Genomic DNA, 57,671 nt, shown 5'->3' with positions numbered 1-57,671 from the left:
TTAAGCATATCATAAGCAAAACATTATTTTGCTTATAGTTAAAACTCTCCCAAAAATTTGCAATATTAGGGAATATAAATCCCAAAAACAAACCCAAAGCCATAGCTATAAAAATCCATAAAGTTAAAAATCTATCTATAAAACCAAGCATTGAAAGTTCTTTGTATAATTTTTAATTTGAGATCTACAACTATTGTGAATATAAATAAAAGCTATTTTCATATCATTCCTTAGAACACTCACAAGAAAATCTTTTAAGCTCAGGAAGTTCTAAAGAAAGATTATTGATATTTTTTAATACATCTTTGCAAAAATTATTTAAATTCTCTTTTATACCATAATATCCCCAAACCCCTTGTCTATCTACTTCTAAAAAATTAGCTTCTTTTAAAATTTTTAAATGTCTTGAAAGCCTTGATTGACTCATATTTAATGAGCTTTGCAAATCACACACACAAAGCTTTCCATGCTTTTGCAAAAAAGCCAAAATTAAAACTCTACTCTCATCATTAATCGCACCGCTAATTTTTAAAAACTCTTGCATAAAAATCCTTATATAAAAAACATTAAAAGTCCAAAACTAATTGCAATAAAAACTATCATACTAGCAAATAAAAATAAAAAGTTAAATTTAAATATTCTTTTTAATAAAACAAGCTCAGGCAAAGAACATCCTGCTCCTGCTATTAAAAAACTCATCATCACCCCTAAAGGAATTCCACTAGTGGTTAAAGCCAAGGCAACAGGTATCATAGCAGTGCAATTCATATAAAGCAAAACCCCTATAAAAGCTGCTATAAATACACCTAAAATTCCATAATCTTTCATATAAATTTGAAAAAAATCTTGCGGAAAAAATCCGTGTATAAAAGCTCCTATAGCCATACCTATAATAATATAAGGCAATATTTTTTTATATTCTTTAAAACTTTGTAAAAACAAAGTTTTGATTTTATTTTCTTTGTTTTTGCTTTTAAAATTTAAAATTTTATTTATCTTGGAATTTTTAGCAAAAACCAAACTAGACTTTTGAGAATATGAGCTTTGAAAAGCATTACTAGAACAACAATTTGATTTTTGTTCTAAATCATTTTTTAAAAAATCTTCATTAAAAAAATTTTGAGTATTGATTTTAGAAATGCAAAAAGCAAGCAATAAAATCACACAAAATAAAAATCCCACATAAAATAATGAAATTTTTAAACCAAAACTCACCACAAACATCACCACTATAATAGGATTAATTAAAGGTGAGGTGATTAAATATGCTATGCATACTCCAAGTGGCACTTTTGCTTTTAAAAATGCATTTAAAAGTGGTATGCTTGAGCACGAACAAAAAGGCGTTAAGCTGCCTAAAAGTATAGCTTTTACATAGCTTGCAAAAGAATCTTTTTTCAAATGCTCATTGAAAAATTTAGCATAGCGCTCATTAACATAAGCAATTAGCATATTTACCAAAACAAATAAAACAGAAATTTCAATAAATAAAATCAGAAAATCTTTTAAAATAAAAACTAATTTTTCCATATATTTCCTTTCTTTTTATGATTATAATAAAATTATATAAATATATCAAGATATATTGATATATTTATATATTAAAAGTAATAATATTTTTAAGTATTTTTATGTAAAATGTAAACTATACATTTATCAATGAAAGAAGAAAAAATGAGTTTTGGTGAAATTTTAGTTATTTTGGTTGTAGCTATTTTGGTTCTTGGACCTGAAAAACTACCTTCGACTATAGTTGAAATTGCAAAAATTTTAAAAGCCATTAAAAGCAATATTGATGAAGCAAAAGCAAGTATCAATAAAGAATTAAAAATAGCAGAATTAAAAGATGAAGCACAAAAATATAAAGATGAATTTTCACAAACCAATGAAAATATTAGAAAAAAATTAAGTTTTGAAGAATTTGATCAACTTAAAGAAGATATTTTAAATAACACTAAAGAATTAAAAAGCGAAATTAATGATTTAGAAAAAGATATACAAGAACTTTCGCATATAGAAGAAAAAATTCAAAAAGATGAAAAAAATACTCAGAAAATGGAAAGTTAAAAATGTTTGAAGAATTAAAACCCCATTTAGTAGAACTTAGAAAAAGATTATTTATAAGTGTTGCTTGTGTTATTGTAATGTTTTTTGTATGTTTTAGCTTTAACAATTATATTATAGATGTACTAAAAGCTCCAGTGGAAGCAGCCTTACCTGAAATTTCAAAACAAATGACCTTCGTTGAGCTACAAGAGCCTTTATTTACTGCGATGAAGGTTTCATTTTTTACAGCTTTTTTGATTTCTTTGCCAGTTATTTTTTGGCAATTTTGGAAATTTGTAGCACCTGGACTTTATGATAATGAAAAAAAACTAGTAGTGCCTTTTGTAAGTTTTGCTAGTATTATGTTTGCTCTTGGAGCTTTGTTTTGTTATTATATAGTCATACCTTTAGCTTTTAAATTTTTGATTGATTTTGGGGTGCAAACTCAAGATTTTAAACCTTTAATTAGCATAGGTTTATATGTAGGATTTTTTACCAAACTTGTAATTGCTTTTGGCTTAGCGTTTGAAATGCCTGTTATAACCTTTTTCTTTGCTAAGCTTGGGCTTATTGATGATAGCTTTTTAAAAAAACATTTTAGAGTTTCAGTTTTAGTGATTTTTGTCTTTTCTGCAATGATGACTCCACCTGATATCATTTCTCAATTTTTAATGGCCGTGCCTTTGTGCGGACTTTATGGAATTTCTATTTATATAGCAAAAAAAGTCAATCCTAGCCAAAAAGAAAATGATGAAAATGACTAATAAAGATCTTTTGCTTTCTAGTTATGATTATAACTTACCAAATAATCTTATAGCAAATTTTCCTATCTTACCTAAAGAAAATGCCAAACTTTTAGTTTATGAAAGATATAAAGATCAAATTTCGCATTTACACTTTAAGGACTTAGTTAAAATTTTACCACCTTGTGTTATCGTTTTTAACGATACTAAAGTAATTAAAGCAAGAATTTATGGAAAAAAAGAAAATGGTAATAAAATAGAGCTTTTCATTAACCACCCTTTAAAAAATAATGATTTTTTAGTTCAAATTCGTGGTAAAGTTAAAGAAGACCAAGAATTGTATTTTGATAATTCTTTAAAAGCTAAAATTAAAAAATTACGCAATGATGGCACAAGAGAGGTAGAATTTTTCATTAATGAAAAAAAATTAAACCATCATGAAGTTTTTGAAATTTTAGAAAAAATAGGCCATGTTCCTTTGCCACCATACATCAAAAGAGCCGATGAAGAACAAGATAATATAAACTATCAAAGTATTTTTGCCAAAAATCAAGGAGCAGTAGCCGCACCTACTGCAAGTTTACATTTTGATGAAACAATGATAAAAAAACTTAAAGAAAATCATGATATTTATACTATAACACTACATGTAGGTGCGGGAACTTTTAAAGGTGTAGAGTGTGAAGACATACGCGAACATAAAATGCATTCAGAATTTTTTTATATTGATGATAAAACTTGCACTTTGATTGATTCTTCTAAAAAAATACTAGCCATAGGAACAACCGTGACTAGATGTATAGAGTATTATTTTAGACAAAAAAGAAACGAAGGTTTTTGTGATTTATTTTTACATCCACAAAATACTCCACAAAGAATTGATTATTTACTTACGAATTTTCACTTACCAAAATCAACTTTAATTATGCTCGTAGCCTCCTTTATAGGTAGAGAAAAAACTTTAGAGCTTTACCATGAAGCCATAAAAAATAACTATCGTTTTTACTCATATGGTGATGGAATGTTAATTATCTAATTTTTTTTCTTAATATATTTTTTATCAATATAACCTAAATCTATTAGCTTTTCATAAATTTTAGCTAATATAGGCCCACCAGTGCTACTACCACTTTTTCCATGTTCGATTAAAACTACTACTACATATTGAGGTTTTTCATAAGGAGCATATGAAGTAATCCAAGCATGTGATCTTAAAAAATATTCTAAATCTTCCTCTTTTATACGCTTTTTTTCACTTTGAGAAATTCCAACCACTTGTGCTGTTCCTGTCTTAGCAGCTATAGTTATAGGAGAATTTTTTAAATATCTAGCAGTTGTTCCTCCTTGCTCATTAGCTACTTCATACATAGAACGCCTTAATAATGGCAGTTTTGCTAATTCAAAAGTAGTAAAAATACTTTCATTATTTTCAAAATTTAGCTTAGTTATATTATCATCAATACTTTCTATAAAATGCGGGGTAATATTTTTAGCCGTTGCTATCATAGCCGTAAATTTAGCTACTTGCATTGGAGTAACCAAAAAATCACCTTGTCCTATGCTAGTATTTAAAGTTTCACCTTGATACCATGGTTGATTATATTTTTGTTTTTTCCATGCTTTATTAGGAACTGTTCCTATAAATTCATTAGGCAAATCAACTCCGGTTTTAAAACCAAAACCCATTCTTTCAAAAACAGAACTAATAATATCAATACCAACCTCTAAAGCACCTTTATAAAAATACACATCACAACTTTCTCTAATCGCATCATTCATATCCATATAGCCATGACCTGTAACCTTCCAACATCTAAATTTCCTACCCCCAAGTTCAAAATTAGAATCGCATAAAAATTTACGATGTTCATCAAATTTTCCACTATCTAAAAAAGCTAAAGCAGTTCCCATTTTAATCACTGAACCAGGTGGATAAAGACCATTGATTAATTTATTAGTAAATGGATGATTTAAGTCATTAGAAAGTTTATCCCATTCCTCTTGAGAAATTCCAGTAACAAAAGGATTTAAATTATATTCAGGAAAGCTTCCAGCAGCCAATATAGCACCATTGTTGACATCCATAATAATAGCAGCACCAGCTAAATCTTTAAAAATTTGAGTAATAAACTCTTGCAATTGTAGATCAATAGTTAAGGTAATATTATGCGTTTGTGGTTTTTTGTAAGATAACTCTTCTATTTCTTTATTTAAAGCATTGACTTTGCTTATTTTTTCACCTTTGTTTCCTTGTAAAATACTATTATAGTATCGCTCAATACCACTGCGACCAACATAACTAGTAAGTCTTGCTATTTCATTTTCATTCATATCATTTAAATTTGCCTTGCCAACATAGCCTATAACATGACTTGCTAAAGAATCATAAGGATAGTATCGTTGAGTTGTTGACTTAACTTGCATATTTTCTCTTAAATTAAGAATGGTAAAATACTTAATCATAGCATCATATTCAATAAAAGGAACAACTTCTATATAATCTTGATTATAATAAGAATCAGATTTTATATATGTTTTTTTAAGTTTTGTTATGTTTAAATCAGGAAAATAATGTACTATGGTTTGTAATTCTTGTTCTAAAATATTTCTATTTTTCTTTTTAATATACAAATAAGGCTTAATAGAAATGGAAAAACCTAATTTATTAACAGCTAAAGGTTTTCCTTTTATATCTAAAATTTGCCCGCGAACTGGGGCTATTAGTTGGGTTTTTATTGCATTTTGTTTTGCAATTTCTTCATAATATACATTTGATTTAATACTAATATAATAAACCCTAGCTAATAAAAGTATAAAAAAACAAGCTATAAATCCCATTACCAAACGCATTCTCATAGCTTGACTCTTCCTTTAAAAATAACAAAACCAAACACAGCCTCAAAAGCAATAAACCATAAATATTCTATGCCAAATTTTATAATTGCAGAATTATCCAAATAAGCCAAAAAAACATCAAATATATATATAAAAACATAAGCACACAAAGTATAAATCATCAGCAAATAATCACCGAATTTTAGTTTATTACTAAACCAATCTGCAAATACATGGTAAAAAACAAAAAAAGCTATCCAAGAGCTAAAGAGATAAAATCCATGGATAATATCTATAAAAAGTATATAAAATAAAGAAAAATACCATCTAAAATCAAGCTTATTTAAGGTTTTTTCTTTTTCTTTTAAAAGAATAATCATATAGCAAAAAAAAATGCCAAACAAAGGTGGAAGCCAGTAATAAACAGAAGATAAAACTTGATAAAAAATCAAAGATAAGTAAAAAAACAAATAAGAAAAATCAAATCTATTTTTTGTAAGATTTTTAGTTTTCATTTATGCCTAAACTTTCTAAAATAATTTTATTTTCTAATTTATCAATTCCTTGTTTTTTTAAATTTGAAACTAAAATCGCATCTTTATAAGTGTTTAAAAGTTTTGCTTTTTGACTTTGATTTAATTTATCGCTTTTAGTAAATACGATAATCTTTTTTTGATCAGCTCTCAAAAAAGAATTTAAATACTCATCCAAATTTAAGTCAATATCTAATTGATAATGCCTAGCATCAATTAAATGAACAAAGAGTTTTATACTACTTCTTTCTCTTAAAAATTCATCTAAATTTTTATTCCAAATTTCTTTTGTTTTTTTGCTTACTTTTGCATAACCAAATCCAGGTAAATCAACAAAAATAACCTTAAATTTATCCTCATTATACTTACAATCTACCTCAAAAAAATTAATTAATTGTGTTTTTCCTGGAGTTGAAGAACTTTTTGCTAAATTTTTATTTTTACAAAGTGTATTAATCAAAGAACTCTTTCCAACATTAGATCTACCTAAAAAAGCGATCTCTGTAAGAGCTAAATCAGGAGCATTATCAATTTGAGAAGCCGATGTTAAAAATTTAGCATTCGTTATCATTCTTTCACTTCAAATACAAATTTTGCGGGTTTTTTATCTTTACTTACAACCCTATAAGTCATGTTTTTTCTATCAACAATTATTTTATCTCCAAAAAGTTGCTTATTAGTTTGAAGTTCTATAATTTTTGCATTACCATTAATCTCATAGATATCTTTTTTAACTTCATATACAAATTCATCACCACTACCATGATAAATTTTATCATTCATAATTATCTTAAATTTAGCATCTTTAGTAGCCACATATTTTATTGGTTGTTTATTTTTCATATAAATAACTAATTTTTGAGAATTTAACACATCTTTAGCTTTTTTTACTTCAACATCACCACTTAAAACGCTTATTTGGTTTTTTTCATCCAAATAAAAATCTTTAGCATGCACTTCAATTTTTTGCGCTGCCATAGTAAATACTTTCAATAAACATAAAATTATTATTGTTCTAAAAACCATGCTTTAATTCCTTGAATTTTTAATTGTTTTTGATTTATATCATATAAAAAATTATCCCCAAATATCTCATTTAAACCAATATAAGCTCTAAATTGATTTTTAGAAAATAAAAATTTTTTTTGCATATCATAAATAGCCTTTTGAGTTAAAATAGTAGTTTGATTTTGATCTATATAAGTAACATTTCCTTCCAAAATAGACATTTTTTCATTTCTAATTAATAAATTAGAACTTAAATTATAATCAACCCCTTCTACTTTAAAATCATTAAATATATCCTTATCTTGATACTTCACCCAACGACTAGCTTGATAACTTGCTTTAGTGCTACTTGCATTTAATTCATAATCTAAAACATCAAAAGCTTGCATATTTGCAACATCAACTTTTTGAGGTTTAATGGTAAAAAGATAAGGATCTTGAGTGCTTAAAATTACCATAACAAAGGCAAATAAACTCATCAAAATAGCAAAAATTCTTATTGCCAAAGTTTATCCCATTGTGCTTGCATATTATTGTGCTCGATTAAAATTTCTATCATTTCACTCACTGCACCATTGCCACCTTTTCGGTTTAAAACTTTATCAGTTTTTAAAGCCTTATGTGCATCTTTTGGTTTAAAACTATATCCAACTGCTTCAAGTAATTTCATATCATTATAATAATCCCCAATAGCAGCACATTGTGAAAAATCTAAATTTAATTTTTCCAAAATTTCTTTTGCACAAGTTAGTTTATCGCTAATTCCTTGATAAACTAAATCAATTTTTAAATCTCTAGCTCTAAAATAAACACACTCGCTTGTTCTTCCTGTGATTATAGCAACCTTTTTTCCAAGTTTTTGCCAAGCTTCAATAGCTGCACCATCTTTTACATTAAATTCTTTTATTTCACCATAATTTTGAGTGTAGATGATTTTACCATCTGTTAAACAACCATCTACATCTAAAAAAATAAGTTCTATCATATTTACTCTCTTACTATAAATGCTCCTGGAAATGCACCACTATCAGCAAAATCTCTTGCTTCTTGCTCACTTCTAAAGCCTTTTAAAAATACTCTATGCAAACCATCTTTAGCGCTTGTTTGTATAGTTGAAGTGTAAGAATTATATTTTTTATATCTATTCGCGATTAAATCTGCACCGCTTTTATTTCTAAATGCACCAATTTGCACCATAAAATTACCACCTTCAAAGATGTGTCCACTATCAACTATAGCTCCACTACTACCTAAATTTGAATTAGTATGAACTGAGCCTGAATTTGCACTAGTTCCAAAACCAATAACTTCAAGTCTAACAGGTGCTATTCCAGAATGAATCATATCTATATCTCTTGCTGCAACATTAGATAAATCAATAATCCTGCCCGCAACAAAAGGTCCTCTATCATTGATTCTAACCGTTGTTTGACGATAATTTTTTAAATTAGTAACCTTAACTATAGTATTCATAGGTAAAGTTTTATGAGCTGCTGTATAGGCATTTTGATTATATGTTTCTCCATTTGATGTTTTTTTACCATGAAAACCAGGGCCATACCAACTAGCTATTCCATCGGCTGTTTCACCTACTTCTACCACGGTTGGATAGTATGTTTTACCATTAATAGTATATGGCTTCATTGTGCCTTTTAAGCCCGTATTGTTATGTTTTACACTTTTAAAATCTCTTTCTGGATAATACACGGTTGGTGAGCTCATAGGAACAACACTACAAGCACTAAATAAAACACCTATACAACTAACGACTAACGACTTTTGTATGAGTGGTTTTTGACATTTTTTGAGTGGTTGTAATTTTTTCATTCTTATTCTCCTTAATTTTTAAAACTAATTTTTGGTTGATATTAATTAAGTTTCCTTTAATTTTATTATATTCTTTTATACTTTCTACGCTAATTTTGTGTTTTCTTGCAATAGTATATAAACTATCTCCTTGTTTAACTATGTATATTTTTGTATAAGGTATGGTAGTATCAACTTTAGCTAATTTTGCATTAGCTAAAGCTGCTTCAAAAGCTACACTCTTGCTTAATGGAATATACATATAATAATCTTTCTTATCAGGTGGAGTAAAATCATAATTAAAATGCGGATTATAGCGTTTAAACTCACTATAAGACATCTTAGCTATTTTAGCAATATCTTTTAAAGAAACACTTGCAGGAATTGGTATTTTTTTAACTTCACTTGATAGAGCATAATTAAGTAAAGCACTATCTTGTGAAATCAAAAAATCGTTATTATTTGCTAAAAAAGCCATAGTTAAAATTTTTCTAATAAACACTCTAGTTTCTAATGGTAAATATTTTTCATTTGGATCAAGCAATATTTTTAAATCATCACTTTTTGCTTTTTTAATAGCTTGTCTTAATTTACCATCTCCACAATTATAAGCTAATATAGCTAAATACCATTTTCCAAATTGCTCTTTTAGCTGTTTTAAATAAGCAATGGCTGCATAGGTTGATTTAACTAAATCCTTTCTTTCATCTACATATGGATCAACCCTTAAACCTAAAGTTTGAGCAGTTGGTTTCATAAATTGCCATACACCTACTGCTTTAGTTTTAGATATACTATGTGTTTTTAAGCCAGATTCAACAATAGCCAAATATAAAAACTCTTGTGGGATATTTTCTTTCTCTAAAATTTTACGAATAATTGGAGTAATTTTATAAAATTCTCTCATGGTATCAACTAAGGTTCTAGAGTGTATATTTATAGAAGATTCTTTAAATTCTAAAAAAACCATATCGCTTAAATAGCTTGGGTTAATATCTAAATTTCTTAAAATTTGAGCTTGCTGAGTATAATGTTCTGGGGTAAATTGTAAGGCCTTGGCATTTAAACATAATATTATTAATATAAAAAATAAAAAAACTTTTTTCATTATATACCTTGAAAAAATAAACGATTAGCATTAAAATTAGTAAGTTTGATTACTTCATTCTTAGACAAATTTAAAAGTGTAGCTATTTTTTGAACTACAAAATGCGTTAATATAGGATCATTTACCTTGCCACGATGTGGTTCTGGAGTTAAGTAAGGTCCATCTGTTTCTAAAACAAGTTTGTCTTTTGGAATTTTAGGTAAAATTTCTACTAATTTTTTCGCATTTTTAAAAGTTAGCACCCCACCTATGCCAAAATAAAAACCACTATTTGCTAACTCAAGTAAAAGCTCACTTGCATTAAAACAATGCAAAACACCACCTTGTAAATCTTTGGCATATTTTTTTAAAATCCAAAAACTATCCTCATTAGCATCACGAACATGAACAATTAAAGGTTTTTTATATTCTATAGCAAGTTCAATTTGGGCTATAAAAATTTCTTTTTGTTTATTTTTTATATGTAAATCATCACTTTTCAAACGATAATAATCAAGCCCACATTCTCCTACAGCTACACATTTTTTATCATTAATAAATTCTTTTAAAACATCCAAATTAAAATCATCTATATCATAAGGATGTACCCCACAAGCAAAATACACATTCTCATACGCATGTGCAATCTCTCTTGCTCGTGGCAAATCATTAATATCAGCCCCAGGAATGATGATTTTATCCACCCCACTAGCAAAAGCATGTTTTAACATTTCATCTAAATAACCAAAATATGCTTGATGATCTAAATGACAATGTGTATCTATGATTTTTTCATCAAAATCACAATCTAAAAACATACCTCTACCCTATTTCTTCCATTTGCTTTAGCTAAATCCAAAGCATTTTGAGTCTTATTGTATAGTTCTTCAACCTTACTACCTTTTTCACCAAATGCAACACCTATAGAAACACTATAATCTACTTCATCTAAAGCAATCAATGCACTTTCTTTAGCAATACTTACTCTTATATTAGAAAATACTTTTAAAGCTTCCTTATTACTAGTATTTTTTAACATTACATAAAATTTTCCATCTTCGATTTTAGTAGCTAAATCCATACCACGAATTTGATCTTTAATTTTTTTAGCTGTATGTTTAATAATCCCATCACCACAATCATAACTTATTTCATAATTAATTGTGGCTAAATTATCTATATCGATCAAAGCTAAAGCCATTTCTTCATTTTCTTGCATATCCTCTAAATAGTCCAAAAATCTTCTCTCAAAAGTAGAATAATCATCAAGTCCAGTTAATAAATCTTTATCTAAACTATATTCATTTAGCAATACGCATTTTTGCATATAATCTAAGCAATTATTTACTCTACAATTTAATGATTCTTTTTGAAAAGGCCTAATTACATAATCATTAACCCCTTTTCTAAATGCTCTAGCTTCCAATGCATCATCTTTATCACCAACCATAATTACGCCAAGTTCTATTTTAGAATATTTCGAGCGAATTTCTACAAGCAAATCCTCTCCATTGATAACTGGCATAGTTGCATCGCAAATTACCAACTTAGTATCTGGGTGATCACTTAAATAATTTAATGCTTCTTCTCCATGTGCTGCAGCTAAAACATTAAAAAGCTGGTTGTTTAAATTTTTCTTCATTTCTGCACGCAAAGTTACATTTGCTATGGCTAAAATAATTTTTGTTTTATAATTTTTTTGCAGCATTCTAATAGAATTTAACATCTCATCAATACAATCTTCACTATCTTTTTGGATATAGTGTATGATGTCTTTTTCCATAAATTTTTTACGTGTTTGCCCATCACTACTTCCTGTTAATACAATAGCAGGAATATTTTTTTCCAATACCACATCCACAACCTCACCATCTGGTGCATCTGGCAAGCAAAGATCAACAAAAGCCATAAAATAATTATTTTTAACTAATTCTTTGGCACTATTCATATCAAAAGCTACATCTACTTTTAAACCTAAAGTATTTTCTACTTTTTTTGCTAAAAGTTTAGTTAGCATTTTATTATCATCGATAATTAAAATTTTTTCTTCCATATTCAACTCACTTTTACTTTTTTTGAAATTTTAAAACGATAATTATATCATATAGTTGTTTATTTTTTGTTTTAAAGTAAAGTTCTAGTAAATTCTAATGCTTCTTGCGTGATATTTTCCCCGCTTACCATCCTAGCTAATTCTTTTACTCTTTCTTCTTTTTCTATTTTTCTCACTCTACTTTCATTAGCAATTTTTTCTACCAAAAAATGATTATTAGCTTTTGATGAAAGCTGTGGTAAATGCGAGATTGCAAAAATTTGATAAAACTTAGCAAGTTCTTTTAAAACTTCAGCTATACTCATAGCTTCTTTACCACTTAAATTAGCATCAATTTCATCTAAAAATATAATTCCGCTAGCTTTATTAATCACATTGCATTCAGTAGCAATAAAAGAAAGTCTTAAACGATTTATCTCTCCTGAGCTTAAATTTTTTAAATTTGCTTCATTAATATTTAAGCTAATTTCATCTTTGCCTAAAATATTTAATTCACACTCTTTAAGCTCTAATTTTATTTCTTTCATATAGAGTTTTTGAAGATAAACATTTAGCAATTTTTCCAACTCTTTTAGTTTATTTTTACGCAAACTACTTAATTTTTCACTTTTTTCATCTAATTTTTTTTTAGCACTTTGAACTTTTTCTTGTAATTCTTTTTTTTCAAAACTTAAATTTTCATAATGGGCTAGTTCTGTTTTTTTCTTTTCTAAAATTTCTAAGGTATCTTCAATACTTCCATATTTTGTGATTAAAGAAGAAAGCTTTTCAATTCTATCAAGAACCTCTTCTATATCAAAATCAATATCATCAAAATTTTGATTTTCCCAAATCACTCTTAACTCGTTTAAACATTCTGAAAAAAAAGAACTATCAGCTTCGCTAATTTGCAATGCATCAATCACAGCTGATTCTAACTCAAAAATTTTACTTGCCCTATTCCATGCTGCTTCAATTTTATCTTTTTTAGAAAGTCTTTTTTTAAGACTCATTAATTCCTCAAATTCACCAATTTTTGGATTTATATTTTGAATTTTTTGTATTTCAAAATTTGTAAATTCTTTTAATTCTTCAACTTTTTTTTCTTCCTCTTGAATTTTTTCTAATTTCTTTTTATTTTCTACAAATTCTTTATATATATTTTTAAATTCGTTTTTAAAAGATTGAAAATTTTTATCCTCTTTTGTTTGCATAAAATCAAGTAAATTTAAAAATCTTTCATTTGAAAATTCATTATTTTCTTTTGCTGAAAGGTATTTTACAAACTTCTTAGAAAGCAAAGCTAAATTTTTCTTTGAGATAAATTGGTTATTTATAAAATAACGCGTGCTTTTATCTTTTAAAAGTTTAAATGCATTTATTTCTTCATTTTCTATACCAAATTCATCTAAATCAAGTTTATCATTAAGTAAAATTTCAACCATCTTAGCCTCACTCTCACTCAATGCAAAGGCAGATAAAATAGCCTTAAAAAGCACGGATTTTCCAGCTCCACTAAGCCCACTAAAAACGGTAAGTCCAGCTTCTAGATCTAATTTTGCTTGCTTAAATCCTAGATTATCTTTAATTAAAATACTTTCTATCATTATTTACCCCAGTTTAATTTTTCTTTTAAAACTTGAAAATAATCTCTATCTTTTTTATGGATGAAACTTAATTCTTTTTTACTAAGTCCTATGAGAATTTTATCATATTCTTTTGGATCAATCACTTCCTGCCCATCCAAATATAGCAAGCAATTTTCTACTTTCAATTCAAGATTAAAGCCATATGGTAAGACTATAGGTCTTTGAGTTAAAGAATGCGAACAAACAGGAGTTAAAACAAAAATTTCACTTAAAGGATGTATTATAGGACCACCTGCACTAATATTATAAGCAGTAGAACCACTTGAACTAGCTATGATTAAACCATCTCCATAATAAGCATTAAAAAGTTTATTTTCAAAAAATACCTCCACATTTGCCATTAAGGCATTATCACGAGAAAAAACCGCATCATTAAATGCATATTTTTTTATAATTTTATTTTTTTTAGTCAAAATAATTTGAAGCATTTTTGCTTGTTCTATTTTAAAAAAACCTTTAAAAAAATCATTAAAAAAATTTTCTACTTCATTGAAGGAAAGAGCTGTTAAAAAACCTAAATTTCCAGCATTAATACCCAAAATAGGCTTTTTGATTTGATAAACTTGCCTGCATAAAGATAAAAGAGTTCCATCTCCACCTAATGAAATCAAAAAATCCAAATCTTGTAGTTTTTGGGTGTTAATTTTTTCTTGTTCTAAAATAATAAGTTCTATATTTTTGCGTAAAAAAACTAAATTTAATGCTTGTATTTGCTCATTTAAATTTGTATTTTTTCTACAAAATAGACCAATTTTTTGAATTTTTTCTATATTTATTTGCTTTTTCATATAAAAATTATAACAAAACTTAGCTAAGCAAAAGAATAAAATACTATAATAACAAAATTAAACAAAATTTTAAGCGAAGGAAAAATTTTGAGAACTCATTATAATACAGAGCTTAACATACAAAATGTTGGCGAGGAAGTAACATTATGTGGTTGGGTAAATTCTTACCGCGATCATGGAGGAGTAATTTTTATCGATCTTAGAGATCGCAGTGGGCTTATCCAGTTAGTTTGCGATCCTGCAGACAACCAAGAAGCACACAATATCGCTTCATTAGTAAGAAATGAATATGTTTTAATAGCTCAAGGAAAAATACGCCCTCGCGGGGAAGGACTTGCAAATCCAAAATTAAAAACCGGCGAAATAGAAGTTGTTATAAATAAACTTACTATTGAAAATGAAAGCGCTGTAGTTCCTTTTGCAATAGGCGATGAAAGTGTTAATGAAGAATTAAGATTAAGATATAGATTTTTAGATTTAAGAAGTAAAAAACTTTATGATAATTTCGCATTAAGATCAACCGCTTGTATAGCAACAAGAAATTCTTTAGCAAAAATGGGATTTTTAGAAGTTGAAACGCCTATTTTAACTAAAGCTACACCAGAAGGTGCTAGAGATTATCTAGTTCCATCACGCGTTCATCAAGGTGAATTTTATGCACTACCTCAAAGTCCTCAACTTTTTAAGCAACTCTTAATGTGTTCAGGATTTGATAGATATTTTCAGATTGCTAAGTGCTTTAGAGATGAAGATTTAAGAGCAGATCGTCAGCCTGAATTTACTCAAATAGATATAGAAATGAGTTTTTGTGAGCAAAAAGACATTATAGCTATGGCAGAAAATTTACTCAAAGATATTTTTAAAGCTTGTGGCAAGGAAATTAGTATTCCTTTTAGACAAATGAGCTATAAGGAAGCTATGGAAAATTATGGATCTGATAAACCTGATTTAAGATTTGATATGAAATTTATCGATGTAATTGATATTTTTGCAAAATCAAACAATGAAATTTTTGCAAATATTGCAAAAGATACAAAGAAAAATCGTATTAAAGCTTTAAGAGTTCCAAAAGGTGATACAATTTTTTCTAAACGCCAAATGCAAAGATTTGAAGAATTTGTGCGTAAATTTGGCGCAGCAGGACTTGCATTTATACAAATGAAAGAAGATGGTCCTAAGGGTCCACTTTGCAAATTCTTTAGCAAAGAGGATTTAAACACTTTAATCCAAAGATGTGAATTAGAAGTTGGAGATGTTGTATTTTTCGGTGCAGGAGCTAAAAAAACCGTGCTAGATTATATGGGTAGATTTAGGTTGTTTTTAGCTGATGAAATGAAAATTATTGATGAAAATAAATTAGAATTTTTATGGGTTATTGATTTTCCTATGTTTGAGCAAAATGATGATGGGAGTTATTCTGCGATGCACCATCCATTTACTATGCCAAAAAATATTGATGAACAAGATTTAGAAGAGATTAATTCTATTGCACATGATGTTGTTTTAAATGGTGTAGAATTAGGTGGTGGTAGTATAAGAATTCACAAAAGCCCTATCCAACAAAAAGTATTTAAACTTTTAAATATTGATGAAGAAGAACAAAGAAAGAAATTTGGATTTTTACTTGATGCATTAAGCTTTGGAGCACCTCCACATGGTGGTATAGCTATAGGTCTTGATAGACTTATCATGCTTTTAACAAAATCTTCAAGTATTAGAGAAGTTATAGCTTTTCCTAAAACACAAAGGGCACAATGTCTTATGACTCAAGCTCCAAGCGAAGTAAGCAATGAACAAATGAGAGAATTAGGTATAAGATTAAGGGAGAATACTAAATGAAACAATTATTTTTAATTATAGGTGCACCAGGTAGCGGCAAAACAACTGATGCAAGCATTATAGCTACAGATGATGTAAATATTACTCATTATTCTACAGGTGATTTGCTAAGAGCAGAAGTGGCTAGTGGAAGTGAACTTGGAAAAACTATTGATAGTTTTATTTCTAAAGGAAATTTAGTTCCACTAGAAGTAGTGGTTAATACTATTATCACTGCTTTAAAAAATGCACCAACTAACACTATATTAATCGATGGCTACCCAAGAAGCGTTGAGCAAATGCTTGAATTTGATAAGGTATTAAAAAATCAAAACGAAGTTAAACTAAAAGGTGTTATAGAAGTTAAAGTTAGCGAAGAAGTTGCTAGAGAAAGAGTTTTAGGGCGTGCTAGAGGTGCTGATGATAATGAAGAAGTTTTCAATAATAGAATGAAAGTTTATCTACAACCTTTAAATGAAATAACTAATTTTTACGCTAAAGAAAACATTCATCATGTAATCAATGGTGAAAGAAGTATTGAAGCTATCGTAGCTGATATGAAAAATTTAATCAATGATTTATTAAAATAAAGGATAAAATATGGATATTAGTAAAATTAAAATTGGAGAAGTTCCAAATAAACTCAATGCTGTAATTGAAATTCCTTATGGTTCAAACATTAAATACGAACTTGATAAAGAAAGTGGAGCCATTATGGTTGATCGCATAATGTATTCTGCTATGTTTTATCCGGCAAATTATGGTTTTATACCAAATACTTTAGCAGATGATGGTGATCCTATTGATGTTTTAGTTTTAAATGAATACCCTATCCAAGCAGGTGCTGTGATTCCTTGTCGTTTAATAGGTGTGTTATTAATGGAAGATGAAAGTGGTATGGATGAAAAATTACTTGCTGTTCCTGTAAGTAAAATTGACCCAAGATATGATAATATTAAAACTTTAGATGATTTACCAAAAGCAAGTTTAGATAAAATCAAAAATTTCTTTGAAACATACAAAATGCTTGAACCAAATAAATGGGTAAAAGTAAAAGAATTTGCAGGTATTGAAAAAGCAAGCGAAATTTTAGAAAATTCAATAAAAAATTATAAATAATCAAAGTCCTTTTAAAAAGGGCTTTATAAAGGATAAAAAATGAAAAGTATTATTGCTTTTGGCGTGGCTTTTGTTGTTTTAATAGGAGCTAGTATTGGTTTTTACATGTGGTATTTTGATGATAGTTCAAGTTCTTATGTATATGATTATAAACAAAATAATTCTTATCAAAACTATACTCCATCGACTAATTATTATAGTCAAGAAAATAATAATATAAACAATAATACTTACGAAGAATATAAACCACAACAAGAAAACACTAAAGAAGAACCTATACAAAATGATCTTATTGCGGATGAAAACACTACAATAAAAGATACACAAGAAACTTCAGCAAAAAAAATTGATTTAGCAAGTGATACAAAAGAAGCAGTACCACCTAAACAAGAACAAGAAAAATCTATAAAAAATATTCCAGCTAAAAAAATAGAACCAGCGCATAAAACACAAAAAAATAACTACAAAAATACCATGCAAGAATACATTGCTAAAGGTAAAACCAGCAGATATGAACCAAGACTAAGTGATGATTTTGTTAAAGTTTATGTTTTAGATGGAAAAAGCTTAAGTGACTATAGAATTAATATGCTAAAAGAAATGATAAATCCAGTTAAAAACAATTCTCAAGATTATAATTTGACTATTTTTATTGATATGTTATCAAATGATAATATGAAACTAAGCATTTATAATAAAGACATAGTGTTTGCTAAGAATAAGAAAAAATACAACTATGTGGATATAAAAATCTCCAATTTGCAGTTTTTATTTGAACGCAATGGCTATAATGAATATAGCAATGAAGCTATGCTTGAAAAAATTAATGAAAATTTAGCTAGAGAAGATATAATCAAAAGAGTAAAAATTCAAGGCTATGCAGATGATAGAGGAAGTTCTTTTGCAAATTATATGATAGGTTTAAACAGAGCAATGAATGTTGCTAAACATTTTTTTGGTTTTAGTGAAGTAATAGAAATAGAGTCTTTAGGAAAAGATACTTATCCTATCAAAGATAAATCTGATTCTCAAAGACAAAACAATCGTAAAGTAGAAATTAGTTTTTATAACTAATTTCTAAAATTAAATTCTTCTTTAACAATTTTAAGTTAACATAACAATTTATTTTCATTCTCTTAAGGTAATAATTATGTATGATAAATCATTAGAAGAAAAATACTATAAAATCTGCGAAGAACGCGGGTATTTTGAAATCAATGGCAATGAAAAAATTCAAGAAAAAGGTAAAAATTTTTGCATTATGATGCCCCCGCCTAATGTAACAGGGGTTTTGCACATAGGTCATGCACTAACTTGTACTTTGCAAGATATCACCACGCGTTATAAAAGAATGGATGGTTATAAAACCCTTTATCAACCAGGACTTGATCATGCAGGTATTGCAACGCAAAATGTTGTTGAAAAACAGCTTTTAGCTAAGGGTATTAAAAAAGAAGATTTAGGTAGAGAAGAATTTATAAAAAAAGTTTGGGAATGGAAAGAACAAAGTGGTGGCACTATAGTAAAACAAATGCGAATTTTGGGTATTAGCCCTGCTTGGAGCCGTTTGCGTTTTACTATGGATGAGGGTTTAGTAAATGCTGTAAAAAAAGCCTTTGTTGATCTTTATGAAAAAAAATTAATCATTCGTGGAAATTACATGGTAAATTGGTGCACACACGATGGTGCGCTAAGTGATATTGAAGTAGAACACAAAGAAAATCAAGGCAAATTGTATTATTTAAAATATTTTTTAGAAAATAGCCAAGAATACATCATAGTAGCTACAACAAGACCTGAAACTTATTTTGGCGATAGTGCTGTAATGGTAAATCCAAACGATGAAAGATTTAAACACTTAATAGGCAAAAATGTAATCTTACCTTTGCTTGATAGAAAAATTCCTATCATAGCAGATGAACATGTGGATATGGAATTTGGAACTGGCTTTGTAAAAGTAACTCCAGCACACGATCACAACGACTATGAAGTGGGTTTAAGACATAAGCTTGAATTTATCACTATCTTTGATGAAAAAGGTATATTAAATGAGCATTGCTTGCATTTTAAAGGCTTAGAAAGATTAAAAGCAAGAGATATAATCATCAAAGAATTACAAGAAAAAGGTTTTGTTGAAAAAATAGAAGATTACACCAACCAAGTAGGCTATTGTTATCGTTGTAAAAATGTGGTTGAACCCTATATTTCTAAACAATGGTTTGTAAAAAATGAAATTGCAAAAGAAAGCATAAAAAAGGTTAATCTTGGTGGGAGTAAATTCTACCCTGCACATTGGATTAATAGTTTTAATGCTTGGATGAGGGATTTAAAAGATTGGTGTATTTCAAGACAGCTTTGGTGGGGGCATCAAATTCCTGTTTATTATTGTGAGTGCTTGCATGAATGGGCTAGTGAAAAAACCCCTGATAAATGTCCAAAATGCCAAGGCACAAATTTCAAACAAGATCCTGATGTTTTAGATACTTGGTTTTCATCAGGCCTTTGGGCGATGAGTACTTTAGGCTGGGGTAATGAAAACTGGGGCAAAGATAAACTTTGGCATGAAGAGGATTTGAAAGATTTTTATCCTAATTCTTTATTGATTACTGGTTTTGATATTTTATTTTTTTGGGTTGCTAGAATGATGTTTCAAAGCACTAATGCTTTAGGTGAGCTTCCTTTTAAAGATATATATTTACATGCTTTGGTTAAAGATGAGCAAGGTAGAAAGATGAGCAAGTCTTTAGGCAATGTTATTGATCCTGTGCAAAGTGTAGAAGAATACAGCGCGGATATCTTGCGTTTTACTTTAGCTTTATTAGCCATTCAAGGAAGAGATATAAAACTTAGCAATGATAAATTATTACAAGTTAGAAATTTTACGAACAAACTTTACAATGCAAGTAAATTCTTGCTTTTAAACGAAGAAAAATTTGAAGACTTAGATAAAAATAAAATTCAATCTAACTTAGCAAAATACATGCTTTCACGCTTTGGACTTTGCGTAAAAGAAACAAGAGAAAATTTAGATAATTATCGCTTTAATGATGCAGCAAATACCTTGTATAGATTTTTTTGGGATGAATTTTGCGATTGGGGTATAGAGCTTAGTAAGGCTGAAAAATCAAGCATAAAAGAACTTGGAAGTATATTTAAAGAAGCATTGAAGTTGCTAAATCCTTTCATGCCTTTTATTAGCGAGTATTTATATCATGAACTTAGCAAAACTTCCATCCAAACTCATGATTCTATAATGATTTCAAAATATCCTAAATTCAATGCTAGAGATGAAAAAATAGAAAAATTATTCAATATCATCATAGAAAGCATAGTAAGTTTGCGCCGTGCAAAAAGCTTGGTAGATCTTGCAAATGCTAAAATTCAAAAAGCTTGTATAAAATTAAATGATGTAAATTTAACAGCTGAGCTAAAAAATTACACTAATTTCATCTTAACACTTGCAAAATGTGAAAATATAGAATTTATAGAGCATAAACTAGAAAAATCCATTAGAGATGTGAGTGAAAATTTAGAAGTTTTTATCCCTACTCAAAATCTTGATTTAAGCGGGGTTTTAAATAGATTAAATTCGCAAAAGACAAAGCTTGAAAAAGAATTTAACAAACTAAATGCTATGATGCAAAATGAAAAATTTGTAGCCAATGCACCTACTTTGGTGGTTGAACAAAACAAAACTCAACTAAAAAGTATTAAAACTCAGCTTGAAAAAATCAATGAAGAACTTTCTAATTTAAAAGGCTAAAAGTGATAAAAATACAAAATCTTAAAAAATACTATGGAAAAGAACTTGTTATAGATGATGTTTCATTAGAAGTTAAAAAAGGTGAAATTTATGCTCTTGTTGGACATAGCGGGGCTGGAAAATCAACTTTACTAAGATGTATTAATGGTTTAGAAAATTATCAAAGTGGTAGCGTACAAGTTTTTGGTAAGGAAATAGCAAATTTAAAAGAAAAGGAATTAAGAGTATTTAGAAAAGACATAGGAATGATTTTTCAGCATTTTGCGCTTATGAGTAGAAAAAATGTTTTTGAAAATGTAGCTATGCCTTTAGAAATTCATGATTTTGAAAAGGGAAAAATTCAAAAAAGAGTGAATGAACTTTTAGATCTTGTAGGGCTTTTAAACAAAAGCAAAGCCTATCCCAAAGAACTTAGCGGGGGACAAAAACAAAGAGTTGCTATAGCTAGAGCACTTGCTTTAAATCCTAAAATTTTACTAAGCGATGAGGCTACTTCAGCACTTGATCCAAATACTACAAATAATATCTTAGAGCTAATAAGCCAAATTAATAAAGAATTTGATATAAGCGTAGTATTAGTAACTCATGAAATGGAAGCGGTTAAACAAATAGCGCAAAAGGCTGTGCTTTTAGAGCATGGAAAAATTATTGGTAAAGGAAAAATAGAAGATTTATTTTTAAAGCCTAGTGAAAAAATGCGTGAATTTTTAGGCGAGAGTGAATTTTTACCACAAAATGGAGTTAATGTGCGTTTATATTTTTGCAAAGAAAAGGCAAACCAAAGCATCATCACTCATATGGCTAGAACTTTAAATATTGATTTTAATATAGTTTGGGGTAAAATAGAAAAATTAAACAACAATGCTTTGGGAAATTTAGTGATTAATATAGAAGCTAAAAATCAAGAGCAAGTTTTAAAATACCTACAAGAAAATGGCGTAATATGGGAGCTTGTGTAATGAATTTAGAAGTAATTTTAAGAAATTTTGAAAATATACTATATCCAGCTTTATTAGAAACCCTTTATATGAGTTTTACGGCTACTTTTTTAGCGTTTTTAATTGCACTAATCCCTGCTATAGTTCTTACCATCACAGATAAAGGTGGTTTATGTGAGAATAAAAGCGTTTATAGTGTATTGGATTTTATTATTAATATTTTAAGGTCCTTTCCTTTCTTAGTTCTCATTGTAGTTTTAAGTCCTTTTACAAAATATCTTATTGGCATTAGCATTGGAACGACTGCTACTATAGTTCCACTTACCATAGGAATTGCACCTTATTTGGCTAAAATGATAGAAAGTGCTTTTAAAGAAATTGATCCAGGTATTATAGAAGCGGCAAGATCTTATGGAGCAAGCAAAGTACAAATTATTTTTAAAGTGATGTTTAATGAAGCTTTACCAAGCATTATAAATGGTATTACTTTAATTTTAATCATTGTTATTGGCTTTTCAGCTATGGCAGGAACCGTTGGTGGTGGTGGCTTGGGTGATGTTGCAATTCGTTATGGATATGAGCGTTTTAGAACTGATATCATGATACAAACTGTTATTATTCTAATAGTATTGGTTCAAATCATACAATTTATAGGAAATTTGCTTTATAAAATCACTAAAAGATAAATCATGAAACATGAGTTAGGCATTTTACTTGCAGCAACTAAAAATTCAAGCTTTACCATAGGAACTTTACTCATCAATATCATGGATGTCATGGGTGAAAAAGTAGATGTATTTTATATTCTACACGATGGTTTTAGTTTGAATGATCAAAATATTATGCAAAAAATTGTTAAAAACAAAATAATTAAATTTATTTCATTTACTCAAGAGGATTTTTTAGCCACTCTTGAAAAAAATAAAAACGATATTGCTGATTTATTTTTCTTAAAAAGATGGACTCATATGGCTTTTGCTAGATTTGAAGCTTTTAAATTTTTAAATGAATGTAAAAATATTATTTATCTTGATTTTGATGTTTTACTTTTAAAAAGCATTGATGAACTTATTAAATTAAGATCTAAAGGCTTTCATTTTGGTGCAAGATTAGGAAAAACATTACTTCAAATTGCATTGCCTTTAGAAAAAAAATATCCTAATAAATGTGTTTATCAAACTGGAATTTTAGTTTTTACTGATCTTATACCAAATCCTTTGCAATGTTATCAATTTATTTATAAATATCTTTATAAAAATACTAAAAACTGGCAAGATCAAGGTATTTTTTCTCTAATGATATATGAAAATAATTTTAAAGTTAAAGATTTAAAAGATAAATACACAGGAAGTACTCATTATCTTACAAACCTTATGCAAAATGCCTCTATAGTTCATGCAAGTGGAGTAAATAGTCGTTTTTGGAATAGTAAATTTTGCAATCAAACATGGCCTAAATGGCAAGAATATTATAATATTTGGGTAAATTTAGGAGGAAGCAAATATACTGGCTCATTTAATAAAGATAACAAACAATCAAAACACCGCATAAGATATCATCTATCCTACAAGCTAGGTTATGCTTTTATAGAATGCACTAAAAACAAGAAAAAAATTCCTTTGTTACCTTTTACTTTATTAAAAATTTATTATAAACACACAAAATTTGCCAAGCAATATCAAAAAGATTTAAAAACAAAACCTTATCTTAAACTACCACCTTTGTCAAGTTATGATGATTATAAAAGCGAAGGAATTAAAAGTATAAATACTTATTCCTATAAAATAGGACAAGCTCTTATAGATGCTCAAAAAAACTGGCATAAAGGAGGATATTTTATTTTCATAAAAAAACTTAAACATTTTGCTAAAGAATATAAAAATAAACAAAAATAAAACTTTATTTATCTCATTAATAATTCTATAATATAATGCAATATTATTAAACCACAAAAAGGAGTTTTCAAAATGAAATTGTTAAAGATTCTTGCAGTAAATGCAATTTTAGGTGCAAGTTTATTTGCTAATGAAGTTATTTTAGTAGGTGCAACACCTGTTCCACATGCTGAAATTTTAGAGCAAACCAAAGACTTGCTAAAAAAAGAAGGTTATACTTTAGAAATTAAAGAATTTAACGATTATGTCTTGCCAAATCTTAGCACAGATAATAAAGAATTAGATGCAAATTTCTTCCAACACCAACCCTATTTAGATGAATTCAATGCCAATAAAGGTACAAAACTTGTTAGTGTTGCAAAAATTCATATCGAACCTATGGCAGTTTATTCTAAAAAATATAAAAACATCCAAGATATTCCACAAAATGCTAGTATAGCAGTTCCTAATGATCCAACTAACGAAAGTAGAGCTTTAGATATTATTGCTAATACTAAGCTAGTAAGCTTTGAAAATGTTGCTTTAAAAACTCCGCTTGATATTAAAGAAAATCCTAAAAATATCAAATTTAAAGAATTAAAAGCAGCACAGCTTCCAAGAGCTTTAGATGATGTTGATTTTGCAGTGATTAATTCAAATTATGCTTTATCAGCAAATTTAAACCCAGTAAAAGATTCTATTTTAATAGAAAGCAAAGATAGTCCTTATGCAAATATCTTAGTAACTACTCAAGATAATAAAGATAATCCTAAAATCAAAGCTTTAATAAAAGCTTTACAAAGCCAAAAAGTAAAAGATTTTATCAATGAAAAGTATCAAGGTGCTGTAATTCCTGCATTCTAATATAAACCTTGAGTTACAAACTCAAGGTTATTTATTTTTAATAAGCTCTGTAGTAATCTTAGCTATTTCTAATTCTTCCTCGGTTGGAACAATTAAAATTTTAATCTTAGAATCTTTTTTACTAATTTCACCATTTCTAAGTTGTGTATTTTTATCTAAATCTATATCAAAACCTAAATGCGCTAGTCTTTGACAAACTTTTTCTCTAACTATGTTATCATTCTCACCAATACCAGCTGTAAAAATCAATGCATCCACTCTAGGTAAAATAGCAAAATAAGAACCTATATATTTACTCAAACGATAGCAAAACATATCAAGAGCAAGTCTTGCTTTTTCGTTATTTTGTTCAATTTGCGCTTCAATATCTCTAAAGTCATTAAACCCACAAATTCCATAGACACCGCTTTTTTTATTCATTATAGTGTCCAAATCAGTTGGATTTAAATTTAATTCTTTTGCTAAAAATGGCAACACAGCAGGGTCAATATCTCCACATCTAGTTCCCATAATCAAACCTTCTAGTGGAGTAAACCCCATGGAGGTATCTATACATTTTCCATTTTCTATAGCACAAACACTTGCACCATTTCCAAGATGAGCACTAATTGCATTAAATTCATTTGTGTTTTTACCAAGTATATATGCAGCCTGCTTACTTACATAAGAATGAGAAGTGCCATGAAAACCATATTTTCTCACTTGATATTTTTCATAATACTCATATGGCAAAGCATACATGTAAGCATAATCAGGCATGCTTTGATGAAAAGCTGTATCAAAAACCGTTACATTAGGAACACCTGGAGCTGCCTTTAGCATAGTTTTAATACCTATTAAATGCGCAGGGTTATGCAAAGGCGCTATATGAGAAACTCTATTGATTTCTTTTAGAACTTCATCATCAACCAAACAATGTTTAGTTAAATTTGGACCTCCATGAACTATTCTATGTCCACACCCGTCAAGTTCGTTTAAATCATGCAAAATTCCACTTTGAGCAAACAACTCATTTACAAGTTCTATACCTTTTTCATGATCTTTTATAGCTAATTCTTTTTGATACTTTTTACCATTTTTTAAATCTTTAAGTTCTATTTTAGAGTTTTGCTCACCAATTTTTTCTACCAATCCAGAAGCTAAAGCTTCGTCTTTTTCAAAAAGTTTAAATTTAATCGAAGATGAACCTGAATTTAAAACTAATATTTTCATTTTTCTCCTTATTCTTGTGCTTGAATAGCACTTAAAATTACCGTATTAATAATATCTTCCACCAAACAACCTCTACTTAAATCATTTACTGGTTTTTTAAGCCCTTGTAAAATCGGACCAATTGCTAAAGAATTTGCTGTTCTTTGCACAGCCTTGTAGCAAATATTTGCTGCATTTAAGTCAGGAAAAATAAATACATTTGCCTTTCCTGCGACTTTAGAATTTGGCATTTTACTTTTTGCTGTTAGCATATCATATGCTGCGTCAAATTGTATAGGGCCTTCTAGTTCAAGTTGAGGGTATTTTTCCTTAGCTATTTTAGTAGCTTCTTTAATAGCTTCTACACTTATCCCACTTCCACTATCTCCACTAGAATACGAAAGCAAAGCTACTTTTGGATCAAGCCCAAAAGCTTTAGCACTATTTGCACTTACATAAGCAATTTCAGCAAGTTGCATAGGAGTTGGATTTGGCATCACAGCACAATCAGCAAAAATCAATACTTGTTCCTCTAAAGACATAAAAAACAAGCCAGATACCAAGCTAACATCATCTCTTGTTTTAATAATCTGTAAAGCAGGACGAATAGTTTCAGCTGTTGTTGTACTTGCACCGCTTACCATAGCATGAGCTTTTTGAGTTTGAACCAATAAAGTTCCAAAATAAGTTTTATCTTGAACAAGTTTTTTAGCATCTTCTTTACTCATACCTTTATTTTTTCTTGCTTCATACAAAAACTCTTCAAATTCTTCATTATATTGAGAATTTTTGGGATTTACAATACGCACACCATCGATATTGATATTTAAACTATTGGCTTTAGCACAAATTTCATTACTATCACCTAGTAAAATCAAATCCACTATATCATTTTGTATTAAAAATTCACTAGCTTTTAAAATTCTTTCATCAAAGCTTTCAGGTAAAACTACTATTTTTTTATCTGATTTTGCTTTTTCAAAAAGCTCATAAGAAAATCTTGCTTGAGTTTTATATGAGTATTCTTGTAAAAATTTATCTATTTTTTCTCCATCTTTTAATAAAACAAAATTGTTTAGCTTTTTACTAAGTAAAAAATTTAAAATTAAATAATCTTTCTCATCACATTGTGCATAAAATGGAGTATTTAATTCTTTGGCTAAAGATATATTTAAATTTAAATCACCCATTAGGCCATAATGTTTAACACCCATAACTATAATACAATCATTATTTGTTTTTATTTGCTCAAAATCACCAATAATGCGTTTAAAAAAAGAAATATAATCTTTTACTAAAATATTTTGATAATTATCATTTTCAAAACTATATTTTATTTCGAAATCTATTTTTTTTTCTGATTTTAATTTCTCAAAAAAAACTTTAGTCTCATTATTCATCACTGGAATATAAAATTTAATTTTTTTGTTAGTATTGCTCATAAATTGATATAAAAAATTTATATCATAATTTAATACAAATGCGGATTTCATTTTTTCCTCTTTTTGAATAATTAATTATTTTGTAATATAATAATTTTAAAATTCATCATAATAATATAAGGTTATAAAACCATGAAAATTAAAAATGTTAATTTATATTTGTTACCTTTTGTAATGTTTGGTTGTAGTGCCACAGTTGATCCACACATTAGCATGAAGCCTCCTGCTTATGTTGAAGAATTAGCTCCAAAACAAAACAATAACACACAAAGTAATCCAGGATCTTTATTTGGTAAAGGAGATAATCCTTTATTTTCTGATAAAAAAGCTATGAATGTTAATGATTTAGTCACCGTAGTAATTAGAGAAAACGCTACTCAAAATTCACAAGGTTCAAAAGCCACAAGTAAAAATAATAATGTTAACCTAGGTAGTGGAAAAGTAACCACTGGAGCTGGACTTAGCAAAGTAGGAGATCTTATAAATGATTATGCTAATATAGGTTATTCTACAGCTAGCACTTCGCAATATCAAGGCACAGGCTCACAAACTAGAAGTGAAAATTTCCAAACTACTATTTCAGCAAGAGTGATTAAAGTTTTATCTAATGGAAATTATTTTATAGAAGGAAGTCGCGAACTTTTAATAAACGGAGAAAAACAAATCATACAACTTAGTGGAGTTATAAGACCTTATGATATTTCTCAAGATAATATGATAGATAGCAAATACATTGCAGATGCTAAAATTCTTTATAAAACAGAAGGTGATATAGATAAATCAACGCGTAAGCCTTGGGGAACAAAATTCATGGAAACCATTTGGCCTTTTTAAGCGAAATGGTTTTACATAAAATTTGGAGCATCATTGGAAAATAAAATTAAATCTCCATTTTTTGTATACTGAGCTAGAATTTGAACTAGCTTTGATTTTTCTTTTACCACATAGTAATCTAAAGTAATGTATTTTTGCAAAAGCACGCTATTAACCTCTGAGGTGATAATTACAAAATCAAAACATTGGTTAATAATTTCACATAATTTTATATTTTCTTCATCATTTACTTCTATTATACCAGGTGTAACCAAAACCCTTCTTCCTTGATAAGTCTTGCAAAGTTCATAACTTTGACTCATACCTTTAAAATTTCCATTAAAACCATCATCTATGATGAATTTAGGCTCTTTAGAAATTACCTCCAAACGATGCTCTACTGCCTTTAAATTAAATACACTTTTTGTAATATTTTCTAATTTTATTCCTAAATAATGAGCAAGTAAAATACAAACACAAATATTATAAGCATTAAAAGCACCTAGCAAATTCGCATGAAAATCATAAATATTTTCATCCAATTTCACTTTAAAATCCAAACCTTTTAAACTTGCTCTAATATCACTTAAACACTCATCATAAAATTCATCTTTATATAAGGTGCTTGAGTGTAAAAAATATTTTTCCAAACGCTTGGATTTTAAAGCTTGCAATTTAGCTTTACGGATATTATCTTGAGTTTTAAAATACTCCAAATGTGCCAAACCAATCTCACCTACTATACAAATTTGAGGATTTAAAAACTCTGCAATTTCTAAAATATCATTTTGCTCTCTTGCACCAGCTTCTACGATATAAATTTCAGTATTATTTTCTAAATTTTCATTGATATCTTTTACTATACCCATAAAAGTATTAATACTTCTAGGTGTTTTATAGCACTTATAATCATTCTTTAAAAGTTCATATAAAAAATTTTTAATACTAGTCTTTCCAAAGCTTGCAGTTATTAAAATAATTTTTAATTTTTGATTCTCATAAATTTTTTTACTTGCTTTTTTAATAAAATATTTTTGATTAACTTTTTCAACCATAAAGCTTACCAAAAATGTAATTATTAAAGCCTCTAAACCTGTATAGTAAAACTGCATAAATATCAAAGAAAAAACAAATAAAATTAAAAAATATCGCTTAATTCTTGCAGTAAAGACAAGCTTTTTATCTAAATTTTTATATAAGTAGCCACCATATAATAAAGACAAAGTAAAAACTATAAAATAAAGATAAAAATTTCCATTATATGCAGAAAATACAAAAGCAAAATAAGGAATGATTAAAAAATACAAATGCCATAAAGGTTTAGCATAATGTAAAAAAACACGGGAAAATTTATAAGCATACCACTGCAATGCTAAAATCAAATAAAAGCCAAGTAAAAAATTCAAACTTAAAAAAGCTAAAACATCAATCATTATTTATAAATTCCTCTTGAATTTTTGCATTAATAAAAGCAGCATGTTTTAGAAAGAAAAAATGATCTCCTTCTAAAGAAAATAATTTTCCTTTTTGTGCTAAAGAGTGGATAATTGCTCCACTTTTTAAAGGCGTAGCTTTATCTTCATTGCCCCAAAAAATTAAAATAGGATTTTTAATTTTTTGGAATTCATTTTCTAAATTTTCATTTACTACTTTTTTGAAAGTATCATACATAATTTCACTCATACCCTGAGCATCTTTGCTAATAAAAAATTTTCTCCAAAAATCACCATAAGGTAAATTTTTCAAAATTTTAAACAAAGCTATTTTAAAACGCACCTTAGAACTTTTTGGCAAAACTATACCTGCACTTGAAAGTAAAATCAAACCCTTATAATCATCATTTTGGCACATAATGGTTGCAATTTTACCACCAAAAGAATGCCCCATTAAATAATCTATTTTTTGTTCTATTGTAACCAAAAAATCTTTCACAACTTTAGCATATGCGTATGAATCCATTGAAGCATCTATACTTGAATTTCCAAAACCTGGTAAATCAAGATAAATTTGCTTAAAATTTTTTAAAACTTGTGAAAAAGCCTGCTTCATAAGCTCTTTATTAGCTCCCCACCCATGTAAAATTAATATAGAATTCTCGCATTCTGGATTAATAAGTTCATAACTTAAATTATAAAAGTATCCGTTAGAATATACTCTAGTTTTTGCCATTTCTAGCCTTTTTTATTATTGTAAATATTTTCTAAAAGTATTACAGCCTCACTTAAACGCTCATATTCTTCAAAACTTAAAAGCACTGCTTCGAATTTGTTATTTTTAACAATCACCACCCTGCCATTTTCATTTTTTTTGGTTTTTTCAAGCATAGTGCTAAAATTTCTTACTACTTCAGTTGCAGTGTAAATTTCATCTTTACTAAAAGTAGCCATAATTATAATTTGCCTTTTTGACCATTAATGCTATGTATAAATGTATAATCGATTTTAACTTGTTTTTCTAATTCAATATTTTTTGCTAAATTATCAATTATCCAAGTAAAATCTTCAAATAAATAATTAGCTAAAGAACCTGGATTTGGATTAATTTCATTTAAGTAAACCTCATCATCAACAACAAAAAAATCACAGCGTATCAAAGCTCCTTTGAATAAAGGATTATAAATTTTACAAAAATTATCTTTGAGTTTTTGTTTTAAATTTTCATTAATATCTGCTTGAAGAACCTTAGTGCTATCTGAAAATCCCAAATATTTTTGTTCAAAATCTAAAATCTCATTTTTTTTAGGCTCTTCAATAATAGAAAATTCCATTTTATCATTTATCATGCAACCTGCTAAATTGTATTCTTTTATATTGCTAATAAAATCTTCAACTACTATATCTTCATCAAATTCAAAAGCTACATCCTTAGCGTATTTTAATTCTTTTTCATTCTTAACTATGCTTATGCCTATACTACTTCCAAGTCTTGCAGGCTTTAAAATACAAGGAAAATCTAACTTTTCATTTAATTCTTTGTGTAAATTTAAAATTTTATAATCTAATATCTTTACTCCAACACTTTTTGCATAAAGTTTTGTTAAAATTTTATTATAAGATAAAACACTAGCTTCTAAACGCGGTCCTATATATTTTATACCATAAAAATCAAATAAAGCAGCTATTTTACCATCCTCTCCATCTTTTCCATGAACCACATTAATAACTACATCTATTTCAAGTTTTTTTTCACCTAATAAATTCTTTATATAAAAACCACCCTGCTTTAACACCAAAGCTTTTTCTTTTTTATAAGCGCCACTACTAAAAGTTTTAGCATTCATTTTTTCTTCATCTATAAGAAAAAAATCTTTGTTTTTATCACAAAATATAAATTTTTTTTGTGTTTTCAAAACTTTTTTTAAAACCACAGCACTAATTATGCTAATTTCATGCTCATAAGAATTTGCACCAAAAACAATTCCATATATCATTATATTTTCCTTTTTATTATGCTAACTTTTTTAAAGCTTCTTTAACAAGCTCGCTTGTGTCTTTGCTTTCGCATGTTCTTAAAACTTTTAAAATATTTTCTTGTTTAAAACCAAGCGAAAGTAATGCAGCCAAAGCTTGAGTTTGACTTTGATTAGAATTTTCTATATTGATTTTTGCATCACTTAACTCAGCTATAATTCTTTTTGCACTCTTTGGCCCAATACCAGGAACTTTCTTAAATACACTTTCATCACCATTTTGTAAAGCTGTATAAAAAGCATTGCTGTCTAAACTAGAACAAAGTGCCATAGCTGTAGTTGCACCTATGCCGTTAATTTTAATCAAAAGTTCAAACATCTTTTGTTCATTTAAATCTAAAAAACCATATAATTTATGAGAATCTTCTTTGATGATTTGAGTGATAAAAAATTCGATTTTATCGTTTTTTTGAAAACTGCTAGAACAAAACAATGAAACAAAAACACCATAGCTAACTCCACTAGAAGTTTTTACGACTACAAAAGTAGGTTCTTTTTTGGTTATTATCCCTTCTATTGCTACTATCATTTGTTTTCTTCCTTGTAATTATTAAGTACGCGAATTTCATATATTTCATTTTCTTCAGTATTGATTTTCTCAAGTTCAAAGCATTGAATTTTTTCATCACTATGTGGATGATAGGTTAATTCTTTTTTTGGATATAACAAAATAAATTTTACCTCATTTAAGTCAGTCCAATTACCACTTTTATTTATAATTTTTGATTTTAATAATTTATTTTGCGTATCTTTTAATTTTTCTACATTATGCAATTCTTCTTCTTTTAAAATTTCAAATTTATTTTTCAAAATATTATAATTTTCTATCTTTTGATTAAAGTCTTTTATAGTAGCTTTATAAGCTTGCGGAACTGCTCTTTTGGAGGAAATTAATTCTTTTACTTTTTGCTGCAATAACTTTACAGAATCCTTACTAACATGAATAGTATGTTTAATATTTTCTAATTCTTTAAAAAGTTCATCTTGTGTTTTTTTGTTTTCATCTAATAAATGTAAAATTTCTTCACCACTTTTATCTTCTTCTAAATTTTTCATATCTTGTATGACTAGTTTATTTCCATTTCCATTAATTTTGTCTATTTTAATCAAGCTCTTTGCATTACAAATGCAGTTACTATGAAGCTCTTGTATATAAATTTCATCTGCGTTAATCTCACCACCTATAGCTTTTTTGATATTTACTTTTTTAGCTTTAATAAAACCATTTTCCAAAGTGTTTAAATTTAATTCCTCTGCCTCGCAATAACCTTTTAAATTATCCATATCTATTTTTTTTCCAAAAATTTTACTTTTTTGATGCATATTTCCTTTAAAATTAATTTTTGTTCCTCTTACTATAGCATCTTGAGCTATATTTCCTACTATTTCAATATCTTGAGCTTCTATAGTAATTCTTGGTCCAATTGCATCTTCTAGGCTGTTGTTATTTTTTACAATCAAAGTAACTTGCTTATCTATCCCAGCCCAAATAGAACCTGTGCTCTTAAAATCAACTTTATTAAATTCTAAATAATTTTCAATTTCATAAGTAGATTTTTTTTGTATAATAAACCCATCTTTTTTTGCTATATATTTGATACTATCATCATCTTCTTTCACTTCAAAATCATTTGAGCACAAAATTTTTTCTTTATTAAGTTTTGGTGGTAAAGATTTTAAAATTTTAAATCTTAAATCTTTACCATCTTTTCCTTCTTTAGGTTTGATTCTTTCTATGGCTAATTCATCTTTTCCTATAGGTGCAACATAGTTTCTATTCATTACATCATTATGCTTTTTTAATTTTTCTAAGTAATGATATTTAATTTCTTCATTAGTTGGATCTTGTGGCAAAATTCCCCTGCTAACTTCAAATTCAATCTCAAAATCAAATTTTTGCTTTTCTTTTATAAGGGTATTAAAGTCAATAACTTGCTTTTTAAAATCAAAACTTCTAAAACCAAGTAAAAATTTATCTTTAATCATAGCTTTGTAAATAGTTTCAAATATATCCAAAACTAATTTATCATGATATGCAACTTCGCCATTTGCCTTTACTACAGCCTTTAAAATAGTAGCAAATTCATCTAATTTTAATTCTATAGTAAAATCTTGATGTTTGTGTTTATTATGATAAATTTCTATTTTATACTCTTGCTCTATGTTCAAATCATGCGATAAAAACTGCTCATTATCTTCAAAAATTTTTAATTCTTTTTCATTTGCCTTAATCCACTCTTTATTTGCAAAGGCATAAGAGGTGCTAAAACTTAATAATTTAAAATCTACTTCATTGATATTGTATTTATTTTTTGAAGCAAACGCTAAAAGCTCTTTGTAGGGATCTTTTGTATAAATAATTGTTTTATCTTCCATCACCAAGCTTTCTTTGAATTTTTTATACATTAAAATTTTTATTTTATCAAAAATAAAATCAAAATTTAGTTAAAATTAGATCTAATAAAATTTTACATTATATAAGATAATACCAAAAGAATGAAAATTAATGAGAAAAAATATTGTTTTTAAAAATTTCATCATCAATGCTTTAGGAATATTATTTTCTAGAATAATGGGTGTTTTAAGAGATATTGTTTTAGCTTTATACTTAGGGGCTGGAATTTATAGTGACATTTTCTTTGTGGCTTTGAAAATGCCTGCTTTTTTTAGAAGAATTTTTGCAGAAGGAGCTTTTGGACAAGCTTTTTTGCCAAGTTTTTTAAAAGCTAGTAAAAAAGGTGCTTTTTGTATAAAAGTTTTATTGCAATTTAGTATTATTGTTTTTTTAACCTGTATTTTGGTGAGTTTTTTTGCTGAATTTTTTACAAAGATTTTTGCCTTTGGTTTTAACAAAGAAACGATTATTTTAGCCGCACCCTTAGTTTCTATTAATTTTTGGTATTTATTTTTCATCTTTTTAGTAACTTTTTTAGGCTCTTTATTAAACTATAAGCAAAATTTTTTCATTACTTCTTTTTCTGCTTCATTTTTTAATCTTTTTGTTGTGATTGCGGGGTTTTTTGTCAGTCAAGATGAGCCTTTAGAGGCTTTGTATTATTTTTCGTATGCAACCATTTTAAGTGGTTTAGCTCAACTTATATGGCATATTTTTGCTTTAAAAAATACTAGAATTTTAAAAAGTATATATTTAAGTATAAAACTTAAAAAGACAAAGACTAGTTTAGATAAATTTCACTCTACTTTTACTCATGGACTTTTAGGCTCTTCAGCAAATCAAATTAGCTCTTTATTAGATACTACTATAGCTAGTTTTTTAATGGCTGGAAGTATTTCGTATTTGTATTATTCTAATAGAGTTTTTCAGCTTCCTTTAGCACTTTTTGCAATAGCTCTAAGCCAAGTAAGCTTTCCAAAAATATTAAGGCATTTAAAAGCAAATGAAGAACAAAAAGCTTTAGCTTTTATGCAAAAAGCTTTTGAGTATTTAAGTGTGCTTTTAATTTTAGCTAGTATAGTGGGAATTATCCTAGCTAAAGAGATTGTAGAGTTTTTATTTCAAAGAGGAAATTTTAATCAAGATGATACCAAAATCACCGCATTTTTATTACAAGCTTATCTTTTGGGACTTTTACCTTTTGGTTTGCAAAAGCTTTTTTCTTTATGGCTTTATGCTAAATTTAAACAAAAAATAGCTGCTATAATCGCTTTTAAAACACTTTTTATATCAGCATTTTTTAGCATAGTGATTATTTTACTTATCGAAAATGAAGCTTATAAAAGTTTAGGTATAGCTTTAGCCTCTTCTATAAGTGCTTTTTATTTATTGTATGCTAATATAAAAGAATTTGGCTTTAAAAACCTTTGGGGTATTTTTAGGGTTAAATTTTGGCTTATTAGCATAGTGTTTTTAAGTTTATTTGCTTTAGGCTTATTTGAAATTAAAGATATTTTAATACAATTTTTAATCGAAGTTTATCATTTTTTTAAAGGTTTATTTTAATATGGTTTTTTTTGATAGTGTTTTAAAGAAAAAATGTGAATTTATCCCACATGATGCAAAAAAAGCAAATATTTATTTATGTGGGCCTACTGTGTATGATGATGCACACTTAGGACATGCAAGAAGCAGTGTGTGTTTTGATCTTCTAAGAAGAGTTTTACTAGCAAGTGATTATGAAGTGATTTTCGCTAGAAATTACACTGATATTGATGATAAAATCTTAAAAAAAATACAAGAAAGTGGTAAAAGCTTAGAGGAAATCACAAATTTTTATATTAAAAGATATGAAGAGGATATGCAAGCACTTAATATCTTAGAACCTGACTTTAAACCAAAGGCTACAGCTTATATTGAGCAAATGATTACTTATATAGAAAAGCTTTTAGAATTAAACCTAGCCTATAAACTTGAAGATGGAATTTACTTTGATACTAGCAAAGATGAAAAATACTTTTATATCTCTAAAAGAAATTTAGAAGATAATCAATCACGCTTAGAAGAAAGTGTAACTAAAAAAAATGATAGTGATTTTGTTTTATGGAAATTTGATGAAAAATTTTATCCTGCAAGCTTTGGTAAAGGAAGACCTGGTTGGCATACAGAATGCGTTGTGATGATAGAGAGTATTTTTAAAGACAAACTTGATATTCATGCAGGAGGTATAGACTTACTTTTTCCTCATCATGAAAACGAAGCTTGTCAATGTCGTTGTAAAAATAATCATGAGCTGGCTAATTTTTGGCTACACAATGGCTTTGTGCAAATTAATGGTGAAAAAATGAGCAAGAGCTTGGGAAATAGCTTTTTTCTAAAAGATTCTTTAAAACTTTTTAGTGGTGAAGTTTTAAGATTTTATCTTTTAAGTGTGCATTATAGAGCACATTTTAACTATGCTTTAAAAGATTTACAAGCTGCTAAAAAAAGGCTTGATAAATTTTACCGCTTAAAAAAACGCTTAAATTTAAATGTCTTTATAGATGAAAAATCATCTATAGAAAGTGAAATTGCTAAAAATATCTTAGAAGTTTTAAATGATGATTTAAACATTTCTAAAGCCTTGGCTTTACTTGATGAGTTTATCAATGAAAGCAATATTTACTTAGATCAAAATTCAAAAGATAAAGCTTATAAAGCTAAACTAGAAAAAACTTTAAAAGAACTTGCTTTTATTTTTGGTATAGGTTTTATAGATACTATAAAGTATTTTCAATTTGGCATTAGCAAAGAAAAATGTCAAGAAATAGAAGAAAAAATCACTCTACGCAACAAGGCAAAACAAGAAAAAAACTATGCCTTAGCAGATCAAATTCGTGATGATTTAGCTAAAGAGAATATTCTTTTAATGGATACACCAAATGGTGTAGTATGGGAGAAAAATGGATAAAAATTACAAAGAAATGAAGCTTAAAGAGGTTTTTATTCGCTTTAAGCCTTATTATAAAGATTATTGGTTTTATTTTGTTTTAGCTATCATTGGTATGCTTTTAACTAGCGGTGGAACAGCGGCTAGTGCTTATATTATAGAGCCTATTTTAAATAAAATTTTTATAGAAAAGAATGCTCAATTGCTTTATTATATGCCTTTTCTTGTTGTTTTAATCTATGCTTTAAAAAATCTTGGTGCTTATATGCAAGTTTATTATATATCTTATGTTGGAACAGACATTTTAAGAAGATTAAGAGAATTAGTTCTTGGTAATCTTTTACGCTTAGATATGAGTTTTTTTCATAAATACAGAAGCGGAGAATTAATCAGCAGGTGCACTTCTGATATAGGAGCTTTACAAAATATAGTTTCAACTATAATACCTGAAATTTTAAGAGAAAGTTTAACAGCAATTGGGCTTTTAAGTGTGGTAATTTATCAAAGTCCAAAACTTGCTTTTTTTGCTTTGGTGATTTTACCTTTAGCAATTTATCCTCTTGCTATTTTTGCTAAAAAAATCAAAAAAATAGGACGCAATACCCAAGAAAAAAATTCTGATCTTACTTCAAGATTGAGTGAAATTTTTTCTAATATAGAACTTATTAAAGCTTCTAATGCAAGCAAAAATGAAATGCAAAAATTTAGCCAAACTAATAGCGAAGTTTGTAAACTTTCTTTAAAAGGCATTAGAATCGAAGCTTTAAGTAGTCCTTTGATGGAATCTATGGGTTCAATTGGCTTTGCTATAGTGATTATAGTAGGTGGAAAAGAAGTAATTGATGGAAGTTTAAGCATTGGTTCATTTTTTAGTTTTACCACAGCTTTATTTATGGCTTATACTCCTATTAAAAGACTTTCTTCGCTTTATACAAGATTACAAAATGCAGTAGCAGCGAGTGAGAGAACTTTTTATCTAACTGATTTAGAACCACAAATTAAAGGTGGTAATGAAAAACTTACAGAAAATATCCAAAATATTCATTTTAAAAATGTCTCTTTAAGCTATCAAAAAGATAAAATGGTACTAAAAGATGTAAGTTTTTCTTTTAATAAAGGAGAAATTTTAGCTTTAGTTGGTTCAAGTGGTGGAGGAAAATCTTCTATAATCAATCTTTTGATGTATTTTTTTGAAAAAGATAGTGGTGAAATTTTAATCAATCAAAAAGATATTAGCTCTTTTGACATTATGAGTTTAAGAGAGAACATATCTTTAGTAACGCAAAATATTTATATATTTAATGACACTATAGCTCAAAATATTGCTTATGCTAAAGAGTATGATGAAACACGCGTTATAGAGGTTTTAAAGCAAGCTAATGCTTATGATTTTGTTCAAGAACTTGGTGGCATACATACTGAATTAAAAGAACATGGAAAAAATCTCTCAGGCGGACAAAAACAACGCATTGCTATAGCAAGAGCTTTGTATAAAAATCCTCAAATTTTAATTTTTGATGAAGCAACTTCAGCACTTGATAATGAAAGTGAAAAAGCCATTGTAAATACAATAGAAAACTTAAAAAAAGATCGTTTAATTCTTATCATTGCTCATAGACTTAGCACCATAGAAAATGCGGATAAAATCGCAGTGCTTAGCAAAGGCAAAATCGCTTCTATAGGAAATGATGAGTATTTAATGCAACATTGTGAAATTTATCAAAAATTAAAACAAAAAGCACAAAAAACTGACAAAATAAAGGAAAATGAAAACTAAAAATTATTATTTTTTTAGTAAAATACTATATTTTGTAAGATATGTAAGGAAATAATATGACTTATGATGATATAAAACCTTTGCTTTATAAGCTTGAACCTGAAAATGCTCATGCTTTAGTGGAATTTGGAATGCGTTCGTTAGATTGCATCTTCCCAGGTGGACTAAGTTTTTTTGCAAAAAATTACATCATCAATGATGAAACTTTAAATCAAGAAATTTTTAATCTTAAATTTTATAATCCAGTGGGTTTAGCAGGTGGTTTTGATAAAAACGCAACTATGATAAGACCATTAAGTGCTTTAGGTTTTGGTTTTTTAGAATATGGAACTTTTACCCCTAAACCTCAAAGTGGAAATGAAAAGCCTAGACTTTTTAGACTTGTTGAACAAGAAAGCATTCAAAATGCGATGGGTTTTAACAACAAAGGTAAAGATGCAATTGCAAAAGAATTAAGAAAAATATACCCTTTTAGCATACCTTTGATAGCAAATATAGGCAAAAATAAAATCACACCAAATGAAGAGGCTATAAATGATTATATTATCTTACTAAATGAATTTAAAAACTTATGTGATTTATTTGTTATTAATATATCCTCTCCAAATACCAAAAATTTAAGAGATCTTCAAAGTGAAGAATTTATTACACTGCTTTTTCAAAAAGCAAAAGAAATTACTGATAAACCTATAATTTTAAAAATTGCACCAGATATGAGTATAGATAATGCTATTTTGCTTTGTAAAAGTGCAATTAAAGCAAAAGCTGATGGTATTATCATGGCAAATACTAGCATAGATTATTCTTTAATTGATAATGCAAGAACCTTTGGTGGAATTAGTGGTAGATTAATCACTCAAAAAAGTGCAACATTTTTTAAAGAAGTGGCTAAAGAAATTTATAAAGATACTATTTTAATAGCAAGTGGCGGTATAGATAGTGCCCAGCTTGCTTATGAGCGTATTAAAAATGGAGCAAGTTTAATACAAATTTATACAGCTATGATTTTTAAAGGACCAAGTATTGTTAAAAACATCAACCAAGGTTTAATCGAGCTTTTAAAACAAGATGGGTTTAATCATATTAGTCAAGCTATAGGAGTAAATTTTAAATGATTAATTATCAAAAAATCACCCTTGAAAATAAACTTGAAATTTACACTTTACCTGTTAACAAAAAAAGCGGAGTTATAAGTGTAGATATATTTTATAAAGTTGGCTCAAGAAATGAAAAAATGGGAAAAAGCGGCATAGCCCATATGCTTGAACATTTAAATTTTAAAAGTACAAAAAATTTAAAAGCAGGTGAATTTGATAAAATAGTTAAAGGTTTTGGTGGGGTAGATAATGCAAGCACTGGCTTTGACTATACGCATTATTTTATAAAATGTTCTAGTGAAAATTTAGATAAATCTTTATGGCTTTTTGCTGAATTAATGCGTAATTTAAATTTAAAAGATGATGAGTTTCAACCTGAAAGAAATGTTGTTTTAGAAGAAAGGCGTTGGAGAACTGATAATAATCCTTTGGGTTATTTGTATTTTAGATTATACAATCATGCCTTTTTACATCATCCATACCATTGGACCCCGATAGGATTTTTTAAAGATATACAAAATTGGAAAATAGAGGATATACAAGAATTTCATCAAACTTTTTATCAACCAAAAAATGCTATATTATTGGTTAGTGGAGATATAAATGAAAATGAAGTTTTTACTTTAGCTAAAAAACACTTTCAAGATATAAAAAATACCAAAGAAATTCCTATAGTTCATGAAAAAGAACCTGAGCAAGATGGTGCCAAACGCGTAATCTTGCATAAAGAAAGTGACACGCAATTACTAGCACTTGCATATAAAATTCCAGCATTTAATCATGAAGATATGCCAAAACTTTGTGCATTGAGCGAACTTTTAGGTAATGGAAAAAGTTCTTTAATAAGTGAAATTTTAATTGATAAATTAGAATTAATCAACGAATTTTATGCTTATGCGAGTGAAAATATAGATGAGAATTTATTTATATTTATTTGCGTATGCAATGAAAATATTAAAGCAGAAGATGTTGAAAAAGAACTCTTAAAGATTTTAGAAAATATCAAAAATGGTCAATTTGATGATAAAATTTTAACAAAAATTAAAAATTCTGTAAAAAGTGATTTTATATTTTCTTTAAACAATGCAAGTAGTGTTTCAAACATCTATGGCTCTTATCTTGCAAAAGGAGATTTAAAACCTTTGCTTGATTATGAAAAAAACATAAATGCATTAAGCAAAAAAGATTTGATTACTTGTGCTAAAAAATATTTTCATGAAAACAAATCCACTACTATCATTTTAAGAAGGAGTGAAGATGAACAATAAAATTATTATAGGTGCAATGACAGCTTTAATAACTCCATTTAAAAATGGAAAATTAGATGAGCAAACTTATCACAAACTTATAAAAAGACAAATTGCAAATGGAATTGATGCAGTTGTTCCTGTTGGAACCACCGGAGAAAGTGCTACTTTGACACATGAAGAGCATAGAATTTGCATAGAAATAGCTTTAGATGCTTGTAAAGGAAGTGATTGTAAAGTTTTAGCAGGAGCAGGAAGCAATGCTACGCACGAAGCTGTAAGCTTAGCTAAATTTGCCCAAGAACATGGTGCTGATGGTATTTTAAGCGTAACTCCATACTATAATAAACCAACTCAAGAGGGTTTGTATCTTCACTATAAAGAAATAGCAAAAAGTATTGATATACCTGTTCTTTTATATAATGTCCCAGGAAGAACAGGATGCGAACTTCAAACTGATACCATTATAAGGTTGTTTAGAGATTGTGAAAATATTTATGGGGTTAAAGAAGCTAGCGGGAGCATTGATAAATGTGTTGATTTATTGGCACATGAGCCTAGAATGATGCTTTTAAGCGGAGAAGATGCTATTAATTATCCTATACTTTCAAATGGTGGCAAAGGAGTCATTTCAGTTACTTCAAATTTACTTCCTGATATGATTTCAAAATTAACTCATTTAGCTTTAGAAGAAAAATACATTGAAGCAAAAAAAATTAACGATGAGTTGTATAATATTAATAAAATTTTATTTTGCGAAAGCAATCCTATACCTATTAAAGCGGCGATGTTTATTGCAGGTTTAACCCCTACTTTAGAGTATCGTTTACCACTTTGTAAACCTAGCGATTGTAATTTAGCAAAAATAGAAACAATTATGAAAAATTATAATATCAAAGGATTTTAATGGATACTTTTTTTCAAAACAAAACTTTAGTTATTAGCGGTGGAACAAGAGGAATTGGAAAAGCTATAGTATATGAGTTTGCAAAAGCAGGAGCTAATATAGCTTTTACTTATAATTCTAATGCACAAATTGCTGAGGATATGGTAAAGGATTTAGAAAATAACTATAAAATTAAAGCAAAAGCTTATGAATTTAACATACTTGAACCAGAAACTTATAAAGAATTATTTGAAAAAATTGATCAAGATTTTGACAGAATAGATTTTTTCATCTCTAATGCTATTATCTCAGGTCGTGCTGTTGTAGGTGGATATACTAAATTTATGAAATTAAAACCTCGTGGAATAAATAATATTTTTACAGCAACCGTAAATGCTTTTGTAGTAGGAGCACAAGAAGCAGCAAAAAGAATGGAAAAAGCTGGTGGTGGTAGTATAATTTCTATATCATCGACTGGAAATTTAGTTCACATTGAAAATTATGCAGGACATGGCACAGCTAAAGCCGCAGTAGAGGCTATGGCACGCTATGCAGCTACTGAACTTGGTTCTAAAAATATACGCGTTAATGTGGTAAGTGGTGGGCCGATTGATACCGACGCACTTAAAGCTTTCACAAACTACGAAGAAGTTAAAAATGCAACTATTAATCTTAGTCCGTTAAATCGTATTGGAGAGCCTCAGGATTTAGCTGGAGCTTGTTTATTTTTATGTTCAAATAAGGCAAATTGGATCACAGGCCACACTTTAATTGTAGATGGTGGAACTACTTTTAAATAATTTTAACCCCATTTTTTTGGGGTATTTTAATATAAGGAAATTTCAAACAATAATGAATTTACCCAATATCTTAGCTTTTATAAGAATACTATTAGCCCCGCTTTTATTTTTTTTATTAATCAATGATTTTGAAAATATCCATCCTAGCTGGGTAAATTACTTTGCTTGTGTTGTATTTGGCATAGCTGCTTTAACAGATTTTTTTGATGGTTATATCGCAAGAACTTGGAATCAAACAACAAAGCTTGGGGCTATCATCGATCCACTAGCTGATAAAATGCTTGTTTTGGCTGCTTTTTTGGGTTTATTATTAACCCAAAGAGCTGATCCTTGGATAATTTACATCATTTTAGTAAGAGAATTTTTTATCACTGGTTTTAGAGTTGTTATGGTTAGTGAAAAGATTGATGTCAGTGCTTCTTTTGCGGGAAAAATAAAAACGACATTTCAAATGATAGCTATTATATTTTTAATTATGCAATGGCCATTTGCTAATGTTTTATTATTCATTGCTTTAATACTAACTTTATATTCTGCTTTTGAATATATTTTAGCTTATGTAAATCACCTAAAAAAGGTTTAACATTGAAATCATATATTTTTTTATTTATCATTTTAGCCATAGGATTTAAATTTTATTCTTTTAGTTTTTTAATAACACTTTTAGTAATATCTTTTTTAATTTTCTTTCACGAGTTGGGACATTTTTTGGCTGCAAAGCATATGAAAGTAGATGTAGAAATTTTTAGCATAGGTTTTGGAAAAGCAATTTTTAAAAGACAATACAAAAATACAGAATATCGTTTATCAGCTTTACCTTTTGGTGGGTATGTTAAGCTCAAAGGACAAGATGACTTAAATCCAAGCGAAAAAAACTATGATCCTAATAGCTATAATAGCTTAACACCTTTAGCTAAAATTTATATACTTTTTGCAGGGCCATTTTTTAATTTTTTCTTAGCTTTTTTGCTCTATATAGCCATAGGTTTTTTAGGTATTCAAAAAATAGCTCCTATCATAGGAAATATAGCTCCTAATTCAGCAGCTGCTAAAGCAAATTTACAAATTGGAGATAAAATTTTAGCCATTGATGGAATAAAAATTCAAAATTTTGAAGAAATTAGCAAACTAGTTCATATCAAACCTACTTTATTAAAAATAGAAAGAAATGGGCAAATTATCGATATCACCCTTACCCCACAAATTGATCAAGGTTATAATGAATTTTATCAAAAAGTGCAAAAACCACTTATTGGTATAGCTCCTAAAAATGAATTTGTAACTATTTATCATCAAGGTTTTAGTAGTATAAAATATGCTTATGAAGAAAGCCTAGAAGCTTCTATGTTGATTTTTAAAGGATTAGCTAAAATCATAAGCGGAGAATTAGACGCTAAAAATATGGGTGGAATTATCACTATGGTAGATATAACCTCCAAGGCAGCAAATACTAGCATAGTAGTTTTATTTTTAATCACAGCTTTAATTTCTATCAATCTTGGTGTTTTAAATTTACTACCTATTCCTGCTTTAGATGGAGGACATATACTCTTTAATTTTTATGAGTTAATTTTTAAAAAAGAAGTCCCAAGAATATGTTTTGAGTATCTTAGTTATTTTGGAATGGCTCTACTTTTAACCTTAATGATATTTGTTACTTATAATGATATAACCCGTTTTATGAGTAATTAGTAATTTCTAGTTGCAAAATCATATCTATCAAATTGATTAATATGATTTGGTTGATACCATCCATTGTAGATTTGTTTTATAAGATTTTGTTCATAACTAAGCTTAAATTTAACCCACATAGCAGTTTGATCTTTTGATATTTTTTCATCTTGATAGTTTAACGATAAGTCTAAAATTGAAAATGGAGAATAAGTAATATTATATTGCTTTTGAGTTTCTTTAATATTTGTATTTATATTCAAAACACGAAAATATGGTAAATCAAACATAATACCCACTTCAGTACTATCATCAGCATCATTTTCCTTAATATCATAATAATTTGCATAAGCCTTAAATAAACTACTAAATTGCAACTCTGTTCCAAAACTTTTTTTAGCATATGTTTCTTTATATTGATCGTTAAAAAAATTAAAACCAAATTTTAAATTATCAAATTCATAACGATTAATAAGTCCTATAGAATATGCTTGCTCTAATTCACCTATTTTTGCTTGTTTTTCTAAAAGCAAAGAAGAATTTTCATAATCTAACAAAGAATTAATATTTTTAATATTAATATTTAAAGCATTAAAATCTATATTCGATTCTGTTTTATCATGAGAGCTTAAATTTAAAAGTTTTCCTAAAGAATTTGATGCAAAAGTGTTAAAATCTATATTTTGAGCATGATATTCTTCTGGTTTTTTAAATAAAACTTGTTTTGAAACTTTTTCTTTATTTGTATCAAGCGTGATGTTAGTATCTACATTTAAACTCTCTTCTAAACTAGAAGAAAAACTTTGACTAAATAAAAATAAAACCAAATAAAAGATTCTCATTACACACCATTAATTCTAATTTATAAGTAATATAATATCTTATCATTAACAGATGTTTTAAATCAAACCCTTTCTTAACTTACGAATTAAAAATCTAGCAGGGTGCAAAGCATGTATAAAATGTTTTTCAATCCTAGGCTCATCAAAAATCAAAGAAGAAATAATTCTAGCAGATACTATAGCACTAGCAAAAGCTCTTGAGCCATGTGCTATTGAAAAATATAATGGCTTGAAAGATTCTAATTTTTTTTGATTTTTATTTTTATGCCATAAAAGAGCTTTGTAATTTTCTAAATAAAAATCCTCATCATAAGCTTGCCCTACGATAGCAAATCTATCACTTGAGTAGGATCTAAAACCAACCTTGCCTCCGATAATTTCTAAATTTTGATTTTGTAAAAATTCCTTTATGTTTTCAATATTTTGCAAATCATCGCTTCTTGATAATTTGCATTCTTGACTCAATCTATCATAACTTGCACCAATAAGTTGCAAATTTGCTTCTTTATTTATAGGGCAAATATAGCCTTTAGAAGAAAAGGCATGTAAATTATCCAAAAAAGGTTTTACATGAGTACATTGCCCTCTAACGCTACTTAAATTCATATATTTATAAGATAAAAAGTTTTTTACATTAGCACCTTGAGCAAAAATCAAAACATCGTAATCTTGCAAAGATATCTGATTATTAAAATCTAAAATAAATTTTTCATTTATATAAGAATATCCTTTAAAATCATGTTCAAAAAATATTTTTGCCTGACTTTTTTCCAAAAGCGTTTTTACAACCTCTTGTGGTTTAATGCAAAAACCATCTTTTAAGAAAGCCTTATTGCCATCTATTTCAAATAAAACATTATTTTTTTGGCTTGCAAAACGATCTTGCATTAATTGATTATACGCAAATTCATAAACACCTTCAGGAGTAAGTTTTAAAATTTGTCTGTAAAACCTACTAGCTTCTAAAAACGCATACTGAGAAAATTCTCCCAATAAAACATTAGGTTTTAAGATTAAAGAACTTAAGATACCATTAATATTACCAGATGCTCCTTGAGCTAATGTATTTTCCTTTTCAAAAATATCAACTTCACAAGATCTTAAAGAAAGCTCATAAGCTAAACTAGCTCCTGATATACCAGCCCCTATAATAGCTATTTTTTTAATTTTTTTATTCAAAGAAGGTGTGTTAAAATAAGCCAAAGTATCATATTTTTCTTCTTTCAAACCCTTAAAATTAGCCTGAAGCATTTCTCTTTTTTTATAACCTTTGACCTTCTTAACATTAAAATTATTCTCACACAATGCATTTTTAAGTGAACTAGCAGCAGAAAAAGTTAAAACATTTGCATTTACACTTGAATTTTTAGCTACTAATTTTATAATATCCTTATCAAACATATCACTATTTTTAGAAGGTGCAAAACCATCTAAATACCAAACATTAGCTTGAAAACTTAAATTAGATAATTTCTCTTTAGCTTCTCCAAAAACTAAATCTAAAAAACAATTTTGAAAATAAAATCTATAAACCCCATCTTTACAAGGTGGATAAAATTGTAAAAAATATTCTAAAATATCTTTAAATTCATCATAAAAATTAAGTTTTTTATAAATTTCTCTTAATGTTTCTTTTTCAATATAAAAATTTTCAAAACTAATATAAAAAAGCCTTTGATTTTCTTTTTTTTCAATCAAAAAACGCTTTAAAGTGAGAAAAAAATTTAAACCTATACCAAAACCAAGTTCTGCAATAATATTTTGAGAATTACTAAATTCAAAAGCATTAGTATAAATAAATTTACTTTCGTTTAATCCATCATTAGAATTGAAATAATAATCTTCAAAGTCTAAAGAATATGGAGCGTTATCTTTTATGATAATATTAGCTTTTTTCATTGATTTTTGTAAAAATAACTTTCTATGCCATTTGCTATACCAATAGCTAGCAATTCTTGAAAATTTTTATTTGTAAGTCTTGATCTTTCGCTAGGATGACTAATATAACCTGTTTCTATTAAAATAGCAGGCATTTGAGCTCCTACTAACACCCAAAAAGGCGCTTCTCTAACACCACCATCAACAACTTTATATTTTTTTCTCACATTGCTTAAGATTTTTTTTTGCACATCAATAGCTAATTTATTAGAAGCAACTATTTTTTCACGATTTAAGAAATTTAAAAATGTTTGTTTGGAGAAATAATTCATTTCCTCAAAATCTGATTGATTTTCTAACTCAGCAGCCTTTTTGCTTCTTTCACTTCTTGCAGGAGACAAAAAGAAAGTTTCTATCCCTTGTAAAGTTTTTGCTCTTTGTTTATTTGGAGCGGCATTTGCATGGATTGAAATAAACAAATCTGCCATTTTTTCATTTGCCATAGAAGTTCTATCTCTAAGATTTATAAATTTATCTGTACTTCTTGTATAATATATCTTATATCCTCTTTTTTTTAATTCATTTCCTAATTTTAATGCCACACTCAAAACCACATCTTTTTCTCTAACACCTTTATCTCCTAAAGTTCCAGGATCCTTACCACCATGTCCAGGATCAATAACTATAACTTTACCTTGCTTTTTACTCGTAATTTTTTTTACAGAAGTTTTACTAGAAGCTTTTTTTTCAAAACCTACAAACAAATCATCATCATCTAAATCGATATTTACTTTAAAATCATTTAAAGAACTTAAGACTATTCTTACTGTCGTCTTATCATACTGAACTAAGGTAATAGATTGATTTTTATTTATATCATATTTTTTTCTATCCCCTTCTAAAATAGCCTTAAAACTCACAATAGATCTATATGTTTTTCCATCTTTAAAAGAGTTAATTTTTATATCTTCATAATCAAGTTCATTATCTAATTTAACACTAATTCCATTTTTTTCTTTTAAAGATTTTAAAATATACAAAGGTTCTTCTTTTTTCTTAGTAGTAGATACTTTTTTGTTTTTTTCTAAATTAGGTTTTGCTTCTATTTTTTTATTTTCATCTATTCCCATAAAAAGTATTTTTTCTTTTAATTCTATTTTAACTTTTAACTCTTTTTTAGATGTTAAAACTATTCTTATAGTAGCAGGATTAAACTGAGAAACAATAATGTCAAAATCTTTAAATTCAAAATTTTGTTTAGCACCTTTTAAAATTCCGCTAAAATCTGCAACATAACGAAAATTATCCCCTTTTAATGTAAAGTTTTTTATATCTTTTTGTTCAATATTGCCATTTAAATTAAGCAAAACACCATTTATTTTTTTTTCAACAGCTAAAATCGCGAGCTCTTCTTTTTTACTATCTTCTTTTTTACTATCTTCTTTTTTACTAATATTTTCCTGTTTAGTTCCTATCTTTTTGATTTTTTGATCTTGAATTACATTAAGTGCATTTTTTAATCTTTTAATTTCCTCATCTTTAACACCTTCATCTTTTAATTCTTCTATATATGCTTTATCATCAAACCCTAAAGAATTAGAGCTAATAATCAATCTTTTTAAAATTTCTTTTTTATCATCTTGATTATCACTAATAACACTTTGTATATACAAAGATTTTAATTGCTGGTGTAATTGCAATTTTATTTCAGATGAAGAACTTAAAAAAATTTGATCAAATTTTTTAATCTCAGCATTAGCAAAAATACTATAATGAAAAAATAATAAGATAAAAATTATTCTAAGCATCTTCACCATTAACTAATTTTTTCATTAATTCTTCAACGCTAATAAGTTTATCAAGTTTATATCCATTAGCTCCAGTAAAAAATAATCCCGTATCTTTTTTTCCGCTCCATGCATCGTATAATCTATCAGCTATACAATAACCTACTTTAGTAGCTTCTTTACCTCTTCCACATGGTGCAACGCAGTTGCTAACACAAGAAATTTTTGGCCCCATTCTTTTATCTACTAAATTTAAAAGATTAGTTCTTACTCCTCTTGCAGGATATCCTACAGGAGATTTTAAAAGTTCTATATCTTCTTTTTTACAATCAAGTAATACTTGTTTAAAATCTTCACTTGCATCGCATTCAAAAGTTCCTATAAAACGAGTCCCCATTTGAACTCCATTTGCACCTAAAGAAATCATTTTTTCAATGTCTTGTTTATCCCAAATTCCACCTGCTGCGATCAAAGGAATATCACCCCAATTTTTAATTTCTTGTGCAACTTGTGGAACTACATTTTCTAGCTGATACTCTTGCATTAAACACTGCTCATAAGTAAAACCTTGATGTCCTCCACTCTTTGGACCTTCAACAACTACTGCATCAGGCAAGCGATTGTATCTACTTTGCCATCTTTTACAAATAATTTTCAAAGCCTTAGCTGAAGATACTATAGGCACTAAAGCTACATCAGGATAATCTTGAGTAAATTCAGGCAAATTTGTAGGAAGTCCTGCACCTGATACTATTATATTAAAACCTACTTCACAAGCATTGCGTGCAATTTGTGCATAATTGTTACTTGCACATAAAATATTACAGCCCAAAGGTGCATCTTTACAAACCTTTCTAGCATTGTCTATCAAAGCTTTCAAACCAGCTTTAGAATAAAAATTATCGCTACCATAAGGCTTTGCATTAAATTCTTTGTCTATATGAGTTCTATTTTCATAATACCCAGTACCCACAGAAGATATAATACCTAAACCACCATTTAAAGAAACTGCTGATGCTAATTTATCCCAACTAATACCAAGCCCCATACCACCTTGAAATATAGGATATTTTATTTCATGCTTTCCAATTTTTAAAGCTTTAAAACTCATTATATCACCTTTAATTTTGCAAATTTTCTTTTTCCAACTTGTAAAACATATTCTCCGCTTTCTAGTTGAAACTGCTCATCTTGAACTTTTTCTCCATTAATACTCACTGCATTTGATTTAATCAATCTTCTTGCCGCTGAAGTGGAGTTTTCCATTTTACACTCTACCATAGCTTTTGCAATCCAAATACCACCCTCTAAAATAAAGCTTGGCATATCACTAGGAAGCTCTTTTGCACTATGAATTTTATCAAATTCTTCCTTAGCTTTTAACGCGCACTCTTTAGAATGAAAACGACTTACTATTTCTAAAGCCAAATTTTCTTTAGCTTTTTTAGGGTGCAAAGAACCACTTGCAACATCTTCTTTTATTTTTAGAATTTCAGCTAAACTTTTTTCACTTAAAAGCTCATAATATCTAAACATCAACTCATCGCTTATGCTTAAAACTTTTGCATACATATCATTTGCATTTTCTGTTACACCTATATAATTACCTAAACTTTTGCTCATTTTATTTACACCATCAAGTCCTTCAAGCAATGGCATCATTACAACAGCTTGCTCTTTTTGGCAATTATATATTCTTTGTAAATGTCTTCCCATTAAAAGATTAAATTTTTGATCCGTTCCACCCATTTCTATATCACTTTTTAAAGCAACACTATCATAACCTTGCAAAAGTGGATATAAAAACTCACAAATTGATATAGGACTTTGCTCCTTAAAACGCTTAGTAAAATCATCTCTTTCAAGCATTCTAGCAACACTAAAAGTTGAAGTAAGCTCTACTATACCGCTAGCACCCAAATCATTAAGCCATTTGGAATTAAAATGAATTTGAGTTTTATTTGGATCTAAAATTTTAAAAACCTGTTCTTGGTAAGTTTTTGCATTCTTTAAAACCTCTTCTTTATCAAGTTTTTTTCTTGTAACACTCTTTCCTGTTGGATCTCCAATTTGAGCAGTAAAATCACCTATTAAAAACTGCACTATAGCTCCATGTTTTTGAAGCATAGCCATTTTACTTAAAACAACGGTGTGGCCTAAATGTAAATCAGCAGCAGTTGGATCAAAACCAGCTTTTATAAAAAAATTTTCACCTTTTTCGTAATATTTTTTAATCAAAAAAACCAATCTTTCTTCATCAATAATTTCAGCTACGCCTCTTTTAACTTCATTTATAATTTCATCAATATTCATAAAAAACCTTTTTTAATGATTGTTATATGCATCATTTAAAGATGTAAAATCCAAAATTTTATATCTTGCCTTTAATCGTTCTTTAACATTATCTATATCTATATTATTTGGTAATTCCATTTGAATTTCAAAATAATTTGCCACAACTGGTTCTGAATCAGCTGAATTAATACTTAATACATTTACTTGCATTTTAGCTAAAGTAGTTAAAAAATCTGCTAAAGAACCTTTTTTATTTTCTATTGAAACAATAATTTTGTAACTTTTTATCGAGCTATCATTCCAAAAAGCAAAAACCATTTCTTTGTTATTTTCTATCATTTTCATTGCTTGCTCACAAAGTTTATGATGAATTGTTGCGTTTGTAGAATGTCTAAAAGCAATGATTTCATCTCCTCTTTTAGGTCTACAACAATAATCAAAATTAATAGTAGTAATTTTATGATTAGAACCTATAACTATACTTTCAAATTTTTGCTCATTTTGTTCAAATTTTGCATAATTTTGTTTTACATATTTTCTAAGACTAATTATCACATCTTTAAAATAGTTAAAATCTAAAGCGATTTGTCTAAGTTTTTTACTAAAATTTTCTTTTTCAAGCCATTCTTCTATAGTTTTTAAATCTTTATTAAAAACAGTTGCAAGAAGATTTATGGCTATTTTATTATTAAGCTCTTTTTTCTTTTGCTTACAAAAATCTCTAATACTAGCCCTAGCCTTACCCGTTTTAACACTATCTATCCAAGAGCATCTAAAAAATTCCTCTTCCGCAGTTTCAATACTAACTATATCTCCATTTTTAAGCACAGTTAAAAGTGGAACTCTTATGCGATTTACAAAAGCTGCTTTTGCATGAAGTCCTATTTTTGTATGCACTTCATAAGCAAAATCAAGTGCTGTTGCTCCACGAGGTAAAGTAAAAATTTCTCCTTTTGGAGAATATACTGCAATATCTTCAATATATAAACTATCCTTAGCATACTCATAAAGTTCTATAGCATCACAATCTTGAACATCATTGCCATCCTTTCCATGCATAGAAATATCAGTAAGCCAATCTAAATTCGGAGTAGCTATATTTCCTTCTTTGTATTTCCAATGTGCAGCAACACCAAATTCGGCAGTTTTATGCATATCAAAAGTTCTAATTTGTGCTTCAATGATATTTTTAGCATCAAAAAGCGTAGTATGTAAAGTTTGATAACCATTTTGTTTTGGCAAAGCAATATAATCTTTAAATCTTGAAATTAAAGGATTAAAATGAGTATGCAAAATACCTAAAGCTAAATAACAATCATAAATTTTTTCAACTAAAATTCTAACACCTAAAAGATCTAATACTTCATCAAGCCCTACACCTTTTCTTTGCATCTTTAAATAAATAGAATAATTATGTTTAATTCTTTTATGGATTACAAAACTACCTTGTCTAAATCCATTTTCTAAAAATAGCATTTCAATTTTTGATATAAATTCATTAAAGCCTAATTGAATTTGCTGATCTTTAGCATTAATGTAATTATCAATTTGAGCATATTCTTCAGGAAGTAAAAATTTAAAACTTAAATCTTCAAGTAAATTTTTTATACTAGAAATTCCAAGTCTATGAGCTATAGGTGCATAAACAACTAAAGTTTCTTCACTAATTCTTTTTTGTTTATCCTCTCTTAGATAGCTTAATGTAAGCATATTGTGCAATCTATCACAAAGCTTAATAACAAGAACACTAACATCTTCTACCCCAACCAAAAGCATATTTCTAAAAGTTAAAGCAGATTTGGCAAGTTTTTCATTAGAATTTGAACGCGTTAAATGATCTTCTCTAATACTTACAATTTTAGTTAAACCTAAAACTAATTTTACAACTTCTTCGCCAAAATACTGATTTAGCTCATCTTCATTGCATTGAGTATCTTCTAAAACATCATGCAATAAAGCAGCTATAACCATTGATTCAATAGGACTTAAAAAAGCAACAAAAGAAGCTACCAAAATAGGATGAACAGCATAAGGTTCGCCACTTTTTCTAAACTGCCCTTCATGCTTTTTTATGCAAAAATCAACGGCTTTTACAAGAAGTTCAGATTTAGGAAATACAAAAAAAAGTATTTCACTAGCTTTTTGTAAATCTTTACAATTTTTTACATCTTCAACAAGCTTATCTAGCAACAACTCATCATTTATTAACTTCAATAAATCCCTCTAAAACTATTTTATCTTCTGCTATTTCATACAATGCAATATCTGTATATTTATATTTACTCTTATCTAAATCTACCAAAATTTCAGCACCATTTGCAAGCTCTTCTGCTCTTTTAGCTACAACTAAAGCTAGTTTATATCTATCATCTTTCATTTTTTTTAATGCTTTTGCAGCAACTTGTTCTACTCTCATTTTTTTCCTTTTTATTTTTAATTTTTAACAACAGAGCATAAACTCATATCACCCTGTATTATTTTCAATAAATTACCTTCTTTAAACATATTACAAACCACTATAGGTAAAGCATTATCTTTTGCTAGGGCAATAGCTGTATCATCCATTACTTTTATATTATCGTGCAAGGCTCTTTCATATCCTAATTCATTTAGCATTATCGCATCATCAAATTTATTTGGATCTTTATCATAAATTCCATCTACTTTAGTAGCTTTAATGATCATATCTGCTTGAATTTCAACCGCTCTTAAAGTTGCAGCAGTATCTGTGGTAAAATAAGGATTGCCCGTGCCACATGCAAAAATAACTATACGACCTTTTTCTAAATGCCTATGTGCTCTTCTCATAATATAAGTTTCACAAAATGCCTCCATCTGAATAGCACTTTGAACCCTTACATCAAGTCCAGCACTTTCTAAAGCCTCTTGCATAGCTATAGAATTAATCACAGTAGCAAGCATACCCATATGATCACCACTTGTTCTTTTTATAAGCCCATCTCTTGCAGCAGAAACACCTCTAATGATATTACCACCACCTATAACAATACCTACTTCAACATTTTCTTGAATTAAACTTTTAATTTCAGAAGCAATATATTTTAAAATAGAATTTTCTATACCAAAACCATTTTCTCCAGCTAAAGCCTCTCCAGAAAATTTAACCAAAACTCTTTTTCTTTTATTGTTCATTAAAATTCTCCTTTGAAATAAAACTATATCAAAATTCGCATTAAAAAAAACTAATTTACCTAATCATTTCTAAAGGATTTATATGATAATTCTTTTGAGTTACTTCAAAAGTTAAATCACTCTCTACCCTGCCTATTATATAACCCTTTTTTATATTTCTTCCTACTTTTACTCCAGGTGCTATTTTATCCAAATGCGCATAAATAGTATGTATACCATCTTTATTTTCTACAATAACAACCTGCTTTAATGTAGGAGTTGCTTTTGCAAAAACAACTTTACCATCTAATACATTTCTAACAGCTGCATTAGCACTATCGCTTTTTAAAACCACATTTTCATTATAAATTTTTATATTATAAATTGGATCAACATAGTTTCCAAATTTTTGTTTTACCGAATATGACTCAAGTGGTGCTATAGTTTTAGGGCCATTATAGCGTTTTACACTACTAGTTTGATAACTTGAGCCAACTTGTTTTATATTATTAGAAGGTTTTTCATCTTTTTTTTGTGCTATTTTTTCTTCTTTTTCTTTAATAATTTTTAATTTATTTAAAGTTTTTCTTAATTCTTGTTGTTGAGCTTGCAAATTAGAAAGTTTTCTTGTATAAATTTCTTTATCAGTTTTTTGCTTAGCTATTTCTTGTTCTTGCTTTTTTCTAAGATTTTTAAGCTCATCAATTTGTTCTTTATAGCTTTTTAAGTTAGATTTTATAGTTGTTATTTGAGTTTGTTTTTCTTCGATTTTTTTATTCACGCTCTCATAATCTTTAGAAATTTGATAAAATTCTTCTTTAAAAATTTTATCAAGATTATTAACAATTTCTAAAGCAATAATACTATCTTCACTTTCTATATAATTATTAGGAATAGCTAAATCATAAGCAAAATCCTTTGCTATTAAATCAATCAACTTCCCCTCAATTTTATTTTTATTTTGCAAAAGTTCTTTGTTTTGATTATTAAGTTGTTCTAAATCATTTATTTGCTTTTTCACAGAATTTTCAAGTTTAGAAGTTTTAGAACTCAAAGAAGTAATTTCATTTGCAATTTTTTTTAAATTTTTTTCATTATCTAAAATTTCAGAAGCTAAGTCTTCAAGTTTTTTAGAAAGCTGTTTTACTATTCTTTCATTTTCTTTTATATCTTTTTGTTTTTGAGCTATTTCATTCGAAAATACAAAGGAAAATAAAATAAAAAAAATAAGAAAATGTTTTATCATTTTCTTACCTTAAACATTACAAAATTTACACATAAAAAACACACAAAGAGCATGGCTAAAAAAATCATAAACAAATGTATAAATATATTAATTTTAGGCAAGCTTATATCCACACTTTGTAAAGCTAATTTAATTGACTGCAAATCATATACTTGAGTAAAAAATAACACAAGAATTAAAAATGCAATAAAACAATCTATTAAAACTATTTTGTATAGCATAAAAGATCTAAACCAAAAAGGAGCACCAAATAAGCACATAATCTCTACTCTTTGTGTATGCTCAAAAAGCCATATTTTCATTTGTTTAAGCAATAACACAAAACTAAGCAAAATAATAATAAACAAGAAAAACCAAAGCAAAAATTTTGTCAAAACTAATAATTTATATACCTTTGTATGTGTTTTTGCAAAAGTTTCAACCTTGATTATATTGGAATTTTTTAAAAGCTTTTCTTTTAAATTATTTATTTCATCTTCAGATAAAAGTTTATTAAGCTTTAAGGTATAAAACTTAGGCAAAGTTGCTTTTAATACTTCAATATTTTTTGCAGAAATATCATTTTTAAGTCTTTCAAGCATTTCATTTGGATTTAAAATTTCTAAAGATTGAAAATGATTTATTTGATCTTGAATACTCTTTTTATCAATATGACTTTTACTAACTAAAATAATATTATAATCTTTATTTAAAAGTTTTTCATAATGCTCGATAGTTTTATTTGTAATAATTAAAAATTCAAATGCAAACATCATAACCATTAAAGCAAATATTAAAGAAATATGGTTTTTAAAAGATTTCATTCATCCTCCCATTTTCAATATTAAAACGACGATAATCAAGTCTTAAATTTGTAGGAATTCTGTGTGTTACAACTACCACGCAAGTTCCAAGTAATTCTCGGGCTGACTTTAATAAAGTCCATATAATATCTGATGAATACTCATCTAAATTACCCGTAGGCTCATCACACAAAAGTAGTTTTGGATTATGTGCTAAAGCCCTTGCCATAGCAACACGCTGCTGCTCACCACCTGAAAGTTGTGCTGGTTTTTTATCTGCTTTAAAAGTTAAATTAACATGTTTTAAAAGTTTCGCAGCTTGTTCTTTACATATATTTTTACTATAACCTTTTATCATCAATGGTAACATTACATTTTTTTCCACACTAAATTCTTGTATTAAACGATAGTCTTGAAAAATAATGCCTATTTTTTGTCTAAGTTGTAAAAGTTCTGCATTAGAAATTCCTATTAAATTTTCACCACAAACTTTTAAATTTCCACTAATTGGTTCTAAATCACCATAAAAGGATTTTAACAAAGTAGATTTACCACTACCACTTTTACCTGTAATAAATACAAAATCATTATCTTTTAAAGAAAAATTAGCATTTTCTATAACTAGCTCATCATATCCAAGACAAAGCTTTTTAGCTTCTATCATCACTCTTTTACTTCCTTAAATTTATAAAATTATAAATTTTGTATTTTAACAATTTATAGATAAGAATACAAAATTTCTCTTAATTTTTCTAAAGCCTTAAAATTTTCCTTAGTTTTAAAAGGTTTATCAAAAATAAATACATCTTGATTTAACCCTAATCTTATATAAATATGCTCTGGTTTATAAAAAGCACCAAAAGCTATTTTAATAATCAATTCATCACCTTTTATATAAATTCTTTCAAGATGTAAAAAATAATCCTCACCTTTAAAAACTTCATTTTTAAAATTATTTTTTATACAAGATAATTCTTGTTGATTAAAAGATAGTTCTTCTATAGCAAATTTTTTGTTTTCAATCAAAGGATCATTTATACTAAAATTACTAATAACTAAATCATATATATCTTTATTTTGTTTTTTCCA

General features: G+C 27.8%; 56 protein-coding genes and 1 pseudogene (2 of these 57 only partly in view). 22 read left to right on the top strand and 35 right to left on the bottom strand.

Translation table 11 applies throughout. The annotated features are described in order from the left end of the window. The 3 genes from arsB to CPEL_RS03695 form a co-directional block, all read right to left on the bottom strand. Positions 1-151: the 5' end (the start) of an ACR3 family arsenite efflux transporter gene (gene arsB / locus CPEL_RS03705; RefSeq protein WP_044598657.1), read on the bottom strand. The gene continues 863 nt to the left of window position 1, outside the view; 151 of the gene's 1,014 nt are visible here — the first part of the coding sequence; the start codon lies at positions 149-151; the stop codon falls past the left edge of the window. A 72-nt stretch (positions 152-223) separates the two neighbouring features. After that, positions 224-544: an ArsR/SmtB family transcription factor gene (locus CPEL_RS03700; RefSeq protein WP_044598656.1), complete on the bottom strand. Its 321-nt coding sequence runs from the start codon at positions 542-544 to the stop codon at positions 224-226. Between the two features lie 8 nt (positions 545-552). Continuing rightward, positions 553-1,530 (bottom strand): arsenic resistance permease, encoded by a 978-nt coding sequence (locus CPEL_RS03695; RefSeq protein ID WP_044598655.1) that lies wholly within the window; start codon positions 1,528-1,530, stop codon positions 553-555. A gap of 144 nt (positions 1,531-1,674) precedes the next feature. Here CPEL_RS03695 and tatB point away from each other — a divergent pair, with 144 nt between their 5' ends. Genes tatB through queA form a run of 3 tightly spaced genes read left to right on the top strand, consistent with a single transcriptional unit; the run spans position 1,675 to position 3,825 of the window. Then, entirely contained in the window at positions 1,675-2,067 is a 393-nt protein-coding gene (gene tatB / locus CPEL_RS03690) for a Sec-independent protein translocase protein TatB (protein ID WP_044598654.1), read from the top strand. A 2-nt stretch (positions 2,068-2,069) separates the two neighbouring features. Continuing rightward, the gene (gene tatC / locus CPEL_RS03685) at positions 2,070-2,810 is read left to right on the top strand and encodes a twin-arginine translocase subunit TatC (protein ID WP_044598653.1); all 741 of its coding nucleotides are present in this window, start codon (positions 2,070-2,072) and stop codon (positions 2,808-2,810) included. Next, a complete protein-coding gene (gene queA / locus CPEL_RS03680; RefSeq protein WP_084083560.1) occupies positions 2,797-3,825 on the top strand; it encodes a tRNA preQ1(34) S-adenosylmethionine ribosyltransferase-isomerase QueA in 1,029 nt (342 codons plus the stop codon). The genes tatC and queA overlap by 14 nt, the downstream gene beginning before the upstream one ends. Here queA and mrdA read toward each other — a convergent pair. From mrdA to CPEL_RS03620, 12 genes are all read right to left on the bottom strand, one after another. Next, positions 3,822-5,645: a penicillin-binding protein 2 gene (gene mrdA / locus CPEL_RS03675; protein WP_044598652.1), complete on the bottom strand. Its 1,824-nt coding sequence runs from the start codon at positions 5,643-5,645 to the stop codon at positions 3,822-3,824. The two genes, queA and mrdA, sit on opposite strands and share 4 nt — an antisense overlap. After that, the gene (locus CPEL_RS03670) at positions 5,642-6,139 is read right to left on the bottom strand and encodes a hypothetical protein (protein WP_044598651.1); all 498 of its coding nucleotides are present in this window, start codon (positions 6,137-6,139) and stop codon (positions 5,642-5,644) included. Before CPEL_RS03670 ends, mrdA begins: the two co-directional genes overlap by 4 nt. After that, positions 6,129-6,728 (bottom strand): ribosome biogenesis GTP-binding protein YihA/YsxC, encoded by a 600-nt coding sequence (yihA, locus tag CPEL_RS03665; RefSeq protein ID WP_044598650.1) that lies wholly within the window; start codon positions 6,726-6,728, stop codon positions 6,129-6,131. The genes CPEL_RS03670 and yihA overlap by 11 nt, the downstream gene beginning before the upstream one ends. After that, positions 6,725-7,183 carry an LptA/OstA family protein gene (locus CPEL_RS03660; RefSeq protein WP_044598649.1) on the bottom strand — a complete coding sequence of 153 codons (459 nt, stop codon included), beginning with the start codon at positions 7,181-7,183 and terminating at the stop codon, positions 6,725-6,727. The genes yihA and CPEL_RS03660 overlap by 4 nt, the downstream gene beginning before the upstream one ends. After that, entirely contained in the window at positions 7,165-7,671 is a 507-nt protein-coding gene (locus tag CPEL_RS03655) for an LptA/OstA family protein (protein ID WP_044598648.1), read from the bottom strand. Before CPEL_RS03655 ends, CPEL_RS03660 begins: the two co-directional genes overlap by 19 nt. Beyond that, positions 7,662-8,150, bottom strand: coding sequence for a 3-deoxy-D-manno-octulosonate 8-phosphate phosphatase, YrbI family (locus CPEL_RS03650; protein WP_044598647.1), 489 nt, complete (start codon positions 8,148-8,150; stop codon positions 7,662-7,664). The genes CPEL_RS03655 and CPEL_RS03650 overlap by 10 nt, the downstream gene beginning before the upstream one ends. A gap of 2 nt (positions 8,151-8,152) precedes the next feature. Then, entirely contained in the window at positions 8,153-8,887 is a 735-nt protein-coding gene (locus tag CPEL_RS03645; RefSeq protein WP_148308799.1) for a septal ring lytic transglycosylase RlpA family protein, read from the bottom strand. Between the two features lie 40 nt (positions 8,888-8,927). Then, positions 8,928-10,079, bottom strand: a complete 1,152-nt coding sequence (locus CPEL_RS03640) for a membrane-bound lytic murein transglycosylase D (protein ID WP_044598646.1) — start codon at positions 10,077-10,079, stop codon at positions 8,928-8,930. After that, the gene (locus CPEL_RS03635) at positions 10,079-10,876 is read right to left on the bottom strand and encodes a TatD family hydrolase (protein ID WP_044598645.1); all 798 of its coding nucleotides are present in this window, start codon (positions 10,874-10,876) and stop codon (positions 10,079-10,081) included. Before CPEL_RS03635 ends, CPEL_RS03640 begins: the two co-directional genes overlap by 1 nt. Further along, on the bottom strand, positions 10,867-12,111 hold the full coding sequence (gene cbrR, locus CPEL_RS03630; RefSeq protein ID WP_044598644.1) for a bile resistance response regulator CbrR: 1,245 nt from the start codon (positions 12,109-12,111) through the stop codon (positions 10,867-10,869). Before cbrR ends, CPEL_RS03635 begins: the two co-directional genes overlap by 10 nt. Positions 12,112-12,182: 71 nt before the next feature. Further along, a complete protein-coding gene (locus CPEL_RS03625; RefSeq protein ID WP_044598643.1) occupies positions 12,183-13,697 on the bottom strand; it encodes an AAA family ATPase in 1,515 nt (504 codons plus the stop codon). After that, positions 13,697-14,527, bottom strand: coding sequence for an NAD(+)/NADH kinase (locus CPEL_RS03620; protein ID WP_044598642.1), 831 nt, complete (start codon positions 14,525-14,527; stop codon positions 13,697-13,699). Before CPEL_RS03620 ends, CPEL_RS03625 begins: the two co-directional genes overlap by 1 nt. An 87-nt stretch (positions 14,528-14,614) precedes the next feature. Here CPEL_RS03620 and aspS point away from each other — a divergent pair, with 87 nt between their 5' ends. The 9 genes and pseudogenes from aspS (at position 14,615) to CPEL_RS03575 (ending at position 24,903) form a co-directional block, all read left to right on the top strand. Further along, a complete protein-coding gene (aspS, locus tag CPEL_RS03615; protein WP_044598641.1) occupies positions 14,615-16,366 on the top strand; it encodes an aspartate--tRNA ligase in 1,752 nt (583 codons plus the stop codon). Next, entirely contained in the window at positions 16,363-16,935 is a 573-nt protein-coding gene (locus CPEL_RS03610; RefSeq protein ID WP_044598640.1) for an adenylate kinase, read from the top strand. The genes aspS and CPEL_RS03610 overlap by 4 nt, the downstream gene beginning before the upstream one ends. 10 nt (positions 16,936-16,945) lie before the next feature. After that, entirely contained in the window at positions 16,946-17,464 is a 519-nt protein-coding gene (ppa, locus tag CPEL_RS03605) for an inorganic diphosphatase (protein ID WP_044598639.1), read from the top strand. A gap of 39 nt (positions 17,465-17,503) precedes the next feature. After that, positions 17,504-18,538, top strand: coding sequence for an OmpA family protein (locus CPEL_RS03600; protein ID WP_044598638.1), 1,035 nt, complete (start codon positions 17,504-17,506; stop codon positions 18,536-18,538). A gap of 76 nt (positions 18,539-18,614) precedes the next feature. Further along, entirely contained in the window at positions 18,615-21,227 is a 2,613-nt protein-coding gene (locus CPEL_RS03595; RefSeq protein ID WP_044598637.1) for a valine--tRNA ligase, read from the top strand. A 2-nt stretch (positions 21,228-21,229) separates the two neighbouring features. Then, positions 21,230-22,186 (top strand): methionine ABC transporter ATP-binding protein, encoded by a 957-nt coding sequence (locus CPEL_RS03590; protein WP_044598636.1) that lies wholly within the window; start codon positions 21,230-21,232, stop codon positions 22,184-22,186. Positions 22,187-22,209: 23 nt separating this feature from the next. Beyond that, a pseudogene (locus tag CPEL_RS09730) lies at positions 22,210-22,845 on the top strand (methionine ABC transporter permease); the annotation flags it as partial. Between the two features lie 9 nt (positions 22,846-22,854). After that, positions 22,855-24,060 (top strand): glycosyltransferase, encoded by a 1,206-nt coding sequence (locus tag CPEL_RS09645; RefSeq protein ID WP_084083558.1) that lies wholly within the window; start codon positions 22,855-22,857, stop codon positions 24,058-24,060. A gap of 72 nt (positions 24,061-24,132) precedes the next feature. Then, entirely contained in the window at positions 24,133-24,903 is a 771-nt protein-coding gene (locus CPEL_RS03575) for a MetQ/NlpA family ABC transporter substrate-binding protein (RefSeq protein ID WP_044598634.1), read from the top strand. 27 nt (positions 24,904-24,930) lie between these two features. Here CPEL_RS03575 and CPEL_RS03570 read toward each other — a convergent pair whose 3' ends face one another. Together CPEL_RS03570 and pta are read right to left on the bottom strand one after the other, a co-directional pair. Next, a complete protein-coding gene (locus CPEL_RS03570; RefSeq protein ID WP_044598633.1) occupies positions 24,931-26,115 on the bottom strand; it encodes an acetate kinase in 1,185 nt (394 codons plus the stop codon). Between the two features lie 8 nt (positions 26,116-26,123). Then, a complete protein-coding gene (gene pta / locus CPEL_RS03565) occupies positions 26,124-27,587 on the bottom strand; it encodes a phosphate acetyltransferase (RefSeq protein ID WP_049984578.1) in 1,464 nt (487 codons plus the stop codon). A gap of 87 nt (positions 27,588-27,674) precedes the next feature. Between pta and flgH the strand changes: the two genes are divergently transcribed. Then, a complete protein-coding gene (flgH, locus tag CPEL_RS03560; protein ID WP_084083587.1) occupies positions 27,675-28,370 on the top strand; it encodes a flagellar basal body L-ring protein FlgH in 696 nt (231 codons plus the stop codon). A gap of 11 nt (positions 28,371-28,381) precedes the next feature. Here the strand turns inward: flgH and CPEL_RS03555 are convergent, their stop codons facing one another. The 6 genes from CPEL_RS03555 to CPEL_RS03530 are packed head-to-tail and all read right to left on the bottom strand — an operon-like array spanning position 28,382 to position 34,194. Continuing rightward, positions 28,382-29,785: a UDP-N-acetylmuramoyl-tripeptide--D-alanyl-D-alanine ligase gene (locus CPEL_RS03555; RefSeq protein ID WP_232088183.1), complete on the bottom strand. Its 1,404-nt coding sequence runs from the start codon at positions 29,783-29,785 to the stop codon at positions 28,382-28,384. After that, positions 29,775-30,518, bottom strand: coding sequence for an alpha/beta fold hydrolase (locus CPEL_RS03550; protein WP_044598630.1), 744 nt, complete (start codon positions 30,516-30,518; stop codon positions 29,775-29,777). The genes CPEL_RS03555 and CPEL_RS03550 overlap by 11 nt, the downstream gene beginning before the upstream one ends. Positions 30,519-30,520: 2 nt before the next feature. After that, positions 30,521-30,736, bottom strand: coding sequence for a type II toxin-antitoxin system Phd/YefM family antitoxin (locus CPEL_RS03545; RefSeq protein WP_044598629.1), 216 nt, complete (start codon positions 30,734-30,736; stop codon positions 30,521-30,523). Positions 30,737-30,738: 2 nt separating this feature from the next. After that, positions 30,739-31,779: a D-alanine--D-alanine ligase gene (locus tag CPEL_RS03540; RefSeq protein WP_044598628.1), complete on the bottom strand. Its 1,041-nt coding sequence runs from the start codon at positions 31,777-31,779 to the stop codon at positions 30,739-30,741. Positions 31,780-31,795: 16 nt separating this feature from the next. Further along, positions 31,796-32,347 carry a Holliday junction branch migration protein RuvA gene (ruvA, locus tag CPEL_RS03535; protein WP_044598627.1) on the bottom strand — a complete coding sequence of 184 codons (552 nt, stop codon included), beginning with the start codon at positions 32,345-32,347 and terminating at the stop codon, positions 31,796-31,798. Further along, the gene (locus CPEL_RS03530; RefSeq protein ID WP_044598626.1) at positions 32,344-34,194 is read right to left on the bottom strand and encodes a flagellar assembly protein A; all 1,851 of its coding nucleotides are present in this window, start codon (positions 34,192-34,194) and stop codon (positions 32,344-32,346) included. The genes ruvA and CPEL_RS03530 overlap by 4 nt, the downstream gene beginning before the upstream one ends. Positions 34,195-34,324: 130 nt before the next feature. Between CPEL_RS03530 and murJ the strand changes: the two genes are divergently transcribed. Genes murJ through rseP form a run of 9 tightly spaced genes read left to right on the top strand, consistent with a single transcriptional unit; the run spans position 34,325 to position 44,641 of the window. After that, the gene (gene murJ / locus CPEL_RS03525; RefSeq protein ID WP_049984577.1) at positions 34,325-35,779 is read left to right on the top strand and encodes a murein biosynthesis integral membrane protein MurJ; all 1,455 of its coding nucleotides are present in this window, start codon (positions 34,325-34,327) and stop codon (positions 35,777-35,779) included. Position 35,780: 1 nt separating this feature from the next. Further along, positions 35,781-37,163 carry a cysteine--tRNA ligase gene (gene cysS, locus CPEL_RS03520; RefSeq protein ID WP_044598625.1) on the top strand — a complete coding sequence of 461 codons (1,383 nt, stop codon included), beginning with the start codon at positions 35,781-35,783 and terminating at the stop codon, positions 37,161-37,163. After that, positions 37,156-38,919 carry an ABC transporter ATP-binding protein gene (locus tag CPEL_RS03515; RefSeq protein ID WP_044598624.1) on the top strand — a complete coding sequence of 588 codons (1,764 nt, stop codon included), beginning with the start codon at positions 37,156-37,158 and terminating at the stop codon, positions 38,917-38,919. The genes cysS and CPEL_RS03515 overlap by 8 nt, the downstream gene beginning before the upstream one ends. Positions 38,920-38,975: 56 nt before the next feature. After that, entirely contained in the window at positions 38,976-40,034 is a 1,059-nt protein-coding gene (locus CPEL_RS03510; protein WP_044598623.1) for a quinone-dependent dihydroorotate dehydrogenase, read from the top strand. Next, entirely contained in the window at positions 40,031-41,284 is a 1,254-nt protein-coding gene (locus CPEL_RS03505; RefSeq protein ID WP_044598622.1) for a M16 family metallopeptidase, read from the top strand. The genes CPEL_RS03510 and CPEL_RS03505 overlap by 4 nt, the downstream gene beginning before the upstream one ends. Further along, positions 41,274-42,170, top strand: coding sequence for a 4-hydroxy-tetrahydrodipicolinate synthase (dapA, locus tag CPEL_RS03500; protein WP_044598621.1), 897 nt, complete (start codon positions 41,274-41,276; stop codon positions 42,168-42,170). The genes CPEL_RS03505 and dapA overlap by 11 nt, the downstream gene beginning before the upstream one ends. Beyond that, on the top strand, positions 42,170-42,949 hold the full coding sequence (locus tag CPEL_RS03495; protein ID WP_044598620.1) for an enoyl-ACP reductase: 780 nt from the start codon (positions 42,170-42,172) through the stop codon (positions 42,947-42,949). Before dapA ends, CPEL_RS03495 begins: the two co-directional genes overlap by 1 nt. 52 nt (positions 42,950-43,001) lie before the next feature. Beyond that, a complete protein-coding gene (gene pgsA, locus CPEL_RS03490; protein ID WP_044599515.1) occupies positions 43,002-43,532 on the top strand; it encodes a CDP-diacylglycerol--glycerol-3-phosphate 3-phosphatidyltransferase in 531 nt (176 codons plus the stop codon). Between the two features lie 2 nt (positions 43,533-43,534). Next, positions 43,535-44,641 carry an RIP metalloprotease RseP gene (rseP, locus tag CPEL_RS03485; protein ID WP_044598619.1) on the top strand — a complete coding sequence of 369 codons (1,107 nt, stop codon included), beginning with the start codon at positions 43,535-43,537 and terminating at the stop codon, positions 44,639-44,641. On the opposite strand, the gene CPEL_RS03480 is transcribed toward rseP, so the two are convergent. The 12 genes in view from CPEL_RS03480 to trmB are tightly spaced (at most 57 nt apart) and all read right to left on the bottom strand, a layout consistent with a single transcriptional unit that may run on beyond the window. Next, positions 44,638-45,462: an inverse autotransporter beta-barrel domain-containing protein gene (locus tag CPEL_RS03480; RefSeq protein ID WP_044598618.1), complete on the bottom strand. Its 825-nt coding sequence runs from the start codon at positions 45,460-45,462 to the stop codon at positions 44,638-44,640. The two genes, rseP and CPEL_RS03480, sit on opposite strands and share 4 nt — an antisense overlap. Positions 45,463-45,519: 57 nt before the next feature. Then, positions 45,520-47,361, bottom strand: coding sequence for a bifunctional tRNA (5-methylaminomethyl-2-thiouridine)(34)-methyltransferase MnmC2/FAD-dependent 5-carboxymethylaminomethyl-2-thiouridine(34) oxidoreductase MnmC1 (gene mnmC / locus CPEL_RS03475; protein ID WP_044598617.1), 1,842 nt, complete (start codon positions 47,359-47,361; stop codon positions 45,520-45,522). Continuing rightward, positions 47,358-49,148, bottom strand: a complete 1,791-nt coding sequence (locus CPEL_RS03470) for an N-acetylmuramoyl-L-alanine amidase (RefSeq protein WP_044598616.1) — start codon at positions 49,146-49,148, stop codon at positions 47,358-47,360. The genes mnmC and CPEL_RS03470 overlap by 4 nt, the downstream gene beginning before the upstream one ends. After that, entirely contained in the window at positions 49,141-50,238 is a 1,098-nt protein-coding gene (locus CPEL_RS03465; RefSeq protein ID WP_044598615.1) for a nitronate monooxygenase, read from the bottom strand. Before CPEL_RS03465 ends, CPEL_RS03470 begins: the two co-directional genes overlap by 8 nt. Beyond that, positions 50,238-51,440, bottom strand: coding sequence for a tyrosine--tRNA ligase (tyrS, locus tag CPEL_RS03460; RefSeq protein WP_044598614.1), 1,203 nt, complete (start codon positions 51,438-51,440; stop codon positions 50,238-50,240). Before tyrS ends, CPEL_RS03465 begins: the two co-directional genes overlap by 1 nt. 12 nt (positions 51,441-51,452) lie before the next feature. Beyond that, a complete protein-coding gene (locus CPEL_RS03455; RefSeq protein WP_044598613.1) occupies positions 51,453-53,636 on the bottom strand; it encodes a RelA/SpoT family protein in 2,184 nt (727 codons plus the stop codon). Then, positions 53,620-53,838, bottom strand: coding sequence for a DNA-directed RNA polymerase subunit omega (locus tag CPEL_RS03450; RefSeq protein WP_044598612.1), 219 nt, complete (start codon positions 53,836-53,838; stop codon positions 53,620-53,622). Before CPEL_RS03450 ends, CPEL_RS03455 begins: the two co-directional genes overlap by 17 nt. 17 nt (positions 53,839-53,855) lie before the next feature. After that, entirely contained in the window at positions 53,856-54,575 is a 720-nt protein-coding gene (gene pyrH / locus CPEL_RS03445; RefSeq protein WP_044598611.1) for a UMP kinase, read from the bottom strand. A gap of 55 nt (positions 54,576-54,630) precedes the next feature. Then, a complete protein-coding gene (locus tag CPEL_RS03440; protein WP_044598610.1) occupies positions 54,631-55,800 on the bottom strand; it encodes a murein hydrolase activator EnvC family protein in 1,170 nt (389 codons plus the stop codon). Further along, positions 55,797-56,603 carry an ABC transporter permease gene (locus CPEL_RS03435; RefSeq protein WP_044598609.1) on the bottom strand — a complete coding sequence of 269 codons (807 nt, stop codon included), beginning with the start codon at positions 56,601-56,603 and terminating at the stop codon, positions 55,797-55,799. Before CPEL_RS03435 ends, CPEL_RS03440 begins: the two co-directional genes overlap by 4 nt. Further along, positions 56,590-57,246, bottom strand: coding sequence for a cell division ATP-binding protein FtsE (locus tag CPEL_RS03430; protein WP_044599514.1), 657 nt, complete (start codon positions 57,244-57,246; stop codon positions 56,590-56,592). Before CPEL_RS03430 ends, CPEL_RS03435 begins: the two co-directional genes overlap by 14 nt. A gap of 53 nt (positions 57,247-57,299) precedes the next feature. Continuing rightward, positions 57,300-57,671 carry the end of a tRNA (guanosine(46)-N7)-methyltransferase TrmB gene (gene trmB, locus CPEL_RS03425; RefSeq protein ID WP_044598608.1) on the bottom strand. Its footprint extends 816 nt past the window's final position, so the window shows 372 of its 1,188 coding nt (coding positions 817-1,188); the start codon falls outside the window, past its right edge; the stop codon is at positions 57,300-57,302.

Source organism: Campylobacter peloridis LMG 23910 (assembly GCF_000816785.1).
Classification (GTDB): domain Bacteria; phylum Campylobacterota; class Campylobacteria; order Campylobacterales; family Campylobacteraceae; genus Campylobacter_D; species Campylobacter_D peloridis.
Note: the sequence above shows the minus strand (reverse complement) of the source record. Positions and strands in the feature narration are given on the sequence as shown.

Coding starts and splice junctions, on each gene's coding strand:
- CPEL_RS03700 (WP_044598656.1), bottom strand. CDS start 544: ATGCAAGAGTTTTTAAAAATTAGCGGTGCGATTAATGATGAGAGTAGA.
- CPEL_RS03695 (WP_044598655.1), bottom strand. CDS start 1,530: ATGGAAAAATTAGTTTTTATTTTAAAAGATTTTCTGATTTTATTTATT.
- tatB (WP_044598654.1), top strand. CDS start 1,675: ATGAGTTTTGGTGAAATTTTAGTTATTTTGGTTGTAGCTATTTTGGTT.
- tatC (WP_044598653.1), top strand. CDS start 2,070: ATGTTTGAAGAATTAAAACCCCATTTAGTAGAACTTAGAAAAAGATTA.
- queA (WP_084083560.1), top strand. CDS start 2,797: ATGAAAATGACTAATAAAGATCTTTTGCTTTCTAGTTATGATTATAAC.
- mrdA (WP_044598652.1), bottom strand. CDS start 5,645: ATGAGAATGCGTTTGGTAATGGGATTTATAGCTTGTTTTTTTATACTT.
- CPEL_RS03670 (WP_044598651.1), bottom strand. CDS start 6,139: ATGAAAACTAAAAATCTTACAAAAAATAGATTTGATTTTTCTTATTTG.
- yihA (WP_044598650.1), bottom strand. CDS start 6,728: ATGATAACGAATGCTAAATTTTTAACATCGGCTTCTCAAATTGATAAT.
- CPEL_RS03660 (WP_044598649.1), bottom strand. CDS start 7,183: ATGGTTTTTAGAACAATAATAATTTTATGTTTATTGAAAGTATTTACT.
- CPEL_RS03650 (WP_044598647.1), bottom strand. CDS start 8,150: ATGATAGAACTTATTTTTTTAGATGTAGATGGTTGTTTAACAGATGGT.
- CPEL_RS03645 (WP_148308799.1), bottom strand. CDS start 8,887: ATGAGCTCACCAACCGTGTATTATCCAGAAAGAGATTTTAAAAGTGTA.
- CPEL_RS03640 (WP_044598646.1), bottom strand. CDS start 10,079: ATGAAAAAAGTTTTTTTATTTTTTATATTAATAATATTATGTTTAAAT.
- CPEL_RS03635 (WP_044598645.1), bottom strand. CDS start 10,876: ATGTTTTTAGATTGTGATTTTGATGAAAAAATCATAGATACACATTGT.
- cbrR (WP_044598644.1), bottom strand. CDS start 12,111: ATGGAAGAAAAAATTTTAATTATCGATGATAATAAAATGCTAACTAAA.
- CPEL_RS03625 (WP_044598643.1), bottom strand. CDS start 13,697: ATGATAGAAAGTATTTTAATTAAAGATAATCTAGGATTTAAGCAAGCA.
- CPEL_RS03620 (WP_044598642.1), bottom strand. CDS start 14,527: ATGAAAAAGCAAATAAATATAGAAAAAATTCAAAAAATTGGTCTATTT.
- CPEL_RS03610 (WP_044598640.1), top strand. CDS start 16,363: ATGAAACAATTATTTTTAATTATAGGTGCACCAGGTAGCGGCAAAACA.
- ppa (WP_044598639.1), top strand. CDS start 16,946: ATGGATATTAGTAAAATTAAAATTGGAGAAGTTCCAAATAAACTCAAT.
- CPEL_RS03600 (WP_044598638.1), top strand. CDS start 17,504: ATGAAAAGTATTATTGCTTTTGGCGTGGCTTTTGTTGTTTTAATAGGA.
- CPEL_RS03595 (WP_044598637.1), top strand. CDS start 18,615: ATGTATGATAAATCATTAGAAGAAAAATACTATAAAATCTGCGAAGAA.
- CPEL_RS09645 (WP_084083558.1), top strand. CDS start 22,855: ATGAAACATGAGTTAGGCATTTTACTTGCAGCAACTAAAAATTCAAGC.
- CPEL_RS03575 (WP_044598634.1), top strand. CDS start 24,133: ATGAAATTGTTAAAGATTCTTGCAGTAAATGCAATTTTAGGTGCAAGT.
- CPEL_RS03570 (WP_044598633.1), bottom strand. CDS start 26,115: ATGAAAATATTAGTTTTAAATTCAGGTTCATCTTCGATTAAATTTAAA.
- pta (WP_049984578.1), bottom strand. CDS start 27,587: ATGAAATCCGCATTTGTATTAAATTATGATATAAATTTTTTATATCAA.
- CPEL_RS03550 (WP_044598630.1), bottom strand. CDS start 30,518: ATGGCAAAAACTAGAGTATATTCTAACGGATACTTTTATAATTTAAGT.
- CPEL_RS03545 (WP_044598629.1), bottom strand. CDS start 30,736: ATGGCTACTTTTAGTAAAGATGAAATTTACACTGCAACTGAAGTAGTA.
- CPEL_RS03540 (WP_044598628.1), bottom strand. CDS start 31,779: ATGATATATGGAATTGTTTTTGGTGCAAATTCTTATGAGCATGAAATT.
- ruvA (WP_044598627.1), bottom strand. CDS start 32,347: ATGATAGTAGCAATAGAAGGGATAATAACCAAAAAAGAACCTACTTTT.
- CPEL_RS03530 (WP_044598626.1), bottom strand. CDS start 34,194: ATGGAAGATAAAACAATTATTTATACAAAAGATCCCTACAAAGAGCTT.
- murJ (WP_049984577.1), top strand. CDS start 34,325: ATGAGAAAAAATATTGTTTTTAAAAATTTCATCATCAATGCTTTAGGA.
- cysS (WP_044598625.1), top strand. CDS start 35,781: ATGGTTTTTTTTGATAGTGTTTTAAAGAAAAAATGTGAATTTATCCCA.
- CPEL_RS03515 (WP_044598624.1), top strand. CDS start 37,156: ATGGATAAAAATTACAAAGAAATGAAGCTTAAAGAGGTTTTTATTCGC.
- CPEL_RS03510 (WP_044598623.1), top strand. CDS start 38,976: ATGACTTATGATGATATAAAACCTTTGCTTTATAAGCTTGAACCTGAA.
- CPEL_RS03505 (WP_044598622.1), top strand. CDS start 40,031: ATGATTAATTATCAAAAAATCACCCTTGAAAATAAACTTGAAATTTAC.
- dapA (WP_044598621.1), top strand. CDS start 41,274: ATGAACAATAAAATTATTATAGGTGCAATGACAGCTTTAATAACTCCA.
- CPEL_RS03495 (WP_044598620.1), top strand. CDS start 42,170: ATGGATACTTTTTTTCAAAACAAAACTTTAGTTATTAGCGGTGGAACA.
- pgsA (WP_044599515.1), top strand. CDS start 43,002: ATGAATTTACCCAATATCTTAGCTTTTATAAGAATACTATTAGCCCCG.
- CPEL_RS03480 (WP_044598618.1), bottom strand. CDS start 45,462: ATGAGAATCTTTTATTTGGTTTTATTTTTATTTAGTCAAAGTTTTTCT.
- mnmC (WP_044598617.1), bottom strand. CDS start 47,361: ATGAAAAAAGCTAATATTATCATAAAAGATAACGCTCCATATTCTTTA.
- CPEL_RS03470 (WP_044598616.1), bottom strand. CDS start 49,148: ATGCTTAGAATAATTTTTATCTTATTATTTTTTCATTATAGTATTTTT.
- CPEL_RS03465 (WP_044598615.1), bottom strand. CDS start 50,238: ATGAGTTTTAAAGCTTTAAAAATTGGAAAGCATGAAATAAAATATCCT.
- tyrS (WP_044598614.1), bottom strand. CDS start 51,440: ATGAATATTGATGAAATTATAAATGAAGTTAAAAGAGGCGTAGCTGAA.
- CPEL_RS03450 (WP_044598612.1), bottom strand. CDS start 53,838: ATGAGAGTAGAACAAGTTGCTGCAAAAGCATTAAAAAAAATGAAAGAT.
- pyrH (WP_044598611.1), bottom strand. CDS start 54,575: ATGAACAATAAAAGAAAAAGAGTTTTGGTTAAATTTTCTGGAGAGGCT.
- CPEL_RS03440 (WP_044598610.1), bottom strand. CDS start 55,800: ATGATAAAACATTTTCTTATTTTTTTTATTTTATTTTCCTTTGTATTT.
- CPEL_RS03435 (WP_044598609.1), bottom strand. CDS start 56,603: ATGAAATCTTTTAAAAACCATATTTCTTTAATATTTGCTTTAATGGTT.
- CPEL_RS03430 (WP_044599514.1), bottom strand. CDS start 57,246: ATGATAGAAGCTAAAAAGCTTTGTCTTGGATATGATGAGCTAGTTATA.